Source organism: Escherichia albertii, from assembly GCF_028622335.1.
In the GTDB taxonomy this organism is placed as follows: domain Bacteria; phylum Pseudomonadota; class Gammaproteobacteria; order Enterobacterales; family Enterobacteriaceae; genus Escherichia; species Escherichia albertii.
On sequence record NZ_CP117568.1, the window covers coordinates 2,995,441 to 3,053,111 of the forward strand.

Annotated in this window: 52 protein-coding genes, 4 tRNA genes and 1 pseudogene (2 of these 57 only partly in view); 39 read left to right on the forward strand and 18 right to left on the reverse strand. The window is 51.5% G+C overall.

Annotated elements, in window-relative coordinates; genetic code table 11:
- A protein-coding gene (gene ilvY / locus PS053_RS14590) for an HTH-type transcriptional activator IlvY (RefSeq protein WP_000365782.1) crosses the window boundary here: on the reverse strand, positions 1 to 46 show its beginning. It extends 842 nt beyond the left edge of the window; only the first 46 of its 888 coding nucleotides appear in the window; its start codon is at positions 44 to 46; its stop codon lies beyond the left edge, outside the window.
- A 149-nt stretch (positions 47 to 195) separates the two neighbouring features.
- On the opposite strand from ilvY, the gene ilvC reads away from it, so the two are divergent.
- The gene (gene ilvC, locus PS053_RS14595) at positions 196 to 1,671 is read left to right on the forward strand and encodes a ketol-acid reductoisomerase (protein WP_059222031.1); all 1,476 of its coding nucleotides are present in this window, start codon (positions 196 to 198) and stop codon (positions 1,669 to 1,671) included.
- Between the two features lie 130 nt (positions 1,672 to 1,801).
- Here ilvC and ppiC read toward each other — a convergent pair whose 3' ends face one another.
- A complete protein-coding gene (gene ppiC / locus PS053_RS14600) occupies positions 1,802 to 2,083 on the reverse strand; it encodes a peptidylprolyl isomerase PpiC (protein ID WP_001140258.1) in 282 nt (93 codons plus the stop codon).
- Positions 2,084 to 2,169: 86 nt separating this feature from the next.
- On the opposite strand from ppiC, the gene rep reads away from it, so the two are divergent.
- Positions 2,170 to 4,191: a DNA helicase Rep gene (rep, locus tag PS053_RS14605; RefSeq protein ID WP_059229083.1), complete on the forward strand. Its 2,022-nt coding sequence runs from the start codon at positions 2,170 to 2,172 to the stop codon at positions 4,189 to 4,191.
- Between the two features lie 55 nt (positions 4,192 to 4,246).
- On the opposite strand, the gene gppA is transcribed toward rep, so the two are convergent.
- Both gppA and rhlB read right to left on the reverse strand, forming a co-directional pair.
- Entirely contained in the window at positions 4,247 to 5,731 is a 1,485-nt protein-coding gene (gene gppA / locus PS053_RS14610) for a guanosine-5'-triphosphate,3'-diphosphate diphosphatase (protein ID WP_107192866.1), read from the reverse strand.
- Between the two features lie 114 nt (positions 5,732 to 5,845).
- Complete coding sequence (gene rhlB, locus PS053_RS14615) at positions 5,846 to 7,111, reverse strand: ATP-dependent RNA helicase RhlB (protein ID WP_000047487.1); 1,266 nt, start codon at positions 7,109 to 7,111, stop codon at positions 5,846 to 5,848.
- Between the two features lie 130 nt (positions 7,112 to 7,241).
- Here rhlB and trxA point away from each other — a divergent pair, with 130 nt between their 5' ends.
- The 21 genes from trxA to PS053_RS14720 all read left to right on the forward strand — a co-directional run bounded on the left by trxA (position 7,242) and on the right by PS053_RS14720 (position 25,647).
- Positions 7,242 to 7,571 carry a thioredoxin TrxA gene (trxA, locus tag PS053_RS14620; RefSeq protein WP_001280776.1) on the forward strand — a complete coding sequence of 110 codons (330 nt, stop codon included), beginning with the start codon at positions 7,242 to 7,244 and terminating at the stop codon, positions 7,569 to 7,571.
- A gap of 139 nt (positions 7,572 to 7,710) precedes the next feature.
- Entirely contained in the window at positions 7,711 to 7,809 is a 99-nt protein-coding gene (locus PS053_RS14625) for a rho operon leader peptide (protein WP_010335530.1), read from the forward strand.
- 87 nt (positions 7,810 to 7,896) lie between these two features.
- Positions 7,897 to 9,156, forward strand: coding sequence for a transcription termination factor Rho (gene rho / locus PS053_RS14630; RefSeq protein WP_001054527.1), 1,260 nt, complete (start codon positions 7,897 to 7,899; stop codon positions 9,154 to 9,156).
- A 227-nt stretch (positions 9,157 to 9,383) separates the two neighbouring features.
- Complete coding sequence (gene wecA, locus PS053_RS14635; protein ID WP_256879345.1) at positions 9,384 to 10,487, forward strand: UDP-N-acetylglucosamine--undecaprenyl-phosphate N-acetylglucosaminephosphotransferase; 1,104 nt, start codon at positions 9,384 to 9,386, stop codon at positions 10,485 to 10,487.
- A gap of 11 nt (positions 10,488 to 10,498) precedes the next feature.
- Complete coding sequence (gene wzzE, locus PS053_RS14640; RefSeq protein WP_000193464.1) at positions 10,499 to 11,545, forward strand: ECA polysaccharide chain length modulation protein; 1,047 nt, start codon at positions 10,499 to 10,501, stop codon at positions 11,543 to 11,545.
- A 55-nt stretch (positions 11,546 to 11,600) separates the two neighbouring features.
- The gene (wecB, locus tag PS053_RS14645) at positions 11,601 to 12,731 is read left to right on the forward strand and encodes a non-hydrolyzing UDP-N-acetylglucosamine 2-epimerase (RefSeq protein ID WP_025238014.1); all 1,131 of its coding nucleotides are present in this window, start codon (positions 11,601 to 11,603) and stop codon (positions 12,729 to 12,731) included.
- Positions 12,728 to 13,990, forward strand: coding sequence for a UDP-N-acetyl-D-mannosamine dehydrogenase (gene wecC / locus PS053_RS14650; protein WP_059229079.1), 1,263 nt, complete (start codon positions 12,728 to 12,730; stop codon positions 13,988 to 13,990). The genes wecB and wecC overlap by 4 nt, the downstream gene beginning before the upstream one ends.
- Entirely contained in the window at positions 13,990 to 15,057 is a 1,068-nt protein-coding gene (rffG, locus tag PS053_RS14655) for a dTDP-glucose 4,6-dehydratase (protein WP_001226766.1), read from the forward strand. Before wecC ends, rffG begins: the two co-directional genes overlap by 1 nt.
- 6 nt (positions 15,058 to 15,063) lie before the next feature.
- Positions 15,064 to 15,945 (forward strand): glucose-1-phosphate thymidylyltransferase RfbA, encoded by an 882-nt coding sequence (gene rfbA / locus PS053_RS14660; RefSeq protein WP_000676048.1) that lies wholly within the window; start codon positions 15,064 to 15,066, stop codon positions 15,943 to 15,945.
- Positions 15,923 to 16,597 carry a dTDP-4-amino-4,6-dideoxy-D-galactose acyltransferase gene (gene rffC, locus PS053_RS14665; protein WP_256879344.1) on the forward strand — a complete coding sequence of 225 codons (675 nt, stop codon included), beginning with the start codon at positions 15,923 to 15,925 and terminating at the stop codon, positions 16,595 to 16,597. The genes rfbA and rffC overlap by 23 nt, the downstream gene beginning before the upstream one ends.
- A 4-nt stretch (positions 16,598 to 16,601) precedes the next feature.
- Complete coding sequence (gene rffA, locus PS053_RS14670) at positions 16,602 to 17,732, forward strand: dTDP-4-amino-4,6-dideoxygalactose transaminase (RefSeq protein ID WP_000612029.1); 1,131 nt, start codon at positions 16,602 to 16,604, stop codon at positions 17,730 to 17,732.
- A gap of 1 nt (position 17,733) precedes the next feature.
- Entirely contained in the window at positions 17,734 to 18,984 is a 1,251-nt protein-coding gene (wzxE, locus tag PS053_RS14675) for a lipid III flippase WzxE (RefSeq protein ID WP_000050231.1), read from the forward strand.
- Positions 18,981 to 20,060, forward strand: coding sequence for a TDP-N-acetylfucosamine:lipid II N-acetylfucosaminyltransferase (gene rffT / locus PS053_RS14680; RefSeq protein WP_256879343.1), 1,080 nt, complete (start codon positions 18,981 to 18,983; stop codon positions 20,058 to 20,060). Before wzxE ends, rffT begins: the two co-directional genes overlap by 4 nt.
- Entirely contained in the window at positions 20,057 to 21,403 is a 1,347-nt protein-coding gene (gene wzyE, locus PS053_RS14685) for an ECA oligosaccharide polymerase (protein ID WP_000055147.1), read from the forward strand. The genes rffT and wzyE overlap by 4 nt, the downstream gene beginning before the upstream one ends.
- 9 nt (positions 21,404 to 21,412) lie before the next feature.
- Entirely contained in the window at positions 21,413 to 22,153 is a 741-nt protein-coding gene (gene wecG, locus PS053_RS14690) for a lipopolysaccharide N-acetylmannosaminouronosyltransferase (RefSeq protein WP_059229072.1), read from the forward strand.
- A gap of 188 nt (positions 22,154 to 22,341) precedes the next feature.
- On the forward strand, positions 22,342 to 23,727 hold the full coding sequence (gene thrP, locus PS053_RS14695; RefSeq protein ID WP_000774753.1) for a bifunctional threonine/serine APC transporter ThrP: 1,386 nt from the start codon (positions 22,342 to 22,344) through the stop codon (positions 23,725 to 23,727).
- Positions 23,728 to 23,829: 102 nt separating this feature from the next.
- Positions 23,830 to 23,906: transfer RNA gene (locus PS053_RS14700), tRNA-Arg, on the forward strand.
- Between the two features lie 58 nt (positions 23,907 to 23,964).
- Positions 23,965 to 24,040: transfer RNA gene (locus PS053_RS14705), tRNA-His, on the forward strand.
- A 20-nt stretch (positions 24,041 to 24,060) separates the two neighbouring features.
- A tRNA-Leu gene (locus PS053_RS14710) sits at positions 24,061 to 24,147 on the forward strand.
- Between the two features lie 40 nt (positions 24,148 to 24,187).
- A tRNA-Pro gene (locus PS053_RS14715) sits at positions 24,188 to 24,264 on the forward strand.
- Positions 24,265 to 24,411: 147 nt separating this feature from the next.
- Entirely contained in the window at positions 24,412 to 25,647 is a 1,236-nt protein-coding gene (locus PS053_RS14720; protein WP_256879342.1) for an anaerobic sulfatase maturase, read from the forward strand.
- Between the two features lie 287 nt (positions 25,648 to 25,934).
- On the opposite strand, the gene aslA is transcribed toward PS053_RS14720, so the two are convergent.
- The 5 genes from aslA to hemC all read right to left on the reverse strand — a co-directional run bounded on the left by aslA (position 25,935) and on the right by hemC (position 32,405).
- Positions 25,935 to 27,590, reverse strand: a complete 1,656-nt coding sequence (aslA, locus tag PS053_RS14725; protein ID WP_137654266.1) for an arylsulfatase AslA — start codon at positions 27,588 to 27,590, stop codon at positions 25,935 to 25,937.
- Between the two features lie 680 nt (positions 27,591 to 28,270).
- Complete coding sequence (gene hemY / locus PS053_RS14730) at positions 28,271 to 29,467, reverse strand: protoheme IX biogenesis protein HemY (RefSeq protein ID WP_054411888.1); 1,197 nt, start codon at positions 29,465 to 29,467, stop codon at positions 28,271 to 28,273.
- Between the two features lie 2 nt (positions 29,468 to 29,469).
- Positions 29,470 to 30,705 (reverse strand): uroporphyrinogen-III C-methyltransferase, encoded by a 1,236-nt coding sequence (gene hemX / locus PS053_RS14735; protein WP_105198469.1) that lies wholly within the window; start codon positions 30,703 to 30,705, stop codon positions 29,470 to 29,472.
- A 21-nt stretch (positions 30,706 to 30,726) separates the two neighbouring features.
- A complete protein-coding gene (gene hemD, locus PS053_RS14740; RefSeq protein WP_000026040.1) occupies positions 30,727 to 31,467 on the reverse strand; it encodes a uroporphyrinogen-III synthase in 741 nt (246 codons plus the stop codon).
- A complete protein-coding gene (gene hemC, locus PS053_RS14745; protein WP_038430090.1) occupies positions 31,464 to 32,405 on the reverse strand; it encodes a hydroxymethylbilane synthase in 942 nt (313 codons plus the stop codon). Before hemC ends, hemD begins: the two co-directional genes overlap by 4 nt.
- A 387-nt stretch (positions 32,406 to 32,792) precedes the next feature.
- Between hemC and cyaA the strand changes: the two genes are divergently transcribed.
- Complete coding sequence (cyaA, locus tag PS053_RS14750; protein ID WP_024164932.1) at positions 32,793 to 35,339, forward strand: class I adenylate cyclase; 2,547 nt, start codon at positions 32,793 to 32,795, stop codon at positions 35,337 to 35,339.
- Positions 35,340 to 35,378: 39 nt separating this feature from the next.
- Here cyaA and cyaY read toward each other — a convergent pair whose 3' ends face one another.
- Positions 35,379 to 35,699 (reverse strand): iron donor protein CyaY, encoded by a 321-nt coding sequence (gene cyaY / locus PS053_RS14755; protein WP_000999946.1) that lies wholly within the window; start codon positions 35,697 to 35,699, stop codon positions 35,379 to 35,381.
- Between the two features lie 47 nt (positions 35,700 to 35,746).
- A complete protein-coding gene (locus PS053_RS14760; RefSeq protein WP_059219195.1) occupies positions 35,747 to 37,771 on the reverse strand; it encodes a hypothetical protein in 2,025 nt (674 codons plus the stop codon).
- Positions 37,772 to 37,959: 188 nt separating this feature from the next.
- Here PS053_RS14760 and lptM point away from each other — a divergent pair, with 188 nt between their 5' ends.
- The 6 genes from lptM to uvrD all read left to right on the forward strand — a co-directional run bounded on the left by lptM (position 37,960) and on the right by uvrD (position 43,583).
- Positions 37,960 to 38,163 (forward strand): LPS translocon maturation chaperone LptM, encoded by a 204-nt coding sequence (gene lptM / locus PS053_RS14765; RefSeq protein ID WP_000799882.1) that lies wholly within the window; start codon positions 37,960 to 37,962, stop codon positions 38,161 to 38,163.
- A 36-nt stretch (positions 38,164 to 38,199) separates the two neighbouring features.
- A complete protein-coding gene (gene dapF / locus PS053_RS14770) occupies positions 38,200 to 39,024 on the forward strand; it encodes a diaminopimelate epimerase (protein ID WP_001160650.1) in 825 nt (274 codons plus the stop codon).
- Positions 39,021 to 39,728, forward strand: coding sequence for a DUF484 domain-containing protein (locus PS053_RS14775; RefSeq protein WP_000812776.1), 708 nt, complete (start codon positions 39,021 to 39,023; stop codon positions 39,726 to 39,728). The genes dapF and PS053_RS14775 overlap by 4 nt, the downstream gene beginning before the upstream one ends.
- Positions 39,725 to 40,621 (forward strand): tyrosine recombinase XerC, encoded by an 897-nt coding sequence (gene xerC / locus PS053_RS14780; RefSeq protein WP_000130685.1) that lies wholly within the window; start codon positions 39,725 to 39,727, stop codon positions 40,619 to 40,621. The genes PS053_RS14775 and xerC overlap by 4 nt, the downstream gene beginning before the upstream one ends.
- Positions 40,621 to 41,337, forward strand: a complete 717-nt coding sequence (yigB, locus tag PS053_RS14785) for a 5-amino-6-(5-phospho-D-ribitylamino)uracil phosphatase YigB (RefSeq protein ID WP_001213594.1) — start codon at positions 40,621 to 40,623, stop codon at positions 41,335 to 41,337. The genes xerC and yigB overlap by 1 nt, the downstream gene beginning before the upstream one ends.
- Positions 41,338 to 41,420: 83 nt before the next feature.
- Positions 41,421 to 43,583, forward strand: coding sequence for a DNA helicase II (gene uvrD, locus PS053_RS14790; RefSeq protein WP_000383381.1), 2,163 nt, complete (start codon positions 41,421 to 41,423; stop codon positions 43,581 to 43,583).
- A gap of 109 nt (positions 43,584 to 43,692) precedes the next feature.
- Here the strand turns inward: uvrD and PS053_RS14795 are convergent, their stop codons facing one another.
- Positions 43,693 to 44,457, reverse strand: a complete 765-nt coding sequence (locus PS053_RS14795; RefSeq protein WP_059219193.1) for a phosphodiester glycosidase family protein — start codon at positions 44,455 to 44,457, stop codon at positions 43,693 to 43,695.
- Between the two features lie 161 nt (positions 44,458 to 44,618).
- On the opposite strand from PS053_RS14795, the gene ysgD reads away from it, so the two are divergent.
- Entirely contained in the window at positions 44,619 to 44,675 is a 57-nt protein-coding gene (gene ysgD / locus PS053_RS14800; protein WP_211180520.1) for a protein YsgD, read from the forward strand.
- A 151-nt stretch (positions 44,676 to 44,826) separates the two neighbouring features.
- Positions 44,827 to 45,777 carry a magnesium/cobalt transporter CorA gene (gene corA / locus PS053_RS14805; RefSeq protein ID WP_000947161.1) on the forward strand — a complete coding sequence of 317 codons (951 nt, stop codon included), beginning with the start codon at positions 44,827 to 44,829 and terminating at the stop codon, positions 45,775 to 45,777.
- 41 nt (positions 45,778 to 45,818) lie between these two features.
- Here the strand turns inward: corA and PS053_RS14810 are convergent, their stop codons facing one another.
- The 4 genes from PS053_RS14810 to yigI all read right to left on the reverse strand — a co-directional run bounded on the left by PS053_RS14810 (position 45,819) and on the right by yigI (position 48,098).
- Positions 45,819 to 46,199, reverse strand: coding sequence for a DUF2628 domain-containing protein (locus tag PS053_RS14810; RefSeq protein ID WP_000031248.1), 381 nt, complete (start codon positions 46,197 to 46,199; stop codon positions 45,819 to 45,821).
- Between the two features lie 14 nt (positions 46,200 to 46,213).
- A complete protein-coding gene (locus PS053_RS14815) occupies positions 46,214 to 46,594 on the reverse strand; it encodes a hypothetical protein (RefSeq protein WP_001532065.1) in 381 nt (126 codons plus the stop codon).
- A gap of 94 nt (positions 46,595 to 46,688) precedes the next feature.
- A complete protein-coding gene (gene rarD, locus PS053_RS14820) occupies positions 46,689 to 47,579 on the reverse strand; it encodes an EamA family transporter RarD (protein ID WP_025237996.1) in 891 nt (296 codons plus the stop codon).
- Positions 47,580 to 47,630: 51 nt separating this feature from the next.
- A complete protein-coding gene (yigI, locus tag PS053_RS14825) occupies positions 47,631 to 48,098 on the reverse strand; it encodes an acyl-CoA thioesterase YigI (protein ID WP_001277144.1) in 468 nt (155 codons plus the stop codon).
- Between the two features lie 158 nt (positions 48,099 to 48,256).
- Between yigI and pldA the strand changes: the two genes are divergently transcribed.
- The 3 genes from pldA (at position 48,257) to rhtC (ending at position 51,771) form a co-directional block, all read left to right on the forward strand.
- Positions 48,257 to 49,126, forward strand: coding sequence for a phospholipase A (pldA, locus tag PS053_RS14830; RefSeq protein ID WP_001259602.1), 870 nt, complete (start codon positions 48,257 to 48,259; stop codon positions 49,124 to 49,126).
- A gap of 131 nt (positions 49,127 to 49,257) precedes the next feature.
- On the forward strand, positions 49,258 to 51,087 hold the full coding sequence (gene recQ / locus PS053_RS14835) for an ATP-dependent DNA helicase RecQ (RefSeq protein ID WP_044709583.1): 1,830 nt from the start codon (positions 49,258 to 49,260) through the stop codon (positions 51,085 to 51,087).
- 63 nt (positions 51,088 to 51,150) lie between these two features.
- Positions 51,151 to 51,771, forward strand: a complete 621-nt coding sequence (rhtC, locus tag PS053_RS14840; RefSeq protein WP_000928835.1) for a threonine export protein RhtC — start codon at positions 51,151 to 51,153, stop codon at positions 51,769 to 51,771.
- Positions 51,772 to 51,892: 121 nt separating this feature from the next.
- Here the strand turns inward: rhtC and rhtB are convergent.
- Positions 51,893 to 52,003 (reverse strand): annotated as a pseudogene (gene rhtB / locus PS053_RS14845) (homoserine/homoserine lactone efflux protein); the annotation flags it as partial.
- A 109-nt stretch (positions 52,004 to 52,112) separates the two neighbouring features.
- Between rhtB and pldB the strand changes: the two are divergent.
- The 3 genes from pldB to bioP all read left to right on the forward strand — a co-directional run bounded on the left by pldB (position 52,113) and on the right by bioP (position 54,918).
- Positions 52,113 to 53,135, forward strand: a complete 1,023-nt coding sequence (pldB, locus tag PS053_RS14850; protein WP_000487678.1) for a lysophospholipase L2 — start codon at positions 52,113 to 52,115, stop codon at positions 53,133 to 53,135.
- Positions 53,136 to 53,142: 7 nt separating this feature from the next.
- Positions 53,143 to 53,943, forward strand: coding sequence for a sugar/pyridoxal phosphate phosphatase YigL (gene yigL, locus PS053_RS14855; RefSeq protein WP_000285367.1), 801 nt, complete (start codon positions 53,143 to 53,145; stop codon positions 53,941 to 53,943).
- 75 nt (positions 53,944 to 54,018) lie between these two features.
- Positions 54,019 to 54,918 (forward strand): biotin transporter, encoded by a 900-nt coding sequence (bioP, locus tag PS053_RS14860; protein WP_072252303.1) that lies wholly within the window; start codon positions 54,019 to 54,021, stop codon positions 54,916 to 54,918.
- Here the strand turns inward: bioP and metR are convergent.
- Positions 54,803 to 55,759, reverse strand: a complete 957-nt coding sequence (metR, locus tag PS053_RS14865) for an HTH-type transcriptional regulator MetR (RefSeq protein ID WP_000573617.1) — start codon at positions 55,757 to 55,759, stop codon at positions 54,803 to 54,805. The two genes, bioP and metR, sit on opposite strands and share 116 nt — an antisense overlap.
- A gap of 117 nt (positions 55,760 to 55,876) precedes the next feature.
- Here metR and metE point away from each other — a divergent pair, with 117 nt between their 5' ends.
- A protein-coding gene (metE, locus tag PS053_RS14870) for a 5-methyltetrahydropteroyltriglutamate--homocysteine S-methyltransferase (RefSeq protein WP_256879341.1) crosses the window boundary here: on the forward strand, positions 55,877 to 57,671 show its 5' portion. Its footprint extends 467 nt past the window's final position; only the first 1,795 of its 2,262 coding nucleotides appear in the window; it begins with the start codon at positions 55,877 to 55,879; its stop codon lies off the right edge, out of view.

Here is a 57,671-nt window from a genome sequence, read left to right on the forward strand (position 1 = left end):
GGCTTTCCGCCAGATGCAGGAAGGTTTTCAGATCGCGTAAATCCACCGCTCAGACTCCCGATTTTGACGTTGCAGGAATTGCAATGTGACGTTGTGAATATATCAATTTCCGCAATAAGTTTCCTGTCATATAGTGAATTCAATCTCGCCAATGCGAACCGAACAATAACAAGCACAACATCACGAGGAATCACCATGGCTAACTACTTCAATACACTGAATCTGCGCCAGCAGCTGGCACAGTTGGGCAAATGTCGCTTTATGGGGCGCGACGAATTCGCCGATGGCGCGAGCTACCTTCAGGGTAAAAAAGTGGTCATCGTCGGCTGTGGAGCACAGGGTCTGAACCAGGGCCTGAACATGCGTGATTCTGGTCTCGATATCTCCTACGCTCTGCGTAAAGAAGCAATTGCCGAGAAACGCGCGTCGTGGCGTAAAGCGACTGAAAATGGTTTTAAGGTTGGCACTTATGAAGAGCTGATCCCGCAGGCGGATTTGGTGGTTAACCTGACGCCAGACAAGCAGCACTCCGACGTGGTGCGCGCTGTACAGCCGCTGATGAAAGATGGCGCGGCGCTGGGCTATTCGCACGGTTTCAACATTGTGGAAGTGGGCGAGCAGATCCGTAAAGATATCACCGTGGTGATGGTTGCGCCGAAATGCCCGGGCACCGAAGTGCGTGAAGAGTACAAACGTGGATTCGGTGTACCGACGCTGATTGCCGTTCACCCGGAAAACGATCCGAAAGGCGAAGGAATGGCGATCGCTAAAGCGTGGGCGGCCGCAACTGGCGGTCATCGTGCTGGCGTGCTGGAGTCTTCCTTCGTGGCGGAAGTGAAATCTGACCTGATGGGCGAGCAAACCATCCTGTGCGGTATGTTGCAGGCGGGTTCTCTGCTGTGCTTCGACAAGCTGGTGGAAGAAGGCACCGATCCGGCATATGCCGAAAAACTGATTCAGTTCGGTTGGGAAACCATCACCGAAGCACTGAAACAGGGTGGCATCACCCTGATGATGGACCGTCTCTCTAACCCAGCGAAATTGCGTGCTTACGCGCTGTCTGAACAACTAAAAGAGATCATGGCGCCGCTGTTCCAGAAACATATGGACGACATTATCTCTGGCGAATTTTCCTCCGGCATGATGGCGGACTGGGCCAATGACGATAAGAAACTGCTGACCTGGCGTGAAGAGACCGGCAAAACCGCGTTCGAAACCGCGCCGCAGTATGAAGGCAAAATCGGCGAGCAGGAGTACTTCGATAAAGGCGTACTGATGATCGCGATGGTGAAAGCGGGCGTTGAGCTGGCGTTCGAAACCATGGTGGCTTCCGGCATCATCGAAGAGTCGGCTTACTACGAATCACTGCACGAACTGCCGCTGATTGCTAACACCATTGCCCGTAAGCGTCTGTATGAAATGAACGTGGTTATCTCGGATACCGCCGAGTACGGAAACTATCTATTCTCATATGCTTGTGTGCCGCTGCTGAAACCGTTTATGGCAGAATTGCAGCCAGGCGATCTGGGTAAAGCTATCCCGGAAGGGGCGGTAGATAACGCGCAACTGCGTGATGTGAATGACGCGATTCGCAGCCATGCGATTGAGCAGGTAGGTAAGAAACTGCGCGGCTATATGACGGATATGAAGCGTATTGCAGTTGCAGGATAAGCTGCCACATGCAGTGCCGGATAGCGGCGTAAACGCCTTATCCAGCCAACAAAAAGTGCACGATTCGTAGGCCTGATAAGCGCAGCGCCATCAGGCAAAAACCCGGTGTTCAGAAGCACCGGGTTTTTTGTTAGTTACGGTACAGCACCTTAATGATGTGGTAACCGAATTGGGTATGCAGCGGTCCGGTTGGCTCCAGCACCGGGCAGGAGAAAACCACTTTATCGAACGCCGGAACCATCTGACCCTGGCGGAATTCACCTAAATCACCGCCGCGTTTGCCTGACGGGCAAATGGAGTGTTTCTTCGCCAGCTTGCCGAAATCAGCGCCGTTCTTAATCTGCTCCAGAAGTTCCAGAGCCAGTTTCTCTTCTTTTACAAGGATATGCAGTGCTGCCGCTGTTTTTGCCATGATCGTGCCTTGAGTGGTAAGGATGAGGCTGGCTATACTACCACGCTGTTATTTTCCCCTCCCGACTTTCATTGAGCGATTTTTCTATGCGTCTAAACCCCGGCCAACAACAAGCTGTCGAATTCGTTACCGGCCCCTGCCTGGTACTGGCGGGCGCGGGTTCCGGTAAAACTCGTGTTATTACCAATAAAATCGCCCATCTGATCCGCGGTTGCGGTTATCAGGCGCGGCACATTGCGGCGGTGACCTTTACCAATAAAGCGGCGCGTGAAATGAAAGAGCGTGTCGGCCAGACGCTGGGGCGCAAAGAGGCGCGTGGGTTGATGATCTCCACTTTCCATACGTTGGGGCTGGATATCATCAAACGTGAGTATGCAGCTTTGGGGATGAAAGCGAACTTTTCGCTGTTTGACGACACCGATCAGCTGGCGTTGCTCAAAGAGCTGACTGAGGGGCTGATTGAAGATGACAAAGTTCTCCTGCAACAGCTAATTTCGACCATCTCTAACTGGAAGAACGATCTTAAAACTCCGGCGCAGGCGGCGGCAGAGGCAAAAGGCGAGCGGGATCGTATTTTTGCCCATTGTTATGGGCTGTATGATGCGCACCTGAAAGCGTGCAACGTTCTCGACTTCGACGATCTGATTTTATTACCGACGTTGCTGCTACAACGCAATGAAGACGTTCGCGAACGTTGGCAGAATAAAATTCGTTATCTGTTGGTGGATGAGTATCAGGACACCAACACCAGTCAGTATGAGCTGGTGAAACTGCTGGTGGGGAGTCGTGCGCGCTTTACCGTGGTGGGAGACGATGACCAGTCGATCTACTCCTGGCGCGGTGCCCGTCCGCAAAACCTGGTGCTGTTGAGTCAGGATTTCCCGGCGTTGAAGGTGATTAAACTCGAACAGAACTACCGTTCTTCCGGGCGTATTTTGAAAGCGGCGAACATCCTGATCGCCAATAACCCGCACGTCTTTGAAAAGCGTCTGTTCTCCGAACTGGGCTACGGTGCGGAGCTAAAAGTATTAAGTGCGAATAACGAAGAACATGAGGCCGAGCGCGTTACTGGCGAGCTGATAGCGCATCACTTCGTCAACAAAACACAGTACAAAGATTACGCCATTCTCTATCGCGGTAACCATCAGTCGCGGGTGTTTGAAAAATTCCTGATGCAAAACCGCATCCCGTACAAAATATCCGGCGGCACTTCATTCTTCTCTCGCCCGGAAATCAAAGATTTGCTGGCTTATCTGCGCGTGTTAACCAATCCAGACGATGACAGCGCATTTCTGCGTATCGTCAATACACCGAAACGGGAGATTGGTCCGGCGACGCTGAAAAAACTGGGCGAGTGGGCGATGACGCGCAATAAAAGCTTGTTCACCGCCAGTTTTGATATGGGTCTGAGTCAGACACTTAGTGGACGCGGTTATGAGGCGTTGACACGTTTTACCCACTGGCTGGCGGAAATCCAGCGTCTGGCAGAGCGGGAGCCGATTGCCGCGGTGCGCGATCTGATCCACGGCATGGATTATGAATCCTGGCTGTACGAAACATCGCCCAGCCCGAAAGCCGCCGAAATGCGCATGAAGAACGTTAACCAGTTATTTAGCTGGATGACGGAGATGCTGGAAGGCAGTGAACTGGATGAGCCGATGACCCTCACTCAGGTGGTAACGCGCTTTACTCTGCGCGACATGATGGAGCGTGGTGAGAGTGAAGAAGAGCTGGATCAGGTGCAACTGATGACCCTGCACGCGTCAAAAGGACTGGAGTTTCCTTATGTTTACATGGTCGGTATGGAAGAAGGATTTCTACCGCACCAAAGCAGCATTGATGAAGATAATATTGATGAGGAGCGGCGGTTAGCCTATGTCGGTATCACTCGCGCTCAGAAGGAATTGACCTTTACGCTGTGTAAAGAGCGACGCCAGTATGGCGAACTGGTGCGCCCGGAGCCGAGCCGTTTCCTGCTGGAGTTGCCGCAGGATGATCTGATTTGGGAACAGGAGCGTAAAGTGATCAGCGCCGAAGAACGGATGCAGAAAGGACAAAGCCATCTGGCAAATCTGAAAGCGATGATGGCGGCAAAACGAGGGAAATAATCACTCCCTGGAAACGCCGGATAAGATGTCAGCATCGTATCCGGCACCTTACACGTTAATGCACTTCCAACGGCCAGTGGACGTAGCTCTGCCACTGGCTTTCTTGATCAATAATCTCTTTGCCCAGCGGATGCTGCTCCAGCCAACCTTGCGGAAGCGTTAACGTTAACTGTTCATGGTTGGCCTGTAATTTAATTTCCGGCACTAAATCATCACGGCGACGGCTGGCAAAAATAATTGCCAGACGTAGTAAACGGCAGAGTTGTTCTGCGACGCGCGGCGGTACGGCATTTTGCTGATGAAGAGACGAGAGATCGATAGGGTTAGTCTGGTTGAGCAACAGTGTCGCCAGCAGTTTTTTCTGTGCGGGAGTAAACCCTGGAAGATCCAGATTACGTACCAAATAAGCGGCATGTTGCGGCGCTTGCTTGAAATCGACGCTCAGACCAATTTCATGAAGCTGACAGGCGCTGATCAGCAAATCGCGGCTAATTGCTTCCAGATGCCACTCATTTTCTACTTGTTCGAAGAAGTTAGCGGCAACTTTAGCTACCCGCTGCGCTTGATCGATATCAATCATAAAGCGACGTTGAATATTACGCAGTGTACGGCTGCGAATATCCTGTTCGACGGTCAGATGCAACATACCGTAGACCAGGCCTTCACGTAGCGCACCGCCCGCCAGCGTCATACACTGAATATTCAGCTCGGTAAAAATGGCGATGAGAATCGCCAGACCACTTGGGAAGACTAACGCGCGCTCCAGCGTTAACCCATCAATCTCCAGCTCTTCCAGACGACCGCAATGAATGGCGCGCTGTTTCAGTTGCTGCAATTTCTCCAGGGTAATGCGTTCATCCATCCCCTGCGCCATCATGATTTCTTGCAAGGCCTGCACGGTGCCGGAAGCGCCAACGCACACTTTCCAGCCGTGATGCCGCAATTCATCAGCAACCGGACGTAACACTTCGCGCGCGGCTTGCTCGGCAGCGACAAAGTTTTCTTGTCCCAGATGACGATTAGCAAAATAACGTTCCAGCCAGGTAACGCAGCCCATCGACAGGCTGAACAAGGCGGTGGTTTGCGCACCTGTGCCGGTTACCAGTTCGGTACTGGCTCCACCGATATCAACCACCAGTCGCTGATCGGCACCGCCAGTGGTATGAGCAACACCCTGATAAATCAGGCGAGCTTCCTCCTCACCGCTGATAACTTGTACCGGACAACCGAGGATTTCCTGTGCTGTAGCGATAAAATCACAGGCATTGACGGCAAGACGTAACGTCGCCGTGGCGACAACGCGAATTTGCGAGGGTGGGATATCTTGCAGACGTTCAGCAAACAGGCGCAGACATTGCCAGCCGCGCTCCATTGCTTCATTAGAGAGGGCATTTTCGCTGTTCAGGCCAGCAGCCAGACGCACTTTGCGTTTTATTCGCGTCAGCGTCTGGATACTGCCAGCCACCTCGCGCACAACCAGCATATGAAAACTATTCGAACCGAGATCAATAGCGGCATATAGCGACGAGGTGGAATCCATGCTCTTCATCCTTCAATTTGTCTCTGCATTGACTGCGCTACAGTAAGCCCATCGGGACTCATTTTCTTGCCATCTTGATGCAGTTTGAATGATTTTGAGTATGGCATTGTTTATTTAACCCGAACGACGACGATTACGCGGAGCGCCAGTACGACGCGGACCATTACCTGGGCGCGTGCGTGTCAGGCGCAGCGGTTTTGGCAGATCGGTCATCAATGCGTCTGGATTGTATTTGCTTACCGGAATTGAGTGACCAATATAGGTTTCAATTGCAGGCAAATTCAACGCATATTCTTCACACGCCAGGCTAATGGAGTGACCACTTGCTCCTGCGCGCCCGGTACGACCGATACGGTGAACGTAATCTTCACAGTCATCAGGTAAATCGTAGTTAAAGACGTGTGTCACGGCCGGGATATGCAAACCACGCGCGGCAACGTCGGTGGCAACTAAAATATCCAGATCGCCGCGGGTAAATTCTTCGAGAATGCGCAGGCGTTTTTTCTGTGCTACATCGCCAGTTAACAAACCGACACGATGACCATCTGCAGCCAGGTGACCCCAGATATCTTCACAACGATGTTTAGTGTTAGCGAAAATAATCGCTCTGTCTGGCCACTCTTCTTCGATCAGCGTTTGCAGCAAACGCATTTTTTCTTCGTTAGAAGGGTAGAAAAGCTCTTCTTTAATGCGGTGGCCCGTTTTCTGTTCCGGTTCCACTTCGATGTATTCGGCGTTGTTCATCTGCTCGAACGCCAGTTCACGTACCCGGTACGAAAGCGTGGCGGAGAACAGCATGTTGAGGCGCTGATTCGCAGGCGGCATGCGGCGGAACAGCCAGCGGATATCTTTAATAAAGCCCAGATCGTACATACGATCTGCTTCGTCCAGCACGACTACTTGAATGGCGCCGAGGTTAATGTGGTTCTGCTTGGCGTAGTCAATCAAACGCCCCGTGGTGCCAATCAGAATGTCAACGCCGCTTTCCAGCACTTTCAGCTGTTTGTCGTAGCCATCGCCACCGTAAGCCAGCCCCAGCTTCAGGCCGGTTGCCTGCGCCAGCGGTTCCGCATCGGCGTGGATCTGCACGGCAAGTTCACGCGTCGGTGCCATAATTAAGGCACGTGGCTGGTTCACCTTGCGATCGGCAATCGCGGGATGAGAGAGAAGATAATGAAAAGAAGACGTAAGAAACGCCATCGTTTTCCCGGTACCGGTTTGCGCCTGCCCGGCTACGTCACGACCCGCCAGCGTCAGCGGAAGGGCCAGTGCCTGAATGGGCGTGCAGTTATGAAACCCTTTTTTTTCAAGGGCTTCTACAACCTTCGGATGCAGGGCGAAGTCGGAAAACTTCTGTTCTGTTAAATGTGTTTTGCTCATAGTGTGATAGAATATCAGCTTACTATTGCTTTACGAAAGCGTATCCGGTGAAATAAAGTCAACCTTTAGTTGGTTAATGTTACACCAACAACGAAACCAACACGCCAGGCTTATTCCTGTGGAGTTATATATGAGCGATAAAATTATTCACCTGACTGACGACAGTTTTGACACGGATGTACTCAAAGCGGACGGGGCGATCCTCGTCGATTTCTGGGCAGAGTGGTGCGGTCCGTGCAAAATGATCGCCCCGATTCTGGATGAAATCGCTGACGAATATCAGGGCAAACTGACCGTTGCAAAACTGAACATCGATCAGAATCCTGGCACTGCGCCGAAATATGGCATCCGTGGCATTCCGACTCTGCTGCTGTTCAAAAACGGTGAAGTGGCGGCAACCAAAGTGGGCGCTCTGTCTAAAGGCCAACTTAAAGAGTTCCTCGACGCCAACCTGGCATAAGGGAACGTCATGTTCGGGTGCCCCGTCGCTAAAAACTGGACGCCCGGCGTGAGCCATGCTAACTTAATGTTGACTTCGTATTAAACTTACCTTATTAAGTTTGAATCTTGTAATATCCAACGCTTCCCGTTTTTATCTAATGCGAAGTGAACAGATTTCTGGTTTGTCACTCAATCCGTCTTGTCGTTTCAGTTCTGCGTACTCTCTTGTGACCAGACAGCGAAAAGACATGAGCTGATAACCGTAAACAGGCATGGATGATCCTGCCATACCATTCACAACATTAAGTTCGAGATTTACCCCAAGTTTAAGAACTCACACCACTATGAATCTTACCGAATTAAAGAATACGCCGGTTTCTGAGCTGATCACTCTCGGCGAAAATATGGGGCTGGAAAATCTGGCTCGTATGCGTAAGCAGGACATTATTTTTGCCATCCTGAAGCAGCACGCAAAGAGTGGCGAAGATATCTTTGGTGATGGCGTACTGGAGATATTGCAGGATGGATTTGGTTTCCTCCGTTCCGCAGACAGCTCCTACCTCGCCGGCCCTGATGACATCTACGTTTCCCCCAGCCAAATCCGCCGTTTTAACCTCCGCACTGGTGATACCATCTCTGGTAAGATTCGCCCGCCGAAAGAAGGTGAACGCTATTTTGCGCTGCTGAAAGTTAACGAAGTTAACTTCGACAAACCTGAAAACGCCCGCAACAAAATCCTCTTTGAGAACTTAACCCCGCTGCACGCAAATTCTCGTCTGCGTATGGAACGCGGTAACGGTTCTACTGAAGATTTAACGGCGCGCGTACTGGATCTGGCATCGCCGATCGGTCGTGGTCAACGTGGTCTGATAGTGGCGCCGCCGAAAGCGGGTAAAACCATGCTGCTGCAGAATATCGCCCAGAGCATTGCCTACAACCATCCAGACTGTGTACTGATGGTTCTGTTGATCGACGAACGTCCAGAAGAAGTGACCGAGATGCAGCGTCTGGTGAAAGGTGAGGTTGTGGCTTCTACCTTTGATGAACCGGCATCTCGCCACGTTCAGGTTGCGGAAATGGTGATCGAGAAGGCAAAACGCCTGGTTGAGCACAAAAAAGACGTTATCATCCTGCTCGACTCCATCACCCGTCTGGCGCGCGCCTACAACACCGTAGTTCCGGCGTCTGGTAAAGTGCTGACTGGTGGTGTGGATGCTAACGCTCTGCATCGTCCGAAACGCTTCTTCGGCGCTGCGCGTAACGTGGAAGAGGGCGGTAGTCTGACGATCATCGCAACGGCGCTGATCGACACGGGTTCCAAAATGGACGAAGTTATCTACGAAGAGTTTAAAGGTACAGGCAACATGGAGCTGCACCTCTCTCGTAAGATCGCTGAAAAACGCGTCTTCCCGGCTATCGACTACAACCGTTCCGGTACGCGTAAAGAAGAGCTGCTCACTACCCAGGAAGAGCTGCAGAAAATGTGGATCCTGCGTAAAATCATTCACCCGATGGGTGAAATCGATGCAATGGAGTTCCTCATCAATAAACTGGCGATGACCAAGACCAATGACGATTTCTTCGAGATGATGAAACGCTCATAAATTTGTCTTATGCCAAAAACGCCACGTGTTTACGTGGCGTTTTGCTTTTACTACTCATCTTATGTGTATTTTCAGGTAAGCTTATTCATGCTGTAATTGATATGTAACGCGTTGGGGGAATAGGGTAAGCCCCCTAAGCAATGTAAAAGTAGAATACATCTTCCGAAAAGTAACGGTAGAACATTATACTTTAAGGAAATTAAATACATGCTAAGAGCACAAGTATTGTGAACTTACTTGCAATTTTGTCTGAGTTGATCTCTATTTTTTTATTCACAACCATTTTTATTTTTTTAGCACGCAAAGCTGCAATAAAAATTGGGTTAGTGGATAAACCTAACTTTCGTAAACGTCACCATGGGGCGGTTCCTTTGGTTGGTGGGATTTCTGTGTTTGCAGGAATCTCTTTTATGTTTTTATTTTCAAATGCTTATATACCTCATGCTTCTTTATACCTCCTCAGCGCAGGTGTACTCGTCTTTGTTGGGGCGCTGGATGATCGTTTTGATATCAGCGTTAAAATCCGAGCGATCGTTCAGGCCGCCATTGCTATTTTGATGATAGTAAAAGGTAAGCTTTACCTTAGTAGCCTTGGATATATCTTTGGTTTTTGGGAGATGGAGTTAGGGCCGTTCGGTTATTTTCTGACCTTGTTTGCTGTTTGGGCCGCGATTAACGCCTTTAATATGGTCGATGGTATAGATGGCCTGCTTGGAGGATTATCCTGTGTTTCATTTGCAGCAATTGGCACTATTATGTGGTTTGATGGACAAATCAGTCTCGCGATCTGGTGCTTTGCGATGATTGCTGCCATCCTGCCTTATATCATGTTAAATCTCGGTATTCTGGGTCGTCGCTACAAAGTCTTTATGGGGGATGCTGGCAGTACATTGATCGGTTTCACCGTTATCTGGATCCTGCTGGAAACCACCCAGGGCAAAACGCATCCGATTAATCCGGTGACTGCTTTATGGATTATTGCTATACCGTTGATGGATATGGTGGCGATTATGTACCGTCGCTTGCGAAAAGGAATGAGTCCTTTTTCACCTGATCGTCAACACATTCATCATTTGATCATGCGCGCCGGGTTTACTTCCCGCCAGGCATTTGTTCTCATTACGTTTGCTGCATCCATACTTGCGGCAATAGGCGTACTAGCTGAATATACGCATTTTGTCCCTGAATGGGTCATGCTGGTGCTCTTTTTGCTAGCATTCTTCCTCTATGGCTATTGTATTAAGCGTGCCTGGAAGGTTGCTCGCTTTATTAAGCGTGTGAAACGCCGACTGCGCAGAAATCGTGGTGGCAGCCCCAACTTAACCAAATAAACGAGGATGTAATGACGCAACCAATGCCTGGGAAACCAGCCGAAAATGCTGAAAATGAACTGGATATTCGTGGGTTGTTTCGTACCTTGTGGGCTGGGAAGCTGTGGATTGTAGGCATGGGACTGGCGTTTGCTTTAATCGCGCTGGCATATACATTTTTTGCCCGTCAGGAGTGGAGCGCGACGGCGATTACCGATCGTCCAACGGTGAATATGTTGGGGGGATACTACTCGCAACAGCAGTTTCTGCGTAACCTGGATGAGCGCGCCGGTACGACACCTGCCGATCAGCCATCGGTAATGGACGAAGCCTATAAAGAGTTTGTTATGCAACTGGCGTCGTGGGATACCCGCCGCGATTTCTGGCTGCAGACGGACTATTATAAACAGCGGATGGTCGGTAACAGTAAAGCCGATGCAGCGTTGCTGGATGAAATGATCAACAACATCCAGTTTATTCCCGGTGATTCTGCCCGTGCAATCAATGACAACGTGAAATTGATTGCCGAAACCGCCCCCGATGCTAATAACCTGCTGCGTCAGTATGTCGCATTCGCGAGTCAGCGCGCGGCCAGCCATTTGAATGATGAGCTGAAAGGCGCATGGGCTGCGCGCACCATCCAGACGAAAGCTCAGGTAAAGCGTCAGGAAGAGGTTGCGAAAGCGATCTACGACCGCCGGGTAAACAGCATTGAGCAGGCGCTCAAAATTGCCGAACAACATAATATCTCTCGCAGTGCGACAGACGTTCCTGCGGATGAATTGCCTGATTCAGAAATGTTTCTGCTTGGGCGCCCTATGCTGCAGGCGCGGTTAGAAAATTTACAGGCCGTCGGCCCGGCCTTTGATCTCGACTATGATCAGAATCGGGCTATGTTGAACACCCTTAATGTTGGTCCAACCCTGGATCCGCGTTTTCAGACCTATCGCTATTTGCGTACGCCGGAAGAACCGGTAAAACGCGATAGCCCGCGTCGGGCCTTCCTGATGATTATGTGGGGCATTGTCGGGGGGCTGATCGGGGCTGGTGTCGCATTAACCCGCCGTTGCTCGAAATAGCAACACTGCTGCGGCGAGCGCCTGAGAGCTCGCCGCTTTTTCGAAGAGAATCGATGTGAAAGTACTGACTGTATTTGGCACGCGCCCGGAAGCCATTAAGATGGCGCCGTTGGTGCATGCGTTGGCAAAAGATCCTTTTTTTGAGGCTAAAGTTTGCGTCACTGCGCAGCATCGGGAGATGCTCGATCAGGTGCTAAAACTCTTTTCCATTGTACCTGACTACGATCTCAACATAATGCAGCCGGGACAGGGACTGACTGAAATAACCTGTCGGATCCTGGAAGGGCTAAAACCTATTCTTGCCGAGTTCAAACCTGATGTGGTGCTGGTGCACGGCGATACCACCACCACGCTGGCTACCAGTCTGGCAGCGTTTTATCAGCGTATTCCGGTTGGTCACGTTGAGGCGGGGTTGCGCACGGGCGATCTCTACTCGCCGTGGCCGGAAGAGGCTAACCGCACGTTGACCGGGCATCTGGCGATGTATCACTTTTCCCCTACCGAAACGTCGCGGCAAAACCTGCTGCGTGAGAACGTCGCTGATAGTCGAATCTTCATTACCGGTAATACGGTCATCGACGCCTTGTTGTGGGTGCGCGATCAGGTTATGAACAGCAACGCGCAACGAACAGCGCTGGCGGCGAATTACCCGTTTATCGACCCTGATAAAAGAATGATTCTGGTGACCGGTCACCGACGCGAAAGTTTCGGTCGCGGCTTTGAGGAGATCTGCCATGCGCTGGCGGAAATCGCCACGACTCACCAGGACATCCAGATTGTCTATCCGGTACATCTCAATCCGAATGTCAGAGAACCGGTCAATCGCATTCTGGGGCACGTGAAAAACGTTATTCTGATCGATCCGCAAGAGTATTTACCGTTTGTCTGGCTGATGAACCACGCCTGGCTGATTTTGACCGATTCCGGCGGCATTCAGGAAGAAGCGCCATCGCTGGGGAAACCGGTACTGGTGATGCGCGATACCACTGAGCGCCCGGAAGCGGTAACAGCGGGTACGGTGCGTCTGGTTGGCACGGATAAGCAGCGGATTGTCGAGGAAGTGACGCGTCTTTTAGAAGACGAAAACGAATATCAAACCATGAGCCGCGCCCATAACCCATATGGTGATGGTCAGGCATGCTCTCGCATTTTGGAAGCGTTAAAAAATAATCGGATATCACTATGAGTTTTGCGACCATTTCTGTCATTGGATTGGGTTACATTGGGCTGCCGACGGCGGCGGCGTTTGCCTCCCGACAAAAACAGGTGATTGGCGTCGATATCAACCAACAGACGGTTGATACCATCAATCGTGGCGAAATCCATATCGTCGAACCTGATTTGGCGAGCGTGGTAAAAACTGCCGTGGAAGAGGGTTTTTTGCGAGCGAGTACCATGCCCGTTGAGGCCGATGCCTGGCTGATTGCTGTACCGACGCCGTTTAAAGGCGATCATGAGCCGGATATGGCCTATGTTGAATCGGCTGCCCGTTCCATCGCGCCAGTACTGAAAAAAGGCGCGCTGGTGATCCTTGAATCCACCTCTCCGGTAGGGGCAACCGAGAAAATGGCAGAATGGTTAGCAGAGATGCGCCCGGACTTGACCTTTCCGCAGCAAGTCGGCGAGCAGGCGGACGTGAATATTGCCTACTGCCCGGAGCGCGTGCTGCCAGGACAGGTGATGGTTGAGCTGATTAAAAATGATCGCGTGATTGGCGGTATGACGCCAGTTTGCTCGGCGCGCGCCAGCGAATTGTACAAAATCTTCCTTGAAGGTGAGTGTGTCGTCACTAACTCGCGGACGGCGGAAATGTGTAAGCTGACCGAAAACAGCTTCCGCGATGTGAATATTGCCTTCGCTAATGAACTGTCGCTGATTTGCGCCGATCAGGGAATTAACGTCTGGGAATTGATTCGTCTGGCCAATCGTCACCCTCGCGTCAATATTCTGCAGCCTGGTCCGGGCGTGGGCGGTCACTGCATCGCTGTTGATCCGTGGTTTATTGTGGCGCAGAACCCGCAGCAGGCTCGCCTTATTCGTACTGCCCGGGAAGTGAATGATCACAAACCTTTTTGGGTAATTGATCAGGTGAAAGCGACGGTAGCTGATTGTCTGGCCGCCACTGATAAACGCGCCAGCGAGCTAAAAATTGCCTGCTTTGGGCTGGCGTTTAAGCCGAATATTGATGACCTGCGCGAAAGTCCGGCGATGGAAATCGCTGAACTGATCGCGCAATGGCACAGTGGTGAAACGCTGGTTGTCGAACCGAACATTCACCAGTTGCCGAAAAAACTGACCGGGCTTTGCACGCTGGCGCAGCTTGATGACGCGCTGGCGACGGCTGATGTGTTGGTGATGCTGGTCGATCATAGTCAGTTCAAAGTTATCAATGGCGACAACGTTCGTCAGCAATATATTGTTGATGTTAAAGGAGTCTGGCGCTGATGAGAAAAATTCTGGTGACAGGTGGTGCCGGGTTTATTGGCTCGGCGCTGGTGCGTTATATCATCAACGAAACCCGTGATGCGGTAGTGGTTGTCGATAAACTGACCTACGCTGGAAACTTAATGTCGCTGGCACCGGTCGCACAGAGCGATCGCTTTGCCTTTGAGAAAGTTGATGTTTGTGATCGGGCAGAGTTGGCGCGCGTTTTTGCCCGGCATCAACCTGACTGTGTGATGCATCTGGCGGCGGAAAGTCACGTTGACCGTTCTATCGACGGTCCGGCGGCATTTATCGAAACCAACATTGTGGGTACTTACACACTTCTTGAAGCGGCGCGGGCTTACTGGAATACGCTGGCGGATGATAAAAAATCGGCTTTCCGTTTCCACCATATCTCTACCGACGAAGTGTATGGCGACCTGCACTCTACGGATGATTTCTTCACCGAAACCACGCCGTATGCGCCGAGTAGTCCTTATTCCGCGTCAAAAGCCAGCAGCGATCATCTGGTCCGCGCCTGGTTGCGTACCTACGGTCTGCCGACGCTTATCACCAACTGCTCGAATAACTACGGCCCTTATCACTTCCCGGAAAAACTGATCCCGCTGATGATCCTCAACGCGCTGGCGGGTAAACCGCTACCGGTATATGGCAACGGGCAGCAAATCCGTGACTGGCTGTATGTCGAAGACCACGCTCGCGCGCTGTATTGCGTGGCGACCACCGGAAAAATCGGTGAAACCTATAATATTGGTGGTCACAACGAGCGTAAGAATCTCGATGTGGTGGAAACCATTTGCGAACTGCTGGAAGAACTGGCACCAAACAAACCGCAGGGTGTGGCGCACTATCGTGACCTGATCACCTTTGTTGCCGATCGTCCTGGGCATGATTTACGTTATGCCATCGATGCCTCGAAAATTGCCCGTGAACTTGGCTGGCTGCCGCAGGAAACTTTTGAAAGTGGTATGCGTAAAACAGTGCAGTGGTATCTGACCAATGAAAGCTGGTGGAAGCAGGTACAGGACGGCAGCTATCAGGGCGAACGTTTGGGGCTGAAGGGGTAAGCAGACATGAAAGGGATTATCCTGGCGGGCGGTTCTGGCACTCGCCTGCACCCGATTACGCGCGGTGTGTCGAAGCAGCTACTGCCGATTTACGATAAACCAATGATTTACTATCCGTTGTCGGTGCTGATGCTGGCGGGTATCCGCGAAATTCTCATCATCACCACGCCGGAAGATAAAGGTTATTTTCAGCGCCTGCTGGGCGATGGCAGCGAGTTCGGTATCCATCTGGAATATGCAGAACAGCCCAGCCCGGACGGCCTGGCGCAGGCGTTTATCATCGGTGAAACCTTCCTTAACGGTGAACCTTCCTGCCTGGTGCTGGGCGATAATATCTTTTTTGGTCAGGGTTTCAGCCCGAAACTGCGGCATGTTGCGGCGCGTACGGAAGGCGCGACGATTTTTGGCTATCAGGTGATGGATCCAGAACGCTTCGGCGTCGTGGAGTTTGACGATAATTTCCGCGCCATTTCACTGGAAGAAAAGCCAAAGCAGCCGAAATCAAACTGGGCGGTAACCGGACTTTATTTCTACGACAGCAGCGTGGTGGAGTACGCGAAGCAGGTGAAGCCGTCGGAACGCGGTGAGTTGGAAATAACCTCCATTAATCAAATGTATCTGGAGGCAGGTAACCTGACCGTTGAACTACTGGGGCGCGGATTTGCCTGGCTGGACACCGGCACTCACGACAGCCTGATTGAAGCCAGTACCTTTGTACAGACGGTGGAAAAACGCCAGGGCTTTAAGATTGCCTGTCTGGAAGAGATCGCCTGGCGCAACGGCTGGCTCGACGACGAAGGCGTGAAGCGCGCCGCAAGTTCGCTGGCGAAAACCGGTTACGGCCAATATCTGCTGGAGTTACTCCGTGCCCGTCCGCGCCAGTATTGAACCACTCATCTGGGAAAATGCCTTCTTTGGCGTTAACAGCGCCATTGTGCGCATCAGTGCTGAAGCGCCTCTCTTGACGCCAGACGCGTTAGCGCCGTGGTCGCGGGTGCAGGCCAAAATTGCCGCATTAAACACCGCTGAGCTGGATGCTCTGCAACAGTTGGGATTCATACTGGTGGAAGGTGAAATCGATTTGGCGTTACCGGTGACTAATGTTGGTGAAAGCAATGCGGAAGTGGCACAAGAGACTGATATTCCCGCATTACGTCAGTTAGCCAGTGCTGCATTTGTGCAAAGCCGTTTTCGTGCGCCGTGGTATGCGCCTGACGCCAGCGGTCGCTTTTATGCGCAGTGGATTGAAAATGCCGTGCGCGGCACCTTTGATCATCAATGTCTGGTTTTACGTTCGGCGTCTGGCGCTATTCGCGGCTATGTTTCCCTGCGGGAGTTGAACGCCACCGATGTGCGAATTGGTTTGTTGGCAGGGCGTGGAGCAGGTGAACAGTTGATGCAGGCGGCGCTAAACTGGGCGTATGCTCGCGGTAAAACAACTTTGCGGGTGGCGACCCAGATGGGCAACACCGCCGCGCTTAAACGATACATACAAAGCGGTGCGAATGTAGAAAGCACTGCATACTGGTTATACAGGTGATCACATGATTCCATTTAACGCTCCGCCGGTGGTGGGAACCGAACTCGACTATATGCAGTCGGCTATGGGCAGCGGCAAACTGTGCGGCGATGGTGGTTTTACCCGTCGCTGTCAGCAGTGGCTGGAACAACGTTTTGGCAGTGCCAAAGTGTTGTTAACGCCTTCCTGTACCGCTTCTCTGGAGATGGCGGCGCTGTTGCTGGATATTCAGCCGGGCGATGAAGTGATCATGCCGAGCTACACTTTTGTCTCCACCGCTAACGCTTTTGTACTGCGTGGGGCAAAAATCGTCTTTGTCGATATTCGCCCGGATACCATGAACATCGACGAAACGCTGATTGAAGCGGCGATCACCGACAAAACGCGCGTTATTGTGCCGGTGCATTACGCGGGGGTGGCCTGTGAAATGGACACTATAATGGCGCTGGCGAAAAAGCATAATCTGTTTGTGGTGGAAGATGCCGCTCAGGGCGTGATGTCCACTTACAAGGGGCGTGCGCTGGGAACCATTGGTCATATTGGCTGCTTTAGCTTCCATGAAACCAAAAACTACACGGCGGGCGGTGAAGGCGGTGCGACGCTGATTAACGATAACGCGTTGATCGAGCGAGCGGAGATCATCCGTGAAAAAGGTACTAACCGCAGCCAGTTCTTCCGTGGGCAGGTTGATAAATATACCTGGCGCGATATCGGTTCCAGCTATTTGATGTCCGATCTGCAAGCGGCGTACCTGTGGGCGCAACTGGAAGCGGCGGATCGCATCAACCAGCAGCGCCTGGCGCTGTGGCAAAACTACTACGATGCGTTAACACCTCTGGCGAAAGCTGGGCGTATCGAACTGCCGTCTATTCCCGATGGTTGCGTGCAGAATGCGCATATGTTCTACATTAAACTGCGGGATATTGATGACCGGAGCGCGTTGATAAACTTCCTGAAAGAAGCGGAAATCATGGCGGTGTTCCACTATATTCCGCTACACGCAAGCCCGGCGGGTGAACACTTTGGTGAATTCCATGGCGAAGATCGTTACACCACCAAAGAGAGTGAGCGTTTGCTGCGCCTGCCGCTGTTCTATAACCTGTCGCCCGTCAATCAGCGCACGGTAATTGCGACCTTATTGAACTACTTCTCCTGATATGTCACTGGCAAAAGCGTCTTTGTGGACGGCGGCCAGTACGCTGGTCAAGATTGGTGCCGGGTTACTGGTTGGTAAATTACTGGCGGTGTCATTTGGTCCGGCTGGACTGGGGTTGGCGGCGAATTTCCGCCAGTTGATTACCGTGCTCGGCGTACTGGCGGGAGCGGGTATCTTTAACGGTGTAACTAAGTACGTTGCCCAGCACCATGATAATCCGCAGCAGCTGCGCCGCGTGGTTGGTACTTCATCTGCAATGGTGCTTGGCTTCTCCACGCTGATGGCGCTGGTTTTTGTGCTGGCAGCTGCGCCAATCAGCCAGGGATTGTTTGGTAATATCGACTATCAGGGACTGGTGCGTTTAGTGGCGCTGGTGCAAATGGGGATTGCCTGGGGCAACCTGTTGCTGGCGTTGATGAAAGGCTTTCGCGATGCCGCAGGTAATGCGTTATCGCTGATGGTCGGCAGCTTGATTGGCGTCATCGCTTATTACGTCAGTTACCGTTTGGGCGGTTATGAAGGTGCGTTGCTGGGGCTGGCGTTGATTCCCGCGCTGGTGGTGATTCCTGCCGTCATCATGCTGATGAAGCGTGGCGTTATCCCGTTAAGCTATCTGAAACCCAGCTGGGATAACGGTCTGGCAGGGCAGTTGAGCAAGTTTACGCTTATGGCGTTGATTACGTCGGTGACCTTGCCCGTTGCGTACATCATGATGCGTAAGCTACTGGCGGCGCAGTATAGCTGGGATGAAGTGGGTATCTGGCAAGGGGTGAGCAGTATTTCCGACGCCTACCTGCAATTTATTACGGCATCATTCAGCGTATATTTACTGCCCACGTTGTCGCGGCTAACGGAAAAGCGCGATATCACCCGGGAAGTGGTTAAATCGCTGAAATTCGTCTTACCGGCGGTAGCGGCGGCGAGTTTTACCGTCTGGCTGTTACGTGATTTTGCCATCTGGCTGCTGTTGTCGAATAAATTTACCGCCATGCGCGATCTCTTTGCCTGGCAGTTGGTGGGTGATGTGTTGAAAGTGGGCGCTTATGTCTTTGGTTATCTGGTGATCGCCAAAGCGTCGCTACGGCTTTATATTCTGGCGGAAGTTAGCCAGTTCACTTTATTGATGATATTTGCCCACTGGCTGATCCCCGTGCATGGCGCACTGGGCGCGGCGCAGGCCTATATGGCAACCTATATCGTCTATTTTTCTCTTTGTTGTGGCGTGTTTTTACTCTGGCGTAGGCGGGCATGACTGTACTGATTCACGTTCTGGGATCGGATATCCCTCACCATAATCGAACCGTTTTGCGGTTTTTCAACGACGCGCTGGCCGCGACGAGTGAGCACGCGCGCGAGTTTATGGTTGCTGGTAAGGACGACGGCTTAAGTGACAACTGCCCGGCGCTTTCTGTGAAATTTTATCCAGGTAAAAAATCGCTGGCAGAAGCGGTAATTGCTAAAGCAAAAGCTGATCGCAATCAGCGGTTTTTCTTCCACGGTCAGTTCAACACCGCACTGTGGCTGGCGTTGCTTAGCGGTGGCATTAAGCCCAGTCAGTTTTACTGGCATATCTGGGGGGCAGATTTATATGAAGTCTCCAGTGGGTTGAAATTTAGACTGTTTTATCCCATTCGTCGTTTGGCGCAAAAGCGGGTCGGCTGCGTATTTGCCACTCGCGGTGATTTGAGCTTTTTTGCCAAAACGCATCCAAAGGTGCGGGGCGAACTGTTGTACTTCCCGACGCGGATGGACCCTTCTCTCAATACGATGGTGAACGATCGGCAACGTGAAGGGAAAATGACCATCCTTGTGGGGAACTCCGGCGATCGTAGCAATGAGCATATCGCCGCTCTGCGCGCTGTTCATCGGCAGTTTGGCGATACGGTAAAAGTGGTGGTGCCGATGGGCTATCCGCCTAATAACGAAGCGTACATCAACGACGTTCGCCAGGTGGGGCTGGAATTATTCAGCGAAGAAAATCTGCAAGTTCTGAGCGAAAAACTGGAGTTTGACGCTTATCTGGCGCTACTTCGCCAGTGCGATCTCGGCTACTTTATTTTTGCCCGCCAACAGGGCATTGGTACGCTGTGCTTACTGATTCAGGCGGGTATTCCTTGTGTGCTTAACCGGGAAAATCCGTTCTGGCAGGATATGACGGAACAGCATTTGCCGGTGTTGTTTACTACCGACGATCTCAACGAGGATATTGTGCGTGAAGCGCAGCGCCAGTTGGCGTCGGTGGATAAAAACACCATTGCCTTCTTTAGCCCGAACTATCTGCAAGGCTGGCAACGGGCGCTGGCTATTGCCGCCGGGGAGGTCGCATGAGTCTGCTGCAATTCAGTGGCCTGTTTGTTGTCTGGCTGCTTTGCACGCTGTTTATTGCCACGCTGACCTGGTTTGAATTCCGCCGTGTGCGCTTTAACTTCAATGTCTTCTTTTCATTGCTGTTTTTGCTCACTTTTTTCTTTGGCTTCCCGCTGACCAGCGTGTTGGTGTTTCGCTTTGATGTTAGCGTCGCACCGCCGGAAATCTTGTTGCAGGCGTTGCTTTCTGCGGGCTGCTTCTATGCGGTTTACTATGTCACCTACAAAACTCGCCTACGCAAACGCGTTGTCGATGTACCGCGCCGTCCGCTGTTTACCATGAATCGCGTGGAGACCAATCTCACGTGGGGGATTCTGATGGGCATCGCGCTGGTGAGTGTCGGCATCTTCTTCATGCACAACGGCTTTTTGCTGTTCCGGCTTAACTCTTACAGTCAAATCTTTTCCAGCGAAGTCTCCGGTGTGGCGTTAAAACGCTTCTTTTACTTTTTCATCCCGGCGATGCTGGTGGTCTACTTTCTGCGCCAGGACAGCAAAGCGTGGCTGTTTTTTCTTGTCAGCACCGTCGCGTTTGGTTTGTTGACTTATATGATTGTCGGCGGCACTCGCGCCAATATCATCATCGCATTCGCTATCTTCTTGTTTATCGGCATTATTCGTGGCTGGATTTCGTTGTGGATGCTGGCGGTGGCGGGCGTGCTGGGGATTGTTGGCATGTTCTGGCTGGCGCTAAAACGCTATGGAATGAATGTGAGCGGCGATGAAGCGTTCTATACGTTTCTCTATCTCACCCGCGATACCTTTTCGCCGTGGGAGAATCTGGCGTTGTTGTTGCAGAACTACGACAACATCGACTTCCAGGGGCTGGCGCCGATTGTCCGTGATTTCTATGTCTTTATCCCTTCCTGGCTGTGGCCGGGGCGCCCGAGTATGGTGCTGAACTCTGCCAACTATTTCACCTGGGAAGTGCTGAATAACCACTCCGGGCTGGCGATCTCGCCTACGCTTATTGGTTCGCTGATTGTCATGGGCGGCGTACTGTTTATTCCGTTGGGGGCGATTGTGGTTGGGCTGATCATCAAATGGTTTGACTGGTTGTATGAACTGGGCAACCGCGAAACCAATCGCTATAAAGCGGCGATTTTGCACAGCTTCTGCTTCGGGGCGATCTTCAATATGATCGTGCTGGCGCGTGAAGGGCTGGATTCGTTTGTTTCACGCGTCGTCTTTTTTATCGTGGTCTTCGGCGCAAGTCTGATGATCGCAAAACTGTTGTACTGGCTTTTTGAAAGCGCCGGACTCATTCATAAACGCACAAAATCATCGCTCCGGTCACAAAGTTGAAGGATAACAATGAATAACACCACCACGGCACCGACCTATACGCTGCGTGGCTTACAGTTAATTGGTTGGCGTGATATGCAGCATGCCCTCGATTATCTGTTCGCCGACGGGCAACTGAAGCAGGGAACGCTGGTAGCCATCAATGCTGAAAAAATGCTGACCATTGAAGATAATGCTGAGGTCAGGGAGTTAATTAACGCTGCCGAATTTAAATATGCTGATGGTATCAGCGTTGTACGTTCAGTGCGTAAAAAGTACCCGCAGGCGCAGGTTTCCCGCGTCGCCGGGGCCGATCTCTGGGAAGAGCTGATGGCGCGCGCAGGCAAGGAAGGGACGCCGGTATTTCTTGTCGGTGGTAAACCGGAGGTGCTGGCGCAAACCGAAGCAAAACTGCGCGACCTGTGGAATGTGAATATCGTTGGCAGCCAGGACGGTTATTTTAAACCCGAGCAGCGGCAGGCGTTGTTTGAGCGTATCCATGCCAGCGGAGCGCAAATCGTCACCGTCGCGATGGGATCGCCAAAGCAGGAGATCTTTATGCGCGATTGCCGTCTGGTGCACCCGGATGCGCTGTATATGGGCGTTGGCGGGACTTACGATGTCTTTACCGGTCATGTGAAACGAGCGCCAGAGGCCTGGCAAAAACTGGGGCTGGAGTGGCTTTATCGCCTGCTATCACAGCCGAGTCGTATCAAGCGTCAATTGCGTTTACTGCGTTATTTACGCTGGCATTACACTGGTAATCTCTGATTCTCTCCTCTGTAAGCGACGTAGGTGCTCACTCCGTCGCCCTTCTGCTGTTTTATTACACAAAGCATTCAATTTTTTAATGCTTCATTTGCCATTTCTCCTGAATTACGAAAACATTTGCAACACTCGATGTACCCATAACGATAACCGGTAACACCGGAAAACATGCAAACACAACACGAGGATTTATGGCTGATAACAAACCAGAGCTACAGCGTGGGCTGGAAGCTCGACATATTGAACTCATTGCCCTGGGGGGCACCATTGGCGTTGGTCTGTTTATGGGAGCCGCCAGTACCCTGAAATGGGCAGGACCATCGGTGCTACTGGCCTATGTCATCGCCGGGCTGTTCGTCTTTTTCATCATGCGCTCAATGGGTGAAATGTTGTTTCTTGAGCCGGTTACCGGTTCATTCGCCGTCTATGCACATCGTTATATGAGCCCGTTCTTTGGCTATCTCACCGCCTGGTCTTACTGGTTTATGTGGATGGCGGTGGGGATCTCGGAAATCACCGCTATCGGCGTTTACGTTCAGTTCTGGTTCCCGGAGATGGCGCAGTGGATACCCGCGTTGATTGCTGTTGCGCTGGTGGCGCTGGCGAATCTGGCGGCGGTGCGGTTGTACGGCGAAATCGAGTTCTGGTTCGCAATGATCAAAGTTACCACGATTATCGTGATGATTGTCATTGGCCTGGGCGTGATTTTCTTTGGTTTTGGCAACGGCGGGCAGTCGATTGGTTTTAGCAATCTCACAGAGCATGGCGGTTTCTTTGCAGGTGGCTGGAAAGGGTTCCTGACCGCATTGTGTATTGTGGTGGCGTCCTACCAGGGCGTGGAGCTGATTGGCATCACCGCTGGTGAAGCAAAAAATCCACAGGTCACGCTACGTAGTGCGGTAGGTAAAGTGCTGTGGCGGATCCTGATTTTCTACGTTGGCGCGATTTTCGTTATCGTTACCATCTTCCCGTGGAATGAAATAGGCAGCAACGGCAGCCCGTTCGTACTGACTTTTGCCAAAATCGGTATTACCGCAGCGGCGGGTATTATCAACTTTGTGGTGCTGACGGCAGCGCTTTCTGGCTGTAACAGCGGCATGTACAGTTGTGGACGTATGCTCTACGCACTGGCGAAAAACCGTCAGTTACCGGCGGCGATGGCGAAAGTTTCCCGTCACGGCGTACCGGTTGCGGGGGTAGCGGTCTCAATTGCTATTCTGCTAATTGGCTCGTGCCTGAACTATATCATCCCCAATCCACAGCGTGTGTTTGTCTACGTCTACAGTGCCAGCGTGCTTCCAGGGATGGTGCCGTGGTTTGTGATTTTGATAAGCCAGTTGCGTTTTCGTCGTGCACACAAAGCGGCGATTGCCGGTCATCCGTTCCGCTCCATTCTGTTCCCGTGGGCCAACTACGTAACAATGGTGTTCCTGATTTGCGTTTTGATCGGCATGTACTTTAATGAAGATACCCGTATGTCGCTGTTTGTCGGCATCATCTTTATGCTGGCGGTGACGGCGATTTATAAAATTTTTGGCCTTAATCGCCACGGTAAAGCGCATAAACTGGAGGAATAAGCAACAAAACGCATAAACCGTAACCAAACGCGCATTTTATTTAAAAAGGGACTAGACAGAGGGGCGGGAAGTCCGTATTATCCACCCCCGCAACGGCGCTAAGCGCCCGTAGCTCAGCTGGATAGAGCGCTGCCCTCCGGAGGCAGAGGTCTCAGGTTCGAATCCTGTCGGGCGCGCCATTTAGTCCCGGCGCTTGAGCTGCGGTGGTAGTAATACCGCGTAACAAGATTTGTAGTGGTGGCTATAGCTCAGTTGGTAGAGCCCTGGATTGTGATTCCAGTTGTCGTGGGTTCGAATCCCATTAGCCACCCCATTATTAGAAGTTGTGACAATGCGAAGGTGGCGGAATTGGTAGACGCGCTAGCTTCAGGTGTTAGTGTCCTTACGGACGTGGGGGTTCAAGTCCCCCCCCTCGCACCACGACTTAAAGAGTTGAACTAAAATTCAAAAAGCAGTATTTCGGCGAGTAGCGCAGCTTGGTAGCGCAACTGGTTTGGGACCAGTGGGTCGGAGGTTCGAATCCTCTCTCGCCGACCAATTTTGAACCCCGCTTCGGCGGGGTTTTTTGTTTTCTGTGTATTCCATCACTTCCCCTTCGCAATAAACGCCCGTAGTAATGTTTTGCCGCGCAGTATGATTTCGTCCTTACACTCATCGAAGGACGACTTCAGACAAGGAGCGACCATGCTGCAACAGGTTCCGACGCGTGCTTTTCATATTATGGCGAAGCCGAGCGGTTCTGATTGTAATCTGAACTGTGACTACTGTTTTTATCTTGAAAAACAATCCCTTTACCACGAAAAGCCAGTCACGCATATGGACGATGACACGCTGGAAGCGTATGTCCGCCACTATATCGCCGCCAGCGAACCACAAAACGAAGTGGCTTTTACCTGGCAGGGCGGCGAACCAACGTTACTCGGACTGGATTTTTACCGTCGTGCCGTAGCGTTACAGGTGAAATATGGCGCTGGCAGGCGGATAAGTAATAGCTTCCAGACTAACGGCGTGCTGCTGGATGACGAATGGTGTGCATTTCTGGCAGAAAACCATTTTCTTGTTGGGTTATCGCTGGACGGTCCGGCTGAGATCCACAATCAATATCGCGTGACCAAAGGCGGTAGACCCACGCATAAGTTGGTGATGCGTGCCCTGACGCTCCTGCAAAAACATCATGTCGACTATAACGTGCTGACCTGCGTCAACCGCACCAGCGCGCAGCAACCGTTGCAGGTATATGCGTTTTTGCGTGATGCAGGCGTGGAGTTCATCCAGTTTATTCCGGTGGTCGAGCGCCTGGCTGATGAAACAGCTGCCCGCAATGGACTGAAATTACATGCGCCTGGTGATATTCAGGGGGAACTGACAGAATGGTCGGTGCGCCCCGATGAGTTCGGTGAGTTTCTGGTGGCAATTTTTGACCACTGGATCAAACGCGACGTCGGCAAGATTTTCGTAATGAATATCGAATGGGCGTTTGCCAATTTTGTCGGCGCACCGGGCGCGGTTTGCCACCATCAGCCGACCTGCGGACGCTCGGTGATTGTTGAGCATAACGGCGACGTTTATGCCTGCGATCACTATGTTTATCCGCAATATCGACTGGGGAATATGCATAAGCAGACGGTTGCAGAAATGGTCGATTCCTCACAACAGCAGGCATTTGGTGAAGATAAATTTAAGCAGTTACCGATGCAGTGCCGCAGTTGCAACGTGTTAAAAGCATGTTGGGGAGGTTGCCCGAAACATCGCTTCATGCTCGATGCCGGCGGTAAACCGGGGCTGAATTATTTGTGTGCCGGGTATCAGCGTTATTTCCGCCATCTACCGCCGTATCTGAAAGCGATGGCTGATTTGCTGGCGCATGGTCGCCCGGCCAGCGACATAATGCAGGCGCATTTGATGGTGGTGAATAAGTAAAAAGTGGTTGATTGCCGGATGCGATGCTGGTGCATCTTATCCGACCTACAGAACGCTGCAATATATTGAATTTGTACGATCTGGTAGGCCGGATAAGGCGTTCACGCCGCATCCGGCAATGGCAGCGCAGCCCGATGTAGCGATAGCGCCGGATGCGATGCTGGCGCATCTTATCCGGCCTACATAACGCTGCAATATATTGAATTTGTACGATCTGGTAGGCCGGATAAGGCGTTCATGCCGCATCCGGCAATGGCAGCGCTGTCCAATACAGCGATAGCGCTGAATTAATCAGATTTAATCTGCGCGCGTGGCGGATATTTTTTCAGGATATCCATATACGCGTGCATTTCTGTCTGTAGCGGCACACCCATTGGGATATGGCGCACCCCGATGGAGTCGCTTTCCTGCGGATCGGTATACAAATTAAATACCGCAGACCCCGCAGTTTGCATTACCGTACCCGAGAACCCTCCCTGGTATCCGCTCTGGGTATACGCATATGGCTGCTGAATCAGCACGTGATACTTGAACTCATCCATACGTACAGCAGAAAGTTTGCCGTTGAGGAAGTAGTGCTCCGCCTTACGGTTAGACTGACCATTTGTTCCCAGGAAGAAAGATGTCTGGTCCACACCATCAATAAAGGTTGTTTTCGGCACCAGTTTCGCCACTTTCGCTCCAGGATGACCTGCCAGATCCAGCGCGGTTGGGAAGAGATCCGCCAGATCAACAATACCGTCAGATTTACGCGGTTGGATCATGCCTTTCCAGTAAACGAAAGTCGGTACGCGAACGCCGCCTTCCCAGGTCGAACCTTTAGCGCCACGGAACGGAGTACGACCGTGCGGCGGTACTTCGGCTTCTGGTCCGTTATCGGAAGTAAAGACAATCAGCGTGTTATCCAACTGGCCGTTTTTCTCCAGCGTTTTGTACAGGTTGGCGAAGATATCGTTCATTTCCACCATACAATCGCCATAAGAGGTACGTGCTGGGGAGCTACCGGCATACTTCGCGTTCGGGTAGTTATCAAAGTGGCAGCCGCGAGTGCCATAATAGAGGAAGAAAGGCTTATCGCTCTTCGCCATCTTATCGAGGAACTTAACGCCATATTCCATCCAGCGTTGATCCAGGTCTTCCATATATTTCGGTGTAATGTCGGCAATGGCTTGCTGTTCGCTACCACGTACGGCATGAACATCATCTTTGCTGAACGGTAATTGTTTGATGTATTCAGAACGGTCCGGGCTCAGGGCGACCTCTGGGTTGACGTGAACATCGCGCCATTCGGTATACATATCAGAGACAGAGTTAAAACCGCGGAAATCATCAAAACCGACGTTCTGCGGTTGGGATTCTTTGTTTTCACCCATATGCCATTTACCGATAGCCTGGGTTACATAGCCTTGATCGTGCAGCAATTGCGGCAGAGTCGTTAAGCCTTGTAAGCCTCCTGGTTGCCCGTACATCGGTGGCATCAGAATACCGTGGTGAATTGAGTATTGTCCGGTGAGAATAGTGGCGCGGGTCGGAGAAGAACTTGGTTGTGAATATGCAGAGGTTAAAATCAGCCCCTGACTGGCAACTGAGTCAATGTCTGGCGTTGGATTGCCCACCGCCACGCCGCCGCCGTTAAAGCCAACATCCATCCAGCCCACATCATCCAGTAAGAAAATAACCACGTTCGGTTTCTTGCCGGTTTTTTTCTCCAGTTCTGCCAGCTTCTGCTGAGTTTCTTTATCCTGTGCAGGATGCTGCATCACCGGCATCATGTTGTCGGCAATTGTGGTTGCCGGTTTAACCAGATATTGATTTGGGTGATCGTAACCAGCAAAACCCTTGCGCGCAGTGGCGGTTGACGGGGTATCTGCAGCGTTGGCGAGTAAAGGAATGGCGGCAGCGACTGCGACTACAAGAAGTTTGGGTGAAAACGAAATTTCCATGCAAAATGCTCCGGTTTCATGACATCAAATTGATGTCGTAATTAAGCATTGATAATTGAGGTCCCTCTCTCTGACAGGATGGCTATATAAATAACTATGATGAAAATAAATTATTTATTTATCCTATAAATGAATTGGAACATCAGGAGAGCGTTTTCAATCCTACCTCTGGTGCGAGAGATATGTAAGGCTGGTTTATTATATCGCGTTGATTATTGATGCTGTTTTTAGTTTGATGTGTGATTAATATATATATTGTTAATTGAATGATTTTAATTATTCATTATATCCATGAAAAAAATTCAGTTGCCAGGGAATATTTGCTCAGGAAACTATTGTGTGTGAAGGGAAAAGAGGTTGCAGAATTATCTTATTATAAGTGTTAAAGGATGTTATTTCCCTGACCGCTGTGGCATAATAAGCGGGTAGATGCTCATTCCATCTCTTATGTTCGCCTTAGTGCCTCATAAACTCAGGAATGACGCAGAGCCGTTTACGGTGCTTATCGTCCACTGACAGATGTCGCTTATGCCTCATCAGACACCATGGACACAACGTTGAGTGAAGCACCCACTTGTTGTCATACAGACCTGTTTTAACGCCTGCTCCGTAAGAAGAGCAGGCGTTTTTTTATACCTTGAGAAAAGCCCCGGAGATACTTATCTCCGGGTGTGAAGAAACTACTGCGGTGGGTTGTTCTGCAGCGTTAACATCAAGCCGTCGCGGCGCATCGCTGCGGCTTCTTCCGGCTTGTGCAGCCTGTCCAGAGCGTCGGCAAGCCATGCATAATCGTAGGCGTCAGGACGTTGCTTCAGTGCTGCGCGGAAGGCGATTGACGCTTCCTGCCATTCGCCGTGCTTCATCAGCGATTGCCCCAGCGTGCTCCATAATAACGGGCGATCGCCGACGTTTTTGATCTGCTGACGTAGCACTTTTTCCAGTTGTTCTGGGTTATTGGTTTTCAGGCGCGGGATTGGCAGCAGCAGGCGATCATCATACTGACGCTTCAGGCCATCGATGATAATTTGCTGGGCTGTATCATGATCGTCACACTCAATAAGATGTTCCGCCATTGCTACCTGCAACGCTACCTGATGGCGCGTTTTCCGGCTTTGGTTTTTCCACCAGTTACGCAAGCCTTCGCTACCGTCATTGGCTCGCGCCTGATCCATCAGGCCAATCCATGCCTGTTGTTCCAGCGCCGCACGGTGTTCTTCATCACCAACGTGAGCTTTTGCCATCGACGGGATAATGTCCAACAGCGAACTCCACGCGCCGGTGCGGATATAAGCCTGCTCCGCCAGACGCAGTACTTCAGGATGGCGTGGCGTGACTTCCAGCAATTTGTCCACGCCGTGGCGAGCGGCATGGTTTTCATTACGGGCAAGTTGCAGGCGTACACGGGTGATTTCTACCGGAATGGTGTCGTTGCCCGCCAGCTCCGCTGCGCGTTCCAGATGTTGGTTGGCGCGAGCTTCATCACCGCGTTGTTGTGCGGCTTCGGCAGCCAGCAGATAGTTCACTACTGGCTGTTCAGCGTGATCGGCATTTTTCGCCATCAGCTTTTCAACTTGCTGATAATCGCCTTCCGCCAGTTTCAGTAATGCTTGTTCGGTCTGCTTACGCGCGCGGCGACGCTTACGCCCGACAAACCACCCGCGAGTGTGCGCGCCGGTGCGGAAAATACGCCGTAATAACCACTCGATCGCAAACAGCACCACCATCGCCAGAATAAAGATGATCGCCAGGCCCGTGACGCTGGTTTCGATATTGTAGTTATCGGTCTGGATAAGTACGTAACCTTGATGTCCGGCGATCATTGGACCAACCACAATCCCCGCAATCAGCAGAACAAAGAGCAATAACACTTTTAGCATGGTTATTCTCCTTGCGGCGCAGCTGCCGGAGTATCAGCTTGCGGTGCAGGTGCAGGTGCAGGTGCAGGTGCAGGTGCAGGTGCAGGTGCAGGTGCAGGTGCAGGTGCAGGTTTAGCTTCTGTTGCCGGTGCCGCCGGTTGTGCCAGCAGATTGCGCACTCGGGTCTGCATCAATTTTTCCAGCATCGCCTGACTTTGCAGCGTTTCCGGGAGATCCATCGAAATATTCTGTTGGCTTAGCTGATCCACCTCGTCGAGGAACGCTTTGGTGGTAGCATCGTTAGTGTCGTAATAAGCACGAACCCATGTAGAGACATTCTCCAGTGCCTGGCGGTAGGTTTCTTCCTGATGACGTGGCACAGCCTGGGCTGCGACCAGCAGACGGGAACGAATATTCTCGCGCAGGTAGATATCCTGATTCGGCGCCAACAGCGGTACGGCGGTATCATCACGACGGCGAATCGTAATGAAGTTGTCCATAAAGTTCTGCCAGCTCTTTTGCAGATTGATGCGCCACTCGCTGATAGAACTGGAAAGTTCTTCACCATCAGAATCCATCGGCGAGCCGTCGCTGTCATTATCGGCCAGGCGCAGGTTATCCACCTGATTAGAAAGCTGATTCAGTTTGAGGATGATGCCGTCATAATCTACCTGCGATATTGCAGAAAGGCCGGCGATGTCATCAGTAATCGCACGACGAACGGCGATAAGGCTTGGGTCATTCATGTCGGCCAGACTGGCGTCCGCACTTTTCAGTAGCGCAGCGGCAGTGGTGACGTCCTGATCGCTCCACAATTTCCGTCCGGCAAGTTTCACCAGAAAATCAGCCTGTGCCAGCAGCCAGGTTTTGGCATCGCTGCCGGAAATGGTGGCGACCTTCTGTTGAACTTCATCCAGTTGTTTTGCCAGCGTTTCTTGTTGGCGATTCGCCTGTTCTAACTGCACAGTTTGTTGCTTGATGATATCTTCCAGCTCCGCTTTTTGGCTCTCCTGGGCTTTTTGTAGAGCTGCGAGTTGGTTAGCCAGAGCATCACTGGTAGCCGTCTGATTAACGGCCTGTTGTTTACCCCAGCCATACAAACCGACACCTGTAGCCAGAGCAATAGCGATAGCCACCGCACCTAAAATTAGAGCAGTACTGTTCTTACTCTTTTTTTCTACAGTGGCAGACTGTGGCGTGGTATCCACGGTCTCCCTGGTCTCTTCAACCACGGCGGAGGTTTTTTCTTGTTCCGTCATTATGGCTTCCTGTTATGAGAGTTATTGTAATGCCCGTAATAGCGCATCGTTGTCGGCGTTATCGGCGACCTTAATATCTTTCCAGCCCAGTTCCCGGGCGAGTTTCGCCAGACGCTCACTGACGACCAATAGCCGACAGCAAAGTAACCAGTGTTCACGATACCATTGCGGGATTAGCGTCCAGAGCTGTTGCAACATTTCACCGCTGGTAACAACAATCGTTGTCACTCCGCGGGATTGCCAGCGTATCGCTTCTTCTGCACCATCGTAATGGATTGCGCATCGTTGATAACATTCACAAAAAACGACTTCGGCGCCGCGTGCTGTCAGGGTTTCCCCGATCAGCTCACGACCACCGTTACCACGCAAGACTAGCGCACGTTTGCCTACAATATTTTGTAATTCAGGTAATTGTAGCAAGACTTCACTAATTTCCCGATCCTGTGGGTAACGAACGTTGTGTCCGCTTACGGTATGCAGCGCCAGCGCAGTGGTGCGGCCAATGGCAAAATAGGCGGGAAGCGTGGGCCACTCAAGGCTTTGCTGATGCAACTGTGATTGGGCAAAAGCGACGGCATGTTGCGAAAGCGCAAACAGTAGATCGCCTTCACCAAGCGCTGTCAGCTGGTCGGCAAGTTGTGGTAATTGCCGACCCGGGGAAAACTCGATCAGCGGAAAATGCCAGGCCACCTGCCCCAGTGCGCGCAGACGGCTCACTAACTCTTCTCCAGCGGGAGACGGGCGGGTGACCAGGATACTCATGCTGGCACGTCTCCGTTGTAGACTTCGGCGAGAATCTCGCGCGCGCCGTTATTCAACAACTCTTCCGCCAGCGAAATACCCATTTGCTCGGCATCCTGCGGCGAACCACGGCGCTCACCGCGAATAATCTGCGAACCATCCGGCGCGCCAACCAGCGCCCGTAACCAGATTTCGCCGTCAACCAGTTCTGCATAGCTGCCAATGGGGACCTGACAACCGCCTTCCAGACGGGTATTCATGGCGCGTTCAGCCGTGACACGCAGTGCTGTTTCGTTATGATTCAGTGCGGCGAGCAGCGCGCGAGTACGCGTATCATTAAGGCGGCATTCAATGCCCACAGCGCCTTGTCCTACTGCCGGAAGAGAAACTTCAGGCGGTAGTGCGGCGCGAATACGTGATTCCAGTCCTAAACGTTTTAATCCGGCTACGGCAAGAATAATGGCATCGTATTCGCCGTTATCCAGCTTGCTAAGGCGTGTGCCGACGTTGCCGCGCAATGAACGAATAATCAGATCCGGGCGGCGTTCAGCCAACTGGCACTGGCGGCGTAAGCTGGACGTTCCGACGATGCTGCCTGCGGGTAACGCATCCAGACTGTCATAGGTGTTGGACACAAAGGCATCGCGAGGATCTTCACGCTCGCAAATGGTGACCAATCCCAGACCTTGCGGGAATTCAACGGGCACATCTTTCATTGAGTGAACGGCGATATCAGCGCGATTTTCCAGAAGGGCGACTTCCAGCTCTTTCACAAATAAACCTTTTCCGCCTACTTTCGCCAGCGGCGTATCAAGAATCACATCGCCACGCGTCACCATTGGCACCAGTTCAACCACCAGTCCGGGGTGGCTCGTCATCAACTTATCTTTGACATAGTGTGCCTGCCAGAGTGCAAGTGGGCTTTGGCGTGTGGCAATTCTTAAAACATTGTCTAACATGCTTGTTACCGTCATTATCATCCGTGGTCCATCCTAACATCCTTGTCAGAGCGATGTCAGTGTTATGGTGAAACGTAGAGGCCGGCATAAACCGTAAAATATTGCCTGGTTGTGGATCCTGATTGACGCTTTGAGCCCTCGTAATAAGGAATTTACACAGAATAAACGGTGCTACACTTGTATGTAGCGCATCTTTCTTTACGGTCAATCAGCAAGGTGTTAAATTGATCACGTTTTAGACCATTTTTTCGTCGTGAAACTAAAAAAACCAGGCGCGAAAAGTGGTAACGGTTACCTTTGACATACGAAATATCCCGAATGCCGCGTGTTTCCGTTGATGTTGGCGGAATCACAGATATGACGGGTAGCGAAATCAGGCGATACGTCTTGTACCTCTATATTGAGACTCTGAAACAGAGACTGGATGCCATAAATCAATTGCGCGTGGATCGCGCGCTTGCCGCTATGGGGCCTGCATTCCAACAGGTCTACAGTCTACTGCCGACATTATTGCACTATCACCATCCGCTGATGCCGGGTTACCTTGATGGTAACGTTCCCAAAGGCATTTGCCTTTACACGCCTGATGAAACTCAACGCCACTACCTGAACGAACTGGAACTGTATCGTGGAATGTCTGTACAGGAACCGCCAAAAGGCGAGCTTCCGATTACTGGCGTATACACCATGGGCAGCACCTCGTCCGTAGGGCAAAGCTGTTCCTCTGATTTGGATATCTGGGTCTGCCATCAATCCTGGCTCGATAGCGAAGAGCGCCAATTATTACAACGTAAATGTAGCTTGCTGGAAAGCTGGGCTGCCTCGCTGGGGGTAGAAGTCAGCTTTTTCCTGATTGATGAAAACCGTTTCCGTCATAATGAAAGCGGTAGTCTGGGGGGCGAGGATTGCGGCTCTACTCAACATATCCTGCTGCTTGACGAGTTTTACCGTACCGCCGTGCGTCTCGCCGGTAAACGTATTCTGTGGAATATGGTGCCGTGTGATGAAGAAGAACATTACGATGACTACGTGATGACGCTCTACGCACAGGGCGTACTGACGCCTAATGAATGGCTGGATCTCGGCGGCTTAAGCTCACTTTCTGCTGAAGAATATTTTGGCGCCAGCCTTTGGCAACTCTATAAAAGTATCGATTCTCCATATAAAGCAGTGCTGAAAACTCTGCTGCTGGAAGCCTATTCCTGGGAATACCCGAATCCGCGCCTGCTGGCGAAAGATATTAAACAGCGTTTGCACGACGGCGAAATCGTGTCGTTTGGCCTCGACCCGTATTGCATGATGCTGGAGCGTGTTACTGAATATCTGACGGCGATCGAAGATTTCACCCGTCTGGATTTAGTACGCCGCTGCTTCTATTTGAAAGTATGCGAAAAACTCAGCCGCGAACGCGCTTGTGTAGGCTGGCGTCGCGAAGTGCTAAGCCAATTGGTGAAAGAGTGGGGCTGGGACGAAGCTCGCCTGGCAATGCTTGATAACCGCGCCAACTGGAAGATTGATCAGGTGCGTGAAGCGCACAACGAGTTGCTCGACGCGATGATGCAGAGCTACCGTAATCTTATTCGCTTCGCTCGTCGTAATAACCTTAGCGTCTCCGCCAGCCCGCAGGATATCGGCGTGCTGACGCGTAAACTGTACGCGGCGTTTGAAGCATTGCCGGGTAAAGTGACGCTGGTAAACCCGCAGATTTCGCCAGACCTTTCCGAACCGAACCTGACCTTTATTTATGTGCCGCCGGGCCGTGTGAACCGCTCTGGTTGGTATCTGTATAACCGCGCGCCAAATATTGAATCGATCATCAGCCATCAGCCGCTGGAATATAACCGTTATCTGAATAAGCTGGTGGCATGGGCATGGTTTAATGGCCTGCTGACGTCACGTACTCGCCTGTATATTAAGGGCAATGGCATTGTTGATTTGCCGAAGTTGCAAGAAATGGTGGCTGATGTTTCACATCATTTCCCGCTACGCTTACCCGCTCCGACACCGAAGGCGCTCTACAGTCCGTGTGAGATTCGCCATCTGGCGATTATTGTGAACCTGGAATATGACCCGACGACGGCGTTCCGTAATCAGGTTGTGCATTTTGACTTCCGTAAGCTGGATGTTTTCAGCTTTGGAGAGAATCAAAATTGTCTGGTGGGGAGCGTTGACCTGCTGTATCGCAACTCGTGGAATGAAGTGCGTACGCTACATTTCAACGGCGAGCAGTCGATTATTGAAGCATTGAAAACCATCCTCGGAAAAATGCACCAGGACGCCGCCCCGCCAGATAGCGTGGAAGTGTTCTGTTATAGCCAGCATCTGCGCGGTTTGATTCGTACTCGCGTGCAACAACTGGTTTCTGAGTGCATTGAATTGCGTCTTTCCAGTACTCGCCAGGAAACCGGACGCTTCAAGGCGCTGCGTGTCTCCGGTCAAACCTGGGGCTTGTTCTTCGAACGTCTGAATGTCTCGGTACAAAAACTGGAAAATGCCATCGAGTTTTATGGCGCGATTTCCCATAACAAACTGCATGGTTTGTCAGTACAGGTTGAGACTAACCACGTTAAATTACCGGCGGTTGTAGATGGCTTTGCCAGCGAAGGGATCATCCAGTTCTTCTTCGAAGAAACGAATGATGAAAACGGTTTTAATATCTACATCCTTGATGAAAGTAACCGGGTCGAGGTGTACCACCATTGTGAAGGCAGCAAAGAAGAGCTGGTGCGTGACGTTAGCCGTTTTTATTCGTCATCGCACGACCGTTTTACCTACGGTTCCAGTTTCATCAACTTTAACCTGCCGCAGTTCTATCAGATTGTGAAGGTTGATGGTCGTGAACAGGTCATGCCGTTTCGCACCAAATCTATCGGCAACATGCCGCCTGCCAATCAGGAGCATGACGCGCCGCTGTTGCAGCAGTATTTTTCGTGATGCTAATGCCGGAAAGCAAGGCTTATCCGGCATGCAATCTTAGCGAAAACGCACCGTTTCACCTGCCTGCTGTGTAGCTGCTTGCTCCAGCAGATCCCAGAAGGTTTCACCGCTACGATCGCAAATCCACTCGTCGCCTTTCAGATCAAAATGGTAGCCGCCCTGTTTGGTTGCCAGCCACACCTGGTGCAGCGGTTCCTGGCGGTTGATAATGATTTTGCTGCCGTTTTCAAAGGTAATGGTTAGTACACCGCCGTTGATTTCGCAGTCGATATCGCTGTCGCCATCCCAGTCGTCCAGACGCTCTTCAATGGTCAGCCACAGTTGATCCGCCAGACGATGAAATTCACTATCGTTCATTGTAGTTTCCTGTTTTTAGGTGATGGCGGCAGTATAGCGATATGGGGTCAGGGCTTCAAAGTTTGCCCGTCTGCTGTCTTTCGGCACTCTTCCCCCGTCTTCAAGATGATGATGTCATCATTAGATGAAAACATGTTCTGATCCAGATTACGGGTCTTTGCCGGACAGGGCGATGCGGTTCGATAAAGTTGGCTGCCAATCCACGTATAGACATAGTGATTGTCATAAGCAAAGCGTTTGGTGGTCTTCAATGGTCCATCAATGGCAAAAACCTGAATATCATCGCGTAATCGGGAGGAACGCATAAAGTAGCCGTAATTTTCCCCGGCGTTAATTCGTTGCTCCAGGAAGGAGATGGGAGAGTCCAGCTCTATCGTTTCCAGATAGTCTTCACCAAAAGGAGATAATTTCGCAATGTACAGACTATTTTTGTACTGCGCGACACGATCGGTGATGGGATGAAATTCTTTTGGGTCAATATCGGGGAGTTTCTCCCATTGACTCCATTCCTGGTCTGTAGAGCGAAGCTTATGCCAGCTAACATCGGTTTCGCCGACGAGAAAAGCGCTCTCGCCAGCAGAATATTGAGCAATGTTAACGGATGAGTCATAGGGAATTCCCGTTGGAATAAACGTACCGTTTTCCAAAAGCCTGCCGTCCAGTTCACCACTACGATAGTCTGCCCAATAGCCATAACCTGAATGTTCGGTTTTCCATTTCACCCGCACGGCTTTGGTATTGGGCGTTGGGTAGCGCCAGAGCTGTGAGCCATCGAATGCGTAAACATAACGATCGTCGTGTGCATACCATTTCTTGTAATGGGGGCTATCGCCAAGGTGAGCTTCACGTTCGCCGGGAACACGATAATCCAGCAGGATAAGCGGCCCGGAAGACTCAAACACCTGAAGGCTATCTTCTTCTTCACCATCAACTGGTAATTTGGTCAGTAAATAGCCGTGGGTTCTTCCCGCGTTAAAACGTTTATCTATCACCAGATTAGGGTTATCCAGCGTAACGATATCCAGCTTGTTTTCACCAAATTCCGTTTTTTTTATGACGTACAGCTTGTCCTGATACTGCGCGACAGTTTTACTCAGAGGGTGAAATTGTTCTGGATCGAGACCGGGTAGTATTTCTTGCTGGCATTTTGGCCCTTTACGCCATGAAACGTCGTGTTCCTGTACACCGAACGTTGCACAGTTCTTTGCCATATCTTTATCCAGATTCCCCTGATTCAACACCTTTCGGTGCAGGCCGCTTTTATCTCGCCAACTCAATAACGAACCGGGCATCCAGCGTACAACGGTGAATGTCTCTGGGTCGGCATTAAGTTGTTCGCCATTGATCATGATTTTCGTCTGTGTGCGGGCTAGCGTATCCCAGGGGCCAAATGGTACGGCAACGCAGGGATTAAACTCGGTGGAAAACTTTCCTCGCTGATCCCATGACTTTTGTGCCAGCACGCGGAAACTATCGGGATCTGCGAGGCGATGACCATCGACATACAAGAATTTAGCGTCACGCAATATCAGCCCAAGGAAGTCAGGCTTCCATGGATGAGGAAATTTCACCTGATGCAGTGTTTTAATATCCAGGCTATTTTCCCCGCCATTGCTATCGGCGCGCTTGCCTTCGAAATAGAGACTGTTTTTATCTGCGGCAAAATCACCCCATGCCTTGAACGAGGCGACATCGACGAGTGGTTTGTCGGGAGGGTTTTGCACAACTTTACCCGCGTAGAGGATATAGCGACCATCGCTATGGTAAGCATAATGCGGAAACCAGGCCTGTGCGCCTTCATAGAGGTAGTCGGTTGTCAGATCGGTCAGAGGCGGTATTTCATCCCATTCGTCTAGTGTTTTTGGGTCTATCAATAAATTGGGTAACCGACGTAATCTCTTGTAATTCACGCCAGATAGAAAAAGGTTTGTTTCTTCATAAGGGCGCAGGTACACCACGCCTTTGCCCTGTTTCTGGTAAACATTGTGTTCAGGCTCATCAAGCCGGCATCCCCATGCAGACGATAAGAACAACGAATAAGACAACAAACAAACCACATTGCGATAGTGCATAAAGCCATCCTGGCGCGCGGTGTTGATCACGAAACTACCAGCAAAACATAAATCCCCACGTGTAAGCGTTATACTCGCAGCAATTCCTCACTTTTCAGACTTCATAAAGAGTCGCTAAACGCTTGCTTTTACATCTTCTCCTGCGATGATAGAAAGCAGAAAGCGATGAACTTTACAGGCAATCTATAATGAAAAACGTGTTTAAGGCACTTGCAGTTCTTCTTACTCTCTTCAGCCTGACAGGCTGTGGTTTGAAAGGTCCGCTCTATTTTCCGCCCGCAGATAAAAACGCGCCGCCGCCGACTAAACCGGTAGACACACAAACGCAATCCACGGTGCCGGATAAAAACGACCGCGCCACAGGTGACGGCCCATCTCAGGTGAATTACTAAAAGCCAGTTTCTGTACCCGCGTGAATGGAGTAAATGATGCAGTTCTCGAAAATGCATGGCCTTGGCAACGATTTTATGGTCGTCGACGCGGTAACGCAGAATGTCTTTTTTTCACCGGAACTGATTCGTCGCCTGGCGGATCGGCATCTGGGTGTGGGTTTTGATCAGTTACTGGTGGTCGAACCGCCTTATGATCCTGAACTGGATTTCCACTACCGCATTTTTAATGCCGATGGCAGTGAAGTGGCACAGTGCGGTAACGGTGCGCGTTGCTTTGCCCGCTTTGTGCGTCTGAAAGGGCTGATCAATAAGCGTGATATCCGCGTCAGTACTGCCAATGGACGGATGGTGCTGACCGTCACCGATGACGATCTGGTGCGGGTCAATATGGGGGAACCCAATTTCGAACCATCCGCCGTGCCATTTCGCGCTAATAAAGCGGAAAAAACCTATATTATGCGCGCCGCTGAGCAGACAATCTTATGCGGCGTGGTGTCGATGGGAAATCCGCACTGTGTGATTCAGGTCGATGATGTTGATACCGCAGCGGTAGAAACGTTGGGGCCTGTTCTGGAAAGCCACGAGCGTTTCCCGGAGCGCGCTAACATCGGTTTTATGCAGGTGGTTAAGCGTGAGCATATTCGTTTGCGCGTTTATGAGCGTGGGGCAGGAGAAACTCAAGCCTGCGGCAGTGGCGCGTGTGCGGCGGTGGCGGTAGGGATTCAGCAAGGTTTGCTGGCCGAAGAAGTCCGCGTGGAACTTCCCGGCGGTCGCCTTGATATCGCCTGGAAAGGTCCGGGCCATCCGTTATATATGACGGGGCCGGCGGTACATGTCTACGACGGATTTATTCATCTATGAAGCAACCAGGGGAAGAACTGCAGGAAACATTCATGGAGCTTGATGACCGGGCGGTTGTCGATTATCTAATTAAGAATCCTGAGTTTTTTATCCGCAATGCGCGTGCGGTAGAGGCAATTCGCGTACCGCACCCGGTACGTGGTACGGTTTCGCTCATTGAATGGCATATGGCTCGTGCACGTAACCATATTCATGTTCTGGAAGAGAACATGTCGCTGTTGATGGAACAGGCTATCGCTAATGAAGGTCTGTTTTATCGCTTGCTCTACTTGCAGCGTAGTCTCACCGCCGCCAGCAGTCTCGACGATATGCTGATGCGTTTTCACCGCTGGGCGCGCGATCTTGGCCTGGCAGGCGCAAGTCTGCGCCTGTTCCCGGACCGCTGGCGTTTAGGCGCGCCGTCGAACCATACTCATCTGGCACTAAGCCGTCAGGCTTTTGAACCACTGCGTATTCAGCGTCTGAGGCAGGATCAGCACTATCTGGGGCCGCTTAACGGGCCGGAGTTGCTGGTGGTGCTACCGGAAGCGAAAGCGGTGGGATCGGTGGCGATGTCGATGCTGGGAAGCGATGCTGACTTGGGGGTCGTGCTGTTCACCAGCCGCGATGCCAGCCACTATCAACAAGGGCAGGGAACGCAGTTACTTCATGAAATTGCGCTGATGTTGCCAGAGCTTCTGGAGCGTTGGATTGAACGCGTATGACCGATTTACACACCGATGTAGAACGCTACCTACGTTATCTGAGCGTGGAGCGTCAGCTTAGCCCGATAACCCTGCTTAACTACCAGCGCCAGCTTGAGGCGATCATTAATTTTGCCAGCGAAAACGGCCTGCAAAGTTGGCAACAATGTGATGCCGCGATGGTGCGCAATTTTGCTGTACGCAGTCGTCGCAAGGGGCTGGGAGCGGCAAGCCTCGCATTACGCCTCTCTGCGCTACGTAGTTTTTTTGACTGGCTGGTCAGTCAGAACGAACTCAAAGCTAACCCGGCAAAAGGTGTTTCGGCACCGAAAGCGCCGCGCCATCTGCCTAAGAATATCGACGTCGATGATATAAATCGGCTGCTGGATATTGATATCAACGATCCCCTCGCCGTGCGCGACCGTGCAATGCTGGAAGTAATGTACGGCGCGGGATTACGTCTTTCAGAACTGGTGGGGCTGGATATCAAACACCTCGACCTGGAGTCCGGCGAAGTGTGGGTGATGGGAAAAGGCAGCAAAGAGCGCCGCCTGCCGATTGGTCGCAACGCCGTGGCGTGGATTGAGCACTGGCTTGATTTGCGCGACCTGTTTGGTAGCGAAGACGATGCGCTTTTCCTGTCGAAACTGGGCAAGCGTATCTCCGCGCGTAATGTGCAGAAACGCTTTGCTGAATGGGGCATAAAACAAGGGCTGAATAATCACGTTCACCCGCATAAATTACGTCACTCGTTCGCCACCCATATGCTGGAGTCGAGCGGCGATCTTCGTGGTGTGCAAGAGTTGTTAGGTCATGCCAACCTCTCCACCACACAAATCTATACTCATCTTGATTTTCAACACCTTGCCTCGGTGTACGATGCGGCGCATCCACGCGCCAAACGGGGGAAATAATGCGTTTTTACCGGCCTTTGGGGCGCATCTCGGCGCTCACCTTTGACCTGGATGATACCCTTTACGATAACCGTCCGGTGATCCAACGTACCGAGCAAGAAGCTCTTATCTTTGTGCAAAATTATCATCCGGCGCTGCGCAGCTTCCAGAATGAAGATCTGCAACGTCTGCGCCAGGCGGTACGGGAAGCGGAACCCGAGATTTATCACGACGTGACGCGCTGGCGTTTTCGTTCGATTGAACAAGCGATGCTCGACGCCGGGCTGAGTGCCGAAGAAGCCAGTGCAGGCGCACACGCGGCAATGATCAACTTTGCCAAATGGCGTAGCCGGATTGAGGTGCCGCAGCAAACGCACGACACCTTAAAACAACTGAAAAAGAAATGGCCGCTGGTGGCGATCACCAACGGTAACGCCCAGCCGGAACTGTTTGGTCTGGGCGACTATTTTGAGTTCGTGTTGCGCGCTGGTCCGCACGGGCGTTCGAAACCGTTCAGCGACATGTACTTACTGGCGGCGGAAAAACTCAATGTGCCGATCGGTGAGATCTTACATGTGGGAGACGATCTCACTACCGACGTTGGCGGGGCGATCCGTTGTGGAATGCAGGCCTGTTGGATCAGACCGGAAAATGGCGACCTGATGCAAATCTGGGACAGTCGTTTACTGCCGCATATAGAAATTTCCCGGTTGGCATCTCTGACCTCGCTGATATAATCAGCAAATCTGTATATATACCCAGCTTTTTGGCGGAGGACGTGACGCTTCTTCGCCCAACCTATTTTTACGCGGCGGTGCTAATGGACGTTTCTTACCTGCTCGATAGCCTTAATGACAAACAGCGCGAAGCGGTGGCCGCGCCACGCAGCAACATTCTGGTGCTGGCGGGGGCGGGCAGTGGTAAGACGCGCGTACTGGTGCATCGTATCGCCTGGCTGATGAGTGTGGAAAACTGTTCACCATACTCGATTATGGCGGTGACGTTTACCAACAAAGCCGCGGCGGAAATGCGCCATCGTATCGGGCAACTGATGGGCACCAGCCAGGGCGGCATGTGGGTAGGCACCTTTCACGGGCTGGCACACCGCCTGCTGCGTGCGCACCATATGGACGCCAATCTGCCGCAGGATTTCCAGATCCTCGATAGCGAGGACCAGCTGCGCCTGCTTAAGCGTCTGATCAAGGCGATGAATCTCGACGAAAAGCAATGGCCGCCGCGCCAGGCAATGTGGTACATCAACAGCCAGAAAGATGAAGGGCTGCGTCCGCATCATATTCAAAGCTACGGTAATCCGGTGGAGCAAACCTGGCAGAAGGTGTATCAGGCGTATCAGGAAGCGTGCGACCGCGCGGGCCTGGTGGACTTTGCCGAACTGCTGCTGCGCGCTCACGAACTGTGGCTTAACAAGCCGCATATCCTGCAACACTATCGTGAACGTTTTACCAATATCCTGGTAGACGAATTCCAGGATACCAACAACATTCAGTACGCGTGGATCCGCCTGCTGGCGGGCGATACCGGCAAAGTAATGATTGTTGGCGATGACGACCAGTCAATCTACGGCTGGCGCGGTGCGCAGGTGGAGAATATTCAGCGTTTCCTCAATGATTTCCCCGGTGCCGAAACTATTCGTCTGGAGCAGAACTATCGTTCCACCAGCAACATTCTGAGCGCCGCGAACGCCCTGATTGAAAACAACAACGGGCGCCTGGGTAAAAAATTGTGGACCGATGGTGCGGACGGTGAGCCGATTTCTCTCTATTGCGCCTTTAATGAACTCGACGAAGCGCGTTTTGTGGTTAATCGCATCAAAACCTGGCAGGACAACGGCGGGGCGCTCGCAGAGTGCGCCATTCTCTACCGCAGCAACGCTCAGTCGCGTGTACTGGAAGAGGCGCTGCTACAGGCGAGTATGCCGTACCGTATTTACGGCGGGATGCGCTTCTTCGAGCGTCAGGAAATCAAAGATGCGCTCTCGTATCTGCGCCTGATTGCCAATCGCAACGACGACGCGGCGTTTGAGCGCGTGGTCAATACGCCAACGCGGGGTATTGGTGACCGGACGCTGGACGTGGTGCGTCAGACATCGCGCGATCGCCAGTTAACTCTCTGGCAGGCATGTCGTGAACTGTTGCAGGAAAAAGCGCTCGCCGGACGTGCTGCCAGCGCCTTACAGCGTTTTATGGAGCTGATCGACGCCTTAGCGCAGGAAACTGCCGATATGCCGCTGCATGTACAGACTGACCGGGTCATTAAAGACTCCGGCCTGCGCACCATGTACGAGCAGGAGAAAGGCGAAAAAGGTCAGACGCGTATCGAAAACTTAGAGGAACTGGTGACGGCGACGCGTCAGTTCAGCTACAACGAAGAAGACGAAGATTTAATGCCGTTGCAGGCATTCCTTTCTCACGCGGCACTGGAAGCGGGTGAAGGACAGGCAGATACCTGGCAGGATGCGGTACAGTTGATGACGCTGCACTCGGCGAAAGGCCTGGAGTTCCCGCAGGTGTTTATTGTCGGTATGGAAGAGGGCATGTTCCCAAGCCAAATGTCGCTGGATGAAGGCGGACGTCTGGAAGAAGAACGCCGTCTGGCCTATGTCGGCGTAACCCGCGCGATGCAGAAACTGACGCTGACCTACGCCGAAACCCGCCGTCTGTATGGCAAAGAGGTTTACCATCGCCCGTCGCGCTTTATCGGTGAGTTGCCGGAAGAGTGTGTGGAAGAGGTGCGCCTGCGTGCCACGGTAAGCCGCCCGGTCAGCCATCAGCGTATGGGGACACCGATGGTCGAGAACGACAGCGGTTACAAACTCGGTCAGCGCGTGCGCCACGCTAAGTTTGGCGAAGGGACTATCGTCAATATGGAAGGCAGTGGCGAACATAGCCGTTTGCAGGTGGCATTCCAGGGCCAGGGGATTAAATGGCTGGTGGCGGCTTACGCTCGTCTGGAGACGGTGTAATTTCGCACCTTATCCGGCCTACAGAAATGGCACCAGGTAGGCCGGATAAGGCGTTTACGCCGCATCCGGCATCTGCACCATATTCTGTATCTGGCATAAAACCATCGTTCTAACTTTTCCGCTCGACGGAAATCATGGTGACAAAAGGATAACGTTGCCACGGGATTGCCCCGCCTTTCACATACATATGTGAAATCGTGCCATCAAGATAAAGCAGCTGCTCGACGTCCAGTTTCGCTTTGGCATAGCAGGCAAAATCATAAAAGTTTGTCCCTTGCTGGCTAAGTAAAAACACGGCGTTCCCTTGTTTATTAATTCCTACTCCATTACGAATTTTGCGTGAGGCGACGTTGGGGAGAATACGCGGATTAATGACGCCGTTTTCCAGCAATAATGGCCCTGACTGCACCGCAAACTGAATCTCTTTACTGGTTTTGAATGCATCCAGACGAACGATGCCGACTTTATCTCCCGCGACATAAAACACGCCGCCAGGACGAATAAAGAAATTCCCTTCCCCTGAGGCGCGATTTAACGCCACTTTCTGCTGACCGTTTTCGATGTACAAACCGAGCGGCGCATAGTTTTCACCATAAATACCGCCGTTCATCGCCATCTGAACCTGTCCTTTGTCATCAATATCAGCCAGCAGTGAATGTAATGTTCCCCACGCTTCGCCATTGGCCTTTTGCCAGTACATTTTTACCCGTTCGGTTTGAGGATTAACGGTATACGCCTGCACGGTCAGCGTTGGATCAGAGAGTGCGCAGTCATCAGCCGCAACAGCAAATAAGGGGAGTAAGACGAGGATGGGTAAAATCCGTTTGAGATTCAAGGTGATCATTCCTTTACCAATGAGTAGCCGATGCGCCATTATAGGCCCTGGATGTGGGATTTTTTTATCCTGTTAGCGACCTTGATGAATACTAAAAAGCGCGAAGTTCAACTATTGTTCTGTGGTGTTCCGTTGCGTGTTGACGGCAAAATTTTGCTGGCGTAACATGCGCGCACGATCACTCTAAGAGGACATTCGCCTTGGACACACCCAGTAGATACTGGCTCACTATCCTGTCATCCAGGATCAACTCCTAAGGCTATCCCTTTTTGCTGATAGCCTTAGCGGTTGTCAGCGACCTCAATTTTTCCCGTCGCGCTGAGTCAGGCTGTTTAATGGTCTGAAACCCAATTTGTTTCTGTGTGCCCACCGAACTGTCCGATATTTTAAGCATTGGGAGTCCCGGTCATGCTGAGCGCATTTCAACTGGAAAATAACCGACTGACCCGGCTGGAAGTCGAAGAGTCACAACCCCTTGTAAATGCAGTATGGATTGATCTTGTCGAACCGGATGACGACGAGCGACTGCGCGTACAATCTGAATTAGGTCAGAGCCTGGCAACCCGCCCGGAACTGGAAGACATTGAAGCATCGGCACGTTTCTTTGAAGACGAAGACGGCTTGCATATTCACTCCTTCTTCTTCTTTGAAGATGCGGAAGATCACGCGGGGAACTCTACCGTGGCATTTACCATCCGTGATGGTCGCCTGTTTACCCTGCGTGAGCGCGAGCTGCCTGCATTCCGACTCTACCGTATGCGCGCCCGTAGCCAGTCAATGGTTGACGGTAACGCCTATGAACTGCTGTTGGATTTGTTCGAAACCAAAATCGAACAGTTGGCGGATGAAATTGAAAATATCTACAGCGATTTGGAACAGCTTAGCCGCGTGATTATGGAAGGGCATCAGGGCGATGAGTACGACGAGGCGCTCTCTACGTTGGCTGAACTGGAAGATATCGGCTGGAAAGTTCGCCTGTGTCTGATGGATACCCAGCGTGCGCTCAACTTCCTGGTGCGCAAAGCGCGTTTACCGGGTGGGCAACTGGAGCAGGCGCGTGAAATCCTGCGAGATATCGAGTCCCTGCTGCCGCATAACGAATCTCTGTTCCAGAAGGTGAACTTCCTGATGCAGGCGGCGATGGGCTTTATCAACATTGAGCAGAACCGCATCATCAAAATCTTCTCAGTGGTATCCGTCGTGTTCCTGCCGCCAACGCTGGTTGCTTCCAGCTACGGGATGAACTTCGAGTTTATGCCGGAACTGAAATGGACCTTCGGCTACCCTGGCGCGATTATCTTTATGATCCTCGCGGGTCTGGCGCCGTATCTGTACTTTAAGCGGAAGAACTGGCTGTAAAAATGAGAACGGTGGTTTAGCCTGGCTAAGCCACCGATTATTTAAAGGCTCCAGGTATGAATACCTTTTACTTCTTTTTCATAGAACCATCTGTTGGTATTGTATGAAACATAAGCGGCGATAATGAATCCAAATACATTATAGCCAATCATGTAACCAAAAATTAAAGAAAATATCGCCAGGAATAGAACAACAATAGCCTTCTTCCATAAACCCAATACAAATAAATAAACCCACGAGAAGAAAAAAGCAATAACATTTGTTCTAATTGTTATCTTTTGCCTTGTGTTTAATCCTTTTAATGCTTGCTTATATTCTGGGCTTGCACCCCAAAATCCAGGGAAGCCATGTTCATCATAAAAAGAAAAGCGGTACTTCCACTTTTCAGTTAATGAGCCATCTGCCATATAATCCTTACTCATAAAATCTCCATTAATTATTTACGGGGGGAATCAGTGGGGGCAAGAACTAACATGCCAAAGGTGGAAAAATAACAAATCAAAAAAATCATCGAACCATTGCCAGAACAGTCAAAATGCTCAGCAACCATAATGATGAAAGAAATGATATAGACTACTAATGTACTAAAAATATAAGTTTTTATATAGGTGAAACCACTATCCCGGAGTCGTTGGCAATTCATGTTGATAACGAGATAATGTAAAAGAATGGTAGATGTTATAACAAAGAAACCAGCCCCGGCATTGGAAAAAAAAGAAATAAGTAAGATACAAATTAGATTTGTAAAAATAAATGAAAATATATAGCGGCGTCTGGAAATTCTGCCTTTAGATGTTGGAATAAATATACGCAACATTAATTTTACATCCTTGTGTAAGAATTTCGTTAGCATGGCAATATGCCCGCTCTTATGCAAGAGCAGGCATATTTTTTCAGAATATATTTATTTTTTATTTGGAAATTCTACGCTGCGTATAAATCGCATCCATCACAAAAATCGCCAGCGCCACCCAGATAAAGGCAAAAGTCACCATTTTATCGGCACCCGGTTTTTCGCCATAAAACGTTACTGCCAGCAGGAACATCAGCGTCGGACCAATATACTGGAAAAAGCCTAACGTGGAGAGACGCAGGCGTGTAGCTGCTGCGGTAAAACACAACAGCGGTACGGTGGTGACAATACCAGCGGCAATTAACAATAAATTCAGCGACATTGGATTTTGTCCCATATGGCTGGTTGAGCTGTCGGCAATCGCAAACAGGTAAATCGCCGCCACGGGCAGTAGCCACATTGTTTCGATTAACATGCCGGTTTGTGCTTCTACCGCAATCTTTTTGCGCACCAGACCGTAGAAGGCAAAGCTAAACGCCAGCCCCAGCGCGATGATCGGCAATGAACCAAAAGTCCAGAGTTGGACCAGCACGCCACAAATTGCCAGAATCACCGCCAGCCATTGCATCCGGCGAAAGCGTTCGCCGAGGAAAATCATCCCCAGCAATATGTTAACCAGCGGATTGATAAAGTATCCCAGACTCGCTTCCAGCATATGATGATTGTTCACCGCCCAGATAAACAGTAGCCAGTTGCCGCCAATCAACACGGCGGAGACCGCCAGCATCAGAATTTTCTTTGGCGTCTGAATCAGTGTTTTTAAATAGGACCACTGGCGGCTGATACTCATCAGCACCACCATAAAGAAAAACGACCAGATAACGCGATGCGTCAGGATCTCATCAGCAGGTACGTAATAAATCAGCTTGAAGTACGCGGGTGCAATACCCCAAATAAAATAAGCGGCAAGAGCGAGTAATACGCCCTGCCGCGTTTGTTTCGTATCCATCGGAAAAACTCATTTTTTATGGGTAAAAGCAGTTTACCTGCTTTTACGTTTTCAACCTACCATATAGGTGGCGGTAGCACTGGCAATATAAAGCTGTTCTTCATTGTGCAGTTCAACACGGGCAACGGCGACTTTATTGCCCGCACGCAACAGGCTGCTGGTGGCAGTAAAACGCTCTCCTCTGCCTGGGCGCAGGTAATCCACGCGAAGATCAATTGTGCCCATCCGCGACAGCCGCTGGCGTAGTTCATCTTCATTGATGGTTTCATGGCGAGTTAAGGTGCTGCCAACGCAAACCAGCCCGGCGGCAACGTCAAGCGCCGATGCAATGACCCCGCCGTGCAATATACTTTGCGCCCAGTTGCCTACCATCATTGGCTGATTATTAAAGGCCAGTTGCGCGAATTCTTTTTCGTAACGCTCCAGTTCCATCCCCAACGCACGGTTAAACGGCATGTGATAAACAAACATCTCACCCACTAATTTCAGGGCTTGTTCGGCGGTCAGTACGGCAGACATATCATCCTTACATTTCATTGGTTAATGAAATGTTGATTTTATGCTTCTTTATTGTTGTTTTCTACTTTAAGAAGGGATAACTAACGGCAATTGAGGTAAGTATGTAAAATACCCCGCATATTTACTGAATCAATTATTCGTTACGGAGAACATGACCAATGCGGACTCTTCTGGGCTGGTTGTTGTCTGTGGGTATGCTGCCGATGGCAGTATATGCGCAAGAGGCAACAGTGAAAGAGGTGCATGATGCACCTGCGGTGCGCGGCAGCATTATCGCCAATATGTTGCTGGAGCACGATAATCCTTTCACCCTTTATCCGTATGACACCAACTACGTGATCTACACCCAAACCAGCGATATGAACAAGGAAGCGATCGCGAGTTACGATTGGTCGAAAAATGCGCGTAAAGATGAAGTGAAGTTCCAGTTGAGTCTGGCGTTTCCGTTGTGGCGTGGGATTTTGGGACCTAACTCGGTGTTGGGCGCTTCCTATACCCAAAAATCCTGGTGGCAGCTTTCTAATAGCGAAGAGTCATCGCCATTTCGTGAGACCAACTATGAACCGCAATTGTTCCTCGGTTTTGCTACAGACTACCGTTTTGCTGGCTGGACGCTACGCGACGTAGAAATGGGGTATAACCACGATTCTAACGGGCGATCTGACCCAACTTCACGTAGCTGGAACCGATTGTATACTCGCCTGATGGCTGAAAATGGCAACTGGCTGTTAGAGGTGAAACCGTGGTATGTCATTGGCAACACCGACGATAACCCGGATATCACCAAATACATGGGGTACTACCAGCTTAAAATTGGCTATCACCTTGGTGATGCAGTTCTGAGTGCAAAAGGACAGTACAACTGGAATACCGGTTACGGTGGCGCGGAGCTAGGATTAAGTTACCCGATCACCAAACATGTACGGCTTTATACCCAGCTTTACAGCGGTTACGGCGAATCGCTCATCGACTATAACTTCAACCAGACCCGCGTCGGTGTGGGGGTTATGCTAAACGACTTGTTCTAATGCGAGTTAGTTGAAAGGCAAAACTGGAATCCAGCATCCAGGATTCCCCTCTCAGAGACTAAAAGCATTGCAGTTTCTCGCGCAGGCGCTGAAAATAGCGCCTGTTTTTATTTCAGGCAATTGGGGTGAATGTGGCGCAGGCGGAAGTGTTGAATCTGGAGTTCGGAGCTAAACAGGTTTTACAAGAAACCTTTGGCTACCAACAGTTTCGCCCTGGTCAGGAAGAAATTATCGACACCGTGCTTTCTGGCCGCGATTGCCTAGTCGTCATGCCTACTGGCGGCGGCAAATCCCTTTGCTATCAAATCCCTGCCTTATTGCTAAACGGCCTTACTGTGGTTGTTTCACCGCTGATTTCGTTGATGAAAGATCAGGTGGATCAGCTACAGGCCAACGGCGTGGCGGCAGCATGCCTTAACTCGACGCAAACCCGCGAGCAGCAGCTTGACGTGATGACGGGCTGTCGCACCGGGCAAATTCGTCTGCTGTATATCGCCCCGGAACGCCTGATGCTGGATAACTTTCTTGAGCATCTGGCGCACTGGAACCCGGCGTTATTAGCTGTTGATGAAGCACACTGTATCTCCCAGTGGGGCCATGATTTCCGCCCGGAATACGCCGCGCTCGGTCAGTTGCGCCAACGCTTCCCGACACTGCCGTTTATGGCGCTGACCGCTACTGCCGACGACACCACGCGCCAGGATATCGTGCGTCTGCTGGGGTTAAACGATCCGCTGATCCAAATCAGCAGTTTTGACCGCCCGAATATTCGCTACATGCTGATGGAGAAATTCAAACCGCTTGATCAGCTAATGCGTTATGTGCAGGAACAACGCGGTAAGTCGGGCATTATTTACTGCAACAGCCGGGCGAAAGTGGAAGACACCGCCGCGCGCTTGCAAAGTCGGGGTATTAGCGCAGCGGCTTATCATGCAGGGCTGGAAAATGATGTCCGTGCCGATGTGCAGGAAAAATTTCAGCGCGATGACCTGCAAATAGTGGTGGCGACCGTGGCGTTTGGCATGGGCATTAATAAACCTAACGTCCGCTTCGTGGTGCATTTTGATATTCCGCGCAATATCGAATCCTATTATCAGGAAACCGGGCGCGCCGGGCGTGATGGCCTGCCAGCAGAAGCGATGCTGTTTTACGATCCGGCAGATATGGCGTGGCTGCGCCGTTGTCTGGAAGAGAAGCCGCAAGGGCAATTGCAGGATATCGAGCGGCATAAACTCAATGCGATGGGCGCCTTTGCCGAGGCGCAGACCTGCCGCCGTCTGGTGCTGTTGAACTATTTTGGCGAAGGTCGCCAGGAACCGTGCGGTAACTGCGATATCTGCCTCGATCCGCCGAAGCAGTATGATGCTTCGACTGATGCGCAAATCGCGCTTTCTACCATAGGTCGCGTCAACCAGCGTTTTGGTATGGGCTATGTAGTAGAAGTGATTCGTGGCGCTAATAACCAGCGTATCCGCGAATTTGGTCACGACAAACTCAAGGTTTACGGCATGGGCCGGGACAAAAGCCATGAACACTGGGTAAGCGTGATTCGTCAATTGATTCATCTCGGTTTGGTGACGCAAAACATCGCCCAGCATTCTGCATTACAACTGACAGAAGCCGCACGCCCGGTGCTGCGTGGCGAGTCTTCTTTGCAACTCGCTGTGCCGCGAATTGTGGCGCTCAAACCGAAAGTGATGCAGAAATCGTTCGGCGGTAATTATGATCGCAAACTGTTCGCCAAATTACGCAAGCTGCGTAAAGCCATCGCCGATGAAGAAAATATCCCGCCATATGTGGTGTTTAACGACGCTACCTTGATTGAGATGGCGGAACAGATGCCGATCACCGCCAGCGAAATGTTGAGCGTCAACGGTGTTGGGATGCGCAAGCTGGAACGGTTTGGTAAACCGTTTATGACGCTTATCCGCGCGCATGTCGACGGTGATGACGAAGAGTAGTCAGCAGCATAAAAAAGTGCCAGGATGAACATTCCGTAAACGTTTTCCCCGCGAGTCAAATGTATGTTGATGTTATTTCTCACCGTTGCCATGGTGCACATTGTGGCGCTTATGAGTCCCGGCCCCGATTTCTTTTTCGTCTCTCAGACTGCCGTTAGTCGTTCCCGTAAAGAAGCGATGATGGGGGTGTTGGGTATCACCTGTGGCGTAATGGTCTGGGCAGGGATCGCGCTGCTTGGCCTGCATTTGATTATCGAAAAAATGGCCTGGCTGCATACGCTGATTATGGTGGGCGGCGGCCTGTATCTTTGCTGGATGGGCTACCAGATGCTACGCGGAGCGCTGAAAAAAGAGGTTATTTCTGCCCCTGCGCCACAAGTCGAATTGGCGAAAAGCGGGCGTAGTTTCCTGAAAGGCTTACTGACCAATCTCGCAAACCCTAAAGCGATTATCTACTTTGGTTCGGTGTTCTCGCTGTTTGTCGGTGATAACGTCGGCACCACCGCGCGCTGGGGTATTTTCGCGTTGATTATTGTCGAAACGCTGGCGTGGTTTTCCGTCGTTGCCAGCCTGTTTGCTCTGCCGCAAATGCGCCGTGGTTATCAACGTCTGGCGAAGTGGATCGACGGTTTTGCCGGGGCGTTATTTGCCGGATTTGGCATCCATTTGATTATTTCGCGTTGATGACAGAGTAGGTCGGATAAGGCGTTTACGCCCCGACACGATTTTCATGAGTGCCTCGCCGATGCTAACGGTGCTCCTACCAGCATAAACAACGAGCCAAAAATCTTATTCAACGCCTTCATCTGTATCCATAATTGAGTGAAGTGGTCATGGTGTTGATTGCGCCAGAGCCTGGTGAGAGGCTTAAAAGGATTGATGTCAGCAGGTAAGCAAACCACCATTCAGGCGTCATGGGAGTTTCCCGAATTGTCCATTTTTGTGCCACAATACGCTACTGTCGCGACGTTGTGTCAGGCACGCTTAAAAAATGATTTTACGTGGTTTAAGAGGCAGATTACCCGATGTTTCAGCAGCAAAAAGAGTGGAAAACAAGAGAAAATGCATTCGCTGCTTTTACCATGGGACCACTGACTGACTTCTGGCACCAGCGAGATGAAGCAGAGTTTATCGGCGTTGATGACATTCCGGTACGTTTTGTCCGTTTTCGCGCGCCGCAACACGACCGGGTCGTCGTCATCTGTCCTGGACGTATTGAGAGTTACGTAAAGTATGCGGAACTGGCCTACGATCTGTTCCATCTGGGGTTTGATGTGTTGATCATCGACCATCGTGGACAGGGGCGTTCCGGTCGCCTGCTGGACGATCCACATCTCGGGCATGTGAACCAGTTTAATGATTATGTTGATGACCTGGCGGCGTTCTGGCAACAAGAGGTCCAGCCAGGTCCGTGGCGTAAACGCTATATACTGGCACATTCGATGGGCGGGGCGATCTCCACACTATTTTTGCAGCGTCATCCGGGCGTGTGCGATGCCATTGCGCTCACTGCGCCGATGTTCGGGATTGTGATTCGCATGCCATCATTTATGGCGCGGCAGATCCTCGACTGGGCGGATGCGCACCCACGTTTTCGAGATGGCTATGCTATGGGCACGGGTCGCTGGCGCGCGTTGCCGTTTTCTGTCAACGTACTTACCCATAGTCGGCAGCGATATCGGCGCAATTTACGCTTTTATGCCGATGACCCAACGATTCGCGTCGGCGGACCAACCTACCATTGGGTGCGCGAAAGTATTCTGGCCGGCGAACAGGTGTTAGCTGGCGCGGGTGATGACGCCACGCCAACGCTCCTCTTGCAGGCTGAAGAAGAGCGAGTGGTCGATAACCGTATGCACGACCGTTTTTGTGAACTCCGCGCTGCCGCGGGCCACCCTGTAGAAGGAGGGCGACCGCAGGTGATTAAAGGCGCATACCATGAGATCCTTTTTGAAAAGGACGCTATGCGCTCAGTCGCGCTCCACGCCATCGTTGAATTTTTCAACAGGCATAACTTACCCAGCGGAAACCGCTCTATAGAGGTTTAAATTTCTTATGTACCAGGTTGTTGCGTCTGATTTAGATGGCACGTTACTTTCCCCCGACCATACGCTATCTCCTTATGCCAAAGAAACCCTGAAACTGCTCACCGCGCGCGGTATCAACTTTGTGTTTGCGACCGGACGCCACCATGTCGATGTGGGCCAAATTCGCGATAATCTTGAGATTAAGTCTTACATGATTACCTCCAATGGCGCGCGCGTTCATGATCTGAATGGCAATTTGATTTTCGCCCATAACCTGGATCGTGATATTGCCAGCGACCTGTTTGGCGTGGTCAATGATAACCCTGACATCATTACTAATGTTTATCGCGACGATGAATGGTTTATGAACCGCCACCGCCCGGAAGAGATGCGCTTTTTCAAAGAAGCGGTGTTCAAATATGCCCTGTACGAGCCGGGATTACTGGAGCCGGAAGGCGTCAGCAAAGTGTTCTTCACCTGTGATTCCCATGAAAAACTGTTGCCGCTGGAGCAGGCGATCAACGCCCGCTGGGGTGACCGCGTTAACGTGAGTTTCTCCACCTTAACCTGTCTGGAAGTGATGGCGGGCGGTGTTTCAAAAGGCCATGCGCTGGAAGCGGTGGCGAAAAAACTGGGCTACAGCCTGAAGGACTGCATTGCCTTTGGCGATGGTATGAATGATGCCGAAATGCTGTCGATGGCGGGTAAAGGCTGCATTATGGGCAGCGCGCATCAGCGCCTGAAAGATCTGCATCCAGAACTGGAAGTGATTGGCACTAACGCCGAAGACGCGGTACCGCACTATCTGCGTAAGCTCTATTTATCGTAATCGTTCTCTATTTAGCCAGTTGTCAACCTGATACTTCGCTACAATGGATACTCGTTAATCAAAGAGTTTTCCATTGTGGCGCTACTTATCATCACCACGATTCTGTGGGCCTTCTCCTTTAGCTTTTATGGCGAGTACCTTGCGGGGCACGTCGATAGCTATTTTGCGGTGCTGGTGCGCGTTGGCCTGGCGGCGCTCGTTTTTCTGCCGTTCCTGCGTACCCGCGGCAACAGTCTGAAAACCATTGGCCTGTATATGCTGGTGGGTGCGATGCAGCTTGGCATTATGTATATGTTGAGTTTCCGCGCGTACCTTTATCTGACGGTTTCCGAGTTGCTGTTATTTACCGTCCTGACACCGCTCTATATCACGCTGATTTATGACATCATGAGTAAGCGCCGTCTGCGCTGGGGGTATGCTTTTAGCGCCTTGTTAGCGGTGATTGGCGCCGGGATTATCCGCTACGATCAGGTCACCGACCATTTCTGGACGGGTCTGCTGCTGGTGCAGCTTTCTAATATCAGTTTTGCCATTGGCATGGTGGGCTATAAACGCCTGATGGAAACCCGCCCGATGCCACAGCACAACGCCTTTGCGTGGTTCTATCTTGGCGCATTTCTGGTGGCGGTGATTGCATGGTTCTTGCTGGGAAATGCGCAGAAAATGCCGCAAACCACACTGCAATGGAGCATTCTGGTATTTCTTGGCGTGGTGGCTTCCGGGATTGGCTACTTTATGTGGAACTACGGCGCGACTCAGGTAGACGCCGGAACGCTGGGCATTATGAACAATATGCATGTTCCGGCGGGGCTGTTGGTTAATCTGGCAATCTGGCATCAACAGCCGCACTGGCCAACGTTTATGACAGGCGCGCTGGTGATCCTGACCTCACTGTGGGTTCATCGAAAGTGGGTCGCTCCGCGCTCTTCACAAACGGCAGATGGTCACAAGCGTGATTGCGCGCTGAGCGAATAAACGCTTCCGTAATCGGCTGACGCTGCTCGCCATCGCGTACGGCGGCGTACAGTCGGCTCCACAATCCCTCGCCCAGGGTTTTGGTGACCACCAGACCCTGGCGCTCAAAACTCTCTACTACCCAATGCGGCAGTGCGGCAATGCCCATCCGTGCGGCAACCATCTGGATCAACAATAAGGTGTTATCGACGCTTTTCAGCGACGGGCTAACGCCTGCTGGCTGAAGAAAATGCCGCCAGACGTCCAGTCGGCTACGCTGTACCGGATAAATCAACAGCGTCTCGCTGGCGAGATCTTCCGGCGTGATTCGCGTTTTCGCCGCCAGCGGATGATCAGGTGCTAACACCAGGCGGACTTCATAATCGAACATCGGTGAATAATGCAGGCCACTGCGCGGCAGAATATCAGAGGTCATCACCAGATCCAGCTCGCCCTGTTGCAACGCGGGCTGCGGGTCAAACGTCACGCCCGATTTAAAATCCATCTCCACCTGTGGCCAGTTCTTGTGGAAATTTTCTAACGCGGGCGTCAGCCACTGAATACAGCTATGGCACTCGATGGCAATGCGCAAGCGTGTCTGCTGTGGTTCATTGCAGGCTTGCAGTGCCTGACTGATTTGCGGCAGTACCTGGTTTGCCAGTTGCAACAGGATTTCTCCCTGCGGTGTAAAGCGTAGCGGCTGGCTTTTACGCACAAATAGCCGGAAGCCAAGGCGTTGTTCCAGATCGCTAAACTGGTGAGACAGGGCGGATTGCGTCTGATGCAATGTCGCCGCAGCGGCTGCGAGCGAGCCGCAGTTCCGCAACGCTTGTAGCGTTTTCAGGTGTTTTACTTCGATCATGAAAGTCCTTCACTTCGGCATGAATAATTTGCGCTTGAGGAATATACAGTAACTGGCAAATATGGATGTGTAAACATCTGGACGTCTAAATACCAAAAATTCCACAAGGGGCATATAATGACAATTCTTAATCACACCCTCGGTTTCCCTCGCGTTGGCCTGCGTCGCGAGCTGAAAAAAGCGCAAGAGAGTTATTGGGCGGGGAACTCCACGCGTGAAGAACTGCTGGCAGTAGGGCGTGAATTGCGTGCTCGTCACTGGGATCAACAAAAGCAGGCGGGTATCGACCTGCTGCCGGTGGGTGATTTTGCCTGGTACGATCATGTCCTGACCACCAGCCTGCTGCTGGGTAACGTTCCGGCGCGTCACCAGAACAAAGATGGTTCGGTAGATATCGACACCCTGTTCCGTATTGGTCGTGGACGTGCACCGACTGGCGAACCTGCGGCGGCAGCGGAAATGACCAAATGGTTTAACACCAACTATCACTACATGGTGCCGGAGTTCGTTAAAGGCCAACAGTTCAAACTGACCTGGACGCAGCTGTTGGAGGAAGTGGACGAGGCGCTGGCGCTGGGCCACAAGGTCAAGCCCGTGCTGCTGGGGCCGGTTACCTACCTGTGGCTGGGTAAAGTGAAAGGTGAACAGTTTGATCGCCTGAGCCTGCTGAACGACATTCTGCCGGTTTATCAGCAAGTGTTGGCAGAACTGGCAAAACGCGGCATTGAGTGGGTACAGATCGACGAACCGGCTCTGGTACTGGAACTGCCGCAGGCGTGGCTGGACGCATACAAACCCGCTTACGACGCCCTCCAGGGACAGGTGAAACTGCTGCTGACCACCTATTTTGAAGGCGTAACGCCAAATCTCGACACCATTACTGCGCTGCCTGTTCAGGGTCTGCATGTCGATCTCGTACATGGTAAAGATGACGTTGCTGAACTGCACAAGCGTCTGCCTTCTGACTGGCTGCTATCTGCTGGTCTTATCAATGGTCGTAACGTCTGGCGCGCCGATCTTACCGAGAAATATGTGCAAATTAAGGACATTGTCGGCAAACGTGATTTGTGGGTGGCATCTTCCTGCTCACTGCTGCACAGCCCCATCGACCTGAGCGTGGAAACGCGTCTTGATGCAGAAGTGAAAAGCTGGTTTGCCTTCGCCCTACAAAAATGCCATGAACTGGCACTGCTGCGCGATGCGCTGAACAGTGGTGACACGGCTGCTCTGGCAGAGTGGAGCGCCCCGATTCAGGCGCGTCGTCACTCTACCCGCGTCCATAATCCGGCAGTAGAAAAGCGTCTGGCAGCGATCACCGCGCAGGACAGTCAGCGTGCGAACGTTTATGAAGTGCGTGCTGAAGCCCAGCGTGCGCGTTTTAAACTGCCAGCCTGGCCGACCACCACGATTGGCTCTTTCCCGCAAACCACAGAAATCCGTACCCTGCGTCTGGATTTCAAAAAGGGTAATCTCGACGCCAACAACTATCGTACGGGCATTGCAGAACATATCAAGCAGGCCATTGTTGAGCAAGAACGTCTAGGTCTGGATGTGCTGGTGCATGGTGAGGCCGAGCGTAATGACATGGTGGAATACTTTGGCGAGCACCTGGATGGCTTTGTCTTTACGCAAAACGGTTGGGTACAGAGCTACGGTTCCCGCTGCGTGAAGCCACCGATTGTCATTGGTGACGTTAGCCGCCCGGCACCGATTACTGTGGAGTGGGCGAAGTATGCGCAATCGCTGACCGACAAACCGGTGAAAGGGATGCTGACTGGCCCGGTGACCATTCTCTGCTGGTCGTTCCCGCGTGAAGATGTCAGCCGTGAAACCATCGCCAAACAAATTGCGCTGGCGCTTCGTGATGAAGTGGCCGATCTGGAAGCGGCTGGAATTGGCATCATCCAGATTG

Excerpts from the sequence above, each read along its gene's own strand:
- ilvC (WP_059222031.1), top strand. The coding sequence starts at position 196 with ATGGCTAACTACTTCAATACACTGAATCTGCGCCAGCAGCTGGCACAG.
- ppiC (WP_001140258.1), bottom strand. The coding sequence starts at position 2,083 with ATGGCAAAAACAGCGGCAGCACTGCATATCCTTGTAAAAGAAGAGAAA.
- rep (WP_059229083.1), top strand. The coding sequence starts at position 2,170 with ATGCGTCTAAACCCCGGCCAACAACAAGCTGTCGAATTCGTTACCGGC.
- gppA (WP_107192866.1), bottom strand. The coding sequence starts at position 5,731 with ATGGATTCCACCTCGTCGCTATATGCCGCTATTGATCTCGGTTCGAAT.
- rhlB (WP_000047487.1), bottom strand. The coding sequence starts at position 7,111 with ATGAGCAAAACACATTTAACAGAACAGAAGTTTTCCGACTTCGCCCTG.
- trxA (WP_001280776.1), top strand. The coding sequence starts at position 7,242 with ATGAGCGATAAAATTATTCACCTGACTGACGACAGTTTTGACACGGAT.
- PS053_RS14625 (WP_010335530.1), top strand. The coding sequence starts at position 7,711 with ATGCGAAGTGAACAGATTTCTGGTTTGTCACTCAATCCGTCTTGTCGT.
- rho (WP_001054527.1), top strand. The coding sequence starts at position 7,897 with ATGAATCTTACCGAATTAAAGAATACGCCGGTTTCTGAGCTGATCACT.
- wzzE (WP_000193464.1), top strand. The coding sequence starts at position 10,499 with ATGACGCAACCAATGCCTGGGAAACCAGCCGAAAATGCTGAAAATGAA.
- wecC (WP_059229079.1), top strand. The coding sequence starts at position 12,728 with ATGAGTTTTGCGACCATTTCTGTCATTGGATTGGGTTACATTGGGCTG.
- rffG (WP_001226766.1), top strand. The coding sequence starts at position 13,990 with ATGAGAAAAATTCTGGTGACAGGTGGTGCCGGGTTTATTGGCTCGGCG.
- rfbA (WP_000676048.1), top strand. The coding sequence starts at position 15,064 with ATGAAAGGGATTATCCTGGCGGGCGGTTCTGGCACTCGCCTGCACCCG.
- rffA (WP_000612029.1), top strand. The coding sequence starts at position 16,602 with ATGATTCCATTTAACGCTCCGCCGGTGGTGGGAACCGAACTCGACTAT.
- wzxE (WP_000050231.1), top strand. The coding sequence starts at position 17,734 with ATGTCACTGGCAAAAGCGTCTTTGTGGACGGCGGCCAGTACGCTGGTC.
- rffT (WP_256879343.1), top strand. The coding sequence starts at position 18,981 with ATGACTGTACTGATTCACGTTCTGGGATCGGATATCCCTCACCATAAT.
- wzyE (WP_000055147.1), top strand. The coding sequence starts at position 20,057 with ATGAGTCTGCTGCAATTCAGTGGCCTGTTTGTTGTCTGGCTGCTTTGC.
- wecG (WP_059229072.1), top strand. The coding sequence starts at position 21,413 with ATGAATAACACCACCACGGCACCGACCTATACGCTGCGTGGCTTACAG.
- thrP (WP_000774753.1), top strand. The coding sequence starts at position 22,342 with ATGGCTGATAACAAACCAGAGCTACAGCGTGGGCTGGAAGCTCGACAT.
- PS053_RS14720 (WP_256879342.1), top strand. The coding sequence starts at position 24,412 with ATGCTGCAACAGGTTCCGACGCGTGCTTTTCATATTATGGCGAAGCCG.
- aslA (WP_137654266.1), bottom strand. The coding sequence starts at position 27,590 with ATGGAAATTTCGTTTTCACCCAAACTTCTTGTAGTCGCAGTCGCTGCC.
- hemY (WP_054411888.1), bottom strand. The coding sequence starts at position 29,467 with ATGCTAAAAGTGTTATTGCTCTTTGTTCTGCTGATTGCGGGGATTGTG.
- hemX (WP_105198469.1), bottom strand. The coding sequence starts at position 30,705 with ATGACGGAACAAGAAAAAACCTCCGCCGTGGTTGAAGAGACCAGGGAG.
- hemD (WP_000026040.1), bottom strand. The coding sequence starts at position 31,467 with ATGAGTATCCTGGTCACCCGCCCGTCTCCCGCTGGAGAAGAGTTAGTG.
- hemC (WP_038430090.1), bottom strand. The coding sequence starts at position 32,405 with ATGTTAGACAATGTTTTAAGAATTGCCACACGCCAAAGCCCACTTGCA.
- cyaY (WP_000999946.1), bottom strand. The coding sequence starts at position 35,699 with ATGAACGATAGTGAATTTCATCGTCTGGCGGATCAACTGTGGCTGACC.
- PS053_RS14760 (WP_059219195.1), bottom strand. The coding sequence starts at position 37,771 with ATGCACTATCGCAATGTGGTTTGTTTGTTGTCTTATTCGTTGTTCTTA.
- lptM (WP_000799882.1), top strand. The coding sequence starts at position 37,960 with ATGAAAAACGTGTTTAAGGCACTTGCAGTTCTTCTTACTCTCTTCAGC.
- dapF (WP_001160650.1), top strand. The coding sequence starts at position 38,200 with ATGCAGTTCTCGAAAATGCATGGCCTTGGCAACGATTTTATGGTCGTC.
- PS053_RS14775 (WP_000812776.1), top strand. The coding sequence starts at position 39,021 with ATGAAGCAACCAGGGGAAGAACTGCAGGAAACATTCATGGAGCTTGAT.
- xerC (WP_000130685.1), top strand. The coding sequence starts at position 39,725 with ATGACCGATTTACACACCGATGTAGAACGCTACCTACGTTATCTGAGC.
- yigB (WP_001213594.1), top strand. The coding sequence starts at position 40,621 with ATGCGTTTTTACCGGCCTTTGGGGCGCATCTCGGCGCTCACCTTTGAC.
- uvrD (WP_000383381.1), top strand. The coding sequence starts at position 41,421 with ATGGACGTTTCTTACCTGCTCGATAGCCTTAATGACAAACAGCGCGAA.
- PS053_RS14795 (WP_059219193.1), bottom strand. The coding sequence starts at position 44,457 with ATGGCGCATCGGCTACTCATTGGTAAAGGAATGATCACCTTGAATCTC.
- corA (WP_000947161.1), top strand. The coding sequence starts at position 44,827 with ATGCTGAGCGCATTTCAACTGGAAAATAACCGACTGACCCGGCTGGAA.
- PS053_RS14810 (WP_000031248.1), bottom strand. The coding sequence starts at position 46,199 with ATGAGTAAGGATTATATGGCAGATGGCTCATTAACTGAAAAGTGGAAG.
- PS053_RS14815 (WP_001532065.1), bottom strand. The coding sequence starts at position 46,594 with ATGTTGCGTATATTTATTCCAACATCTAAAGGCAGAATTTCCAGACGC.
- rarD (WP_025237996.1), bottom strand. The coding sequence starts at position 47,579 with ATGGATACGAAACAAACGCGGCAGGGCGTATTACTCGCTCTTGCCGCT.
- yigI (WP_001277144.1), bottom strand. The coding sequence starts at position 48,098 with ATGTCTGCCGTACTGACCGCCGAACAAGCCCTGAAATTAGTGGGTGAG.
- pldA (WP_001259602.1), top strand. The coding sequence starts at position 48,257 with ATGCGGACTCTTCTGGGCTGGTTGTTGTCTGTGGGTATGCTGCCGATG.
- rhtC (WP_000928835.1), top strand. The coding sequence starts at position 51,151 with ATGTTGATGTTATTTCTCACCGTTGCCATGGTGCACATTGTGGCGCTT.
- pldB (WP_000487678.1), top strand. The coding sequence starts at position 52,113 with ATGTTTCAGCAGCAAAAAGAGTGGAAAACAAGAGAAAATGCATTCGCT.
- yigL (WP_000285367.1), top strand. The coding sequence starts at position 53,143 with ATGTACCAGGTTGTTGCGTCTGATTTAGATGGCACGTTACTTTCCCCC.
- metR (WP_000573617.1), bottom strand. The coding sequence starts at position 55,759 with ATGATCGAAGTAAAACACCTGAAAACGCTACAAGCGTTGCGGAACTGC.